The organism is Prolixibacter denitrificans (assembly GCF_003014495.1).
In the GTDB taxonomy this organism is placed as follows: domain Bacteria; phylum Bacteroidota; class Bacteroidia; order Bacteroidales; family Prolixibacteraceae; genus Prolixibacter; species Prolixibacter denitrificans.
The window spans coordinates 1-57671 of sequence record NZ_PYGC01000015.1; the positions used below are offsets into that span (position 1 = coordinate 1).

At 45.8% G+C, this 57671-nt stretch carries 45 protein-coding genes and 1 pseudogene (1 of these 46 running past the window's edge); 26 read left to right on the forward strand and 20 right to left on the reverse strand.

Going from position 1 to position 57671, the window contains the following annotated elements; genetic code table 11:
- Positions 1–133: 133 nt before the first annotated feature.
- Positions 134–421 carry a hypothetical protein gene (locus CLV93_RS18775; protein WP_106543771.1) on the reverse strand — a complete coding sequence of 96 codons (288 nt, stop codon included), beginning with the start codon at positions 419–421 and terminating at the stop codon, positions 134–136.
- Positions 422–971: 550 nt separating this feature from the next.
- Here CLV93_RS18775 and CLV93_RS18780 point away from each other — a divergent pair.
- On the forward strand, positions 972–1634 hold the full coding sequence (locus CLV93_RS18780; protein WP_106543772.1) for a CPBP family glutamic-type intramembrane protease: 663 nt from the start codon (positions 972–974) through the stop codon (positions 1632–1634).
- 663 nt (positions 1635–2297) lie between these two features.
- Entirely contained in the window at positions 2298–2960 is a 663-nt protein-coding gene (locus tag CLV93_RS18785) for a CPBP family glutamic-type intramembrane protease (RefSeq protein ID WP_106543773.1), read from the forward strand.
- Positions 2961–3762: 802 nt separating this feature from the next.
- On the opposite strand, the gene CLV93_RS18790 is transcribed toward CLV93_RS18785, so the two are convergent.
- Positions 3763–4695, reverse strand: a complete 933-nt coding sequence (locus CLV93_RS18790; RefSeq protein ID WP_106543774.1) for a magnesium transporter CorA family protein — start codon at positions 4693–4695, stop codon at positions 3763–3765.
- 462 nt (positions 4696–5157) lie between these two features.
- Between CLV93_RS18790 and CLV93_RS18795 the strand changes: the two genes are divergently transcribed.
- Together CLV93_RS18795 and CLV93_RS18800 are read left to right on the forward strand one after the other, a co-directional pair.
- Positions 5158–6876: an amino acid permease gene (locus tag CLV93_RS18795; protein ID WP_106543775.1), complete on the forward strand. Its 1719-nt coding sequence runs from the start codon at positions 5158–5160 to the stop codon at positions 6874–6876.
- Positions 6877–6944: 68 nt separating this feature from the next.
- Positions 6945–7802: a fumarylacetoacetate hydrolase family protein gene (locus tag CLV93_RS18800; protein WP_106543776.1), complete on the forward strand. Its 858-nt coding sequence runs from the start codon at positions 6945–6947 to the stop codon at positions 7800–7802.
- A 15-nt stretch (positions 7803–7817) separates the two neighbouring features.
- Here CLV93_RS18800 and CLV93_RS18805 read toward each other — a convergent pair whose 3' ends face one another.
- Together CLV93_RS18805 and CLV93_RS18810 are read right to left on the reverse strand one after the other, a co-directional pair.
- A complete protein-coding gene (locus CLV93_RS18805; protein ID WP_106543777.1) occupies positions 7818–8081 on the reverse strand; it encodes a hypothetical protein in 264 nt (87 codons plus the stop codon).
- A gap of 160 nt (positions 8082–8241) precedes the next feature.
- Positions 8242–9408 carry a DUF5700 domain-containing putative Zn-dependent protease gene (locus tag CLV93_RS18810; RefSeq protein WP_106543778.1) on the reverse strand — a complete coding sequence of 389 codons (1167 nt, stop codon included), beginning with the start codon at positions 9406–9408 and terminating at the stop codon, positions 8242–8244.
- A 364-nt stretch (positions 9409–9772) separates the two neighbouring features.
- On the opposite strand from CLV93_RS18810, the gene yccS reads away from it, so the two are divergent.
- Complete coding sequence (yccS, locus tag CLV93_RS18815) at positions 9773–11896, forward strand: YccS family putative transporter (RefSeq protein ID WP_106543779.1); 2124 nt, start codon at positions 9773–9775, stop codon at positions 11894–11896.
- Here the strand turns inward: yccS and CLV93_RS18820 are convergent.
- Entirely contained in the window at positions 11893–12729 is an 837-nt protein-coding gene (locus CLV93_RS18820) for a hypothetical protein (protein WP_106543780.1), read from the reverse strand. The genes yccS and CLV93_RS18820 overlap by 4 nt on opposite strands.
- A 264-nt stretch (positions 12730–12993) precedes the next feature.
- Here CLV93_RS18820 and CLV93_RS18825 point away from each other — a divergent pair, with 264 nt between their 5' ends.
- Positions 12994–13665: a YiiX/YebB-like N1pC/P60 family cysteine hydrolase gene (locus CLV93_RS18825; protein WP_174821591.1), complete on the forward strand. Its 672-nt coding sequence runs from the start codon at positions 12994–12996 to the stop codon at positions 13663–13665.
- A 13-nt stretch (positions 13666–13678) separates the two neighbouring features.
- On the forward strand, positions 13679–14392 hold the full coding sequence (gene deoC / locus CLV93_RS18830) for a deoxyribose-phosphate aldolase (RefSeq protein WP_106543781.1): 714 nt from the start codon (positions 13679–13681) through the stop codon (positions 14390–14392).
- Positions 14393–14457: 65 nt separating this feature from the next.
- Here the strand turns inward: deoC and CLV93_RS18835 are convergent, their stop codons facing one another.
- Positions 14458–16701 (reverse strand): nitric-oxide reductase large subunit, encoded by a 2244-nt coding sequence (locus CLV93_RS18835; RefSeq protein ID WP_106543782.1) that lies wholly within the window; start codon positions 16699–16701, stop codon positions 14458–14460.
- Positions 16702–16811: 110 nt separating this feature from the next.
- On the opposite strand from CLV93_RS18835, the gene ric reads away from it, so the two are divergent.
- The 10 genes from ric to CLV93_RS18885 all read left to right on the forward strand — a co-directional run bounded on the left by ric (position 16812) and on the right by CLV93_RS18885 (position 28034).
- On the forward strand, positions 16812–17540 hold the full coding sequence (ric, locus tag CLV93_RS18840; protein ID WP_106543783.1) for an iron-sulfur cluster repair di-iron protein: 729 nt from the start codon (positions 16812–16814) through the stop codon (positions 17538–17540).
- Positions 17541–17560: 20 nt separating this feature from the next.
- Positions 17561–18007, forward strand: a complete 447-nt coding sequence (locus tag CLV93_RS18845) for an RrF2 family transcriptional regulator (protein ID WP_106543784.1) — start codon at positions 17561–17563, stop codon at positions 18005–18007.
- A gap of 4 nt (positions 18008–18011) precedes the next feature.
- The gene (locus tag CLV93_RS18850) at positions 18012–18473 is read left to right on the forward strand and encodes a hypothetical protein (protein ID WP_246187251.1); all 462 of its coding nucleotides are present in this window, start codon (positions 18012–18014) and stop codon (positions 18471–18473) included.
- A gap of 256 nt (positions 18474–18729) precedes the next feature.
- Positions 18730–19413 carry an NUDIX hydrolase gene (locus CLV93_RS18855; RefSeq protein ID WP_106543786.1) on the forward strand — a complete coding sequence of 228 codons (684 nt, stop codon included), beginning with the start codon at positions 18730–18732 and terminating at the stop codon, positions 19411–19413.
- A 93-nt stretch (positions 19414–19506) separates the two neighbouring features.
- Positions 19507–21168, forward strand: a complete 1662-nt coding sequence (locus tag CLV93_RS18860; RefSeq protein WP_106543787.1) for a sodium:solute symporter — start codon at positions 19507–19509, stop codon at positions 21166–21168.
- Between the two features lie 31 nt (positions 21169–21199).
- Positions 21200–22708: an L-arabinose isomerase gene (gene araA, locus CLV93_RS18865; protein WP_106543788.1), complete on the forward strand. Its 1509-nt coding sequence runs from the start codon at positions 21200–21202 to the stop codon at positions 22706–22708.
- Positions 22709–22819: 111 nt separating this feature from the next.
- A complete protein-coding gene (locus tag CLV93_RS18870; RefSeq protein ID WP_106543789.1) occupies positions 22820–23503 on the forward strand; it encodes an L-ribulose-5-phosphate 4-epimerase in 684 nt (227 codons plus the stop codon).
- Positions 23504–23552: 49 nt separating this feature from the next.
- Entirely contained in the window at positions 23553–25172 is a 1620-nt protein-coding gene (locus tag CLV93_RS18875; protein WP_106543821.1) for a ribulokinase, read from the forward strand.
- 146 nt (positions 25173–25318) lie between these two features.
- Entirely contained in the window at positions 25319–26854 is a 1536-nt protein-coding gene (locus tag CLV93_RS18880) for an alpha-N-arabinofuranosidase (protein WP_106543790.1), read from the forward strand.
- A gap of 28 nt (positions 26855–26882) precedes the next feature.
- Positions 26883–28034, forward strand: a complete 1152-nt coding sequence (locus CLV93_RS18885; protein ID WP_106543791.1) for an aldose epimerase family protein — start codon at positions 26883–26885, stop codon at positions 28032–28034.
- A gap of 555 nt (positions 28035–28589) precedes the next feature.
- Here CLV93_RS18885 and CLV93_RS18895 read toward each other — a convergent pair.
- From CLV93_RS18895 to CLV93_RS18905, 3 genes are all read right to left on the reverse strand, one after another.
- Positions 28590–31028, reverse strand: a complete 2439-nt coding sequence (locus CLV93_RS18895; RefSeq protein WP_106543793.1) for an alpha-ketoacid dehydrogenase subunit alpha/beta — start codon at positions 31026–31028, stop codon at positions 28590–28592.
- 319 nt (positions 31029–31347) lie between these two features.
- The gene (locus CLV93_RS18900; RefSeq protein WP_211297916.1) at positions 31348–32100 is read right to left on the reverse strand and encodes an arylamine N-acetyltransferase family protein; all 753 of its coding nucleotides are present in this window, start codon (positions 32098–32100) and stop codon (positions 31348–31350) included.
- A gap of 16 nt (positions 32101–32116) precedes the next feature.
- Complete coding sequence (locus tag CLV93_RS18905) at positions 32117–32566, reverse strand: hypothetical protein (RefSeq protein ID WP_106543794.1); 450 nt, start codon at positions 32564–32566, stop codon at positions 32117–32119.
- A gap of 459 nt (positions 32567–33025) precedes the next feature.
- On the opposite strand from CLV93_RS18905, the gene CLV93_RS18910 reads away from it, so the two are divergent.
- From CLV93_RS18910 to CLV93_RS18945, 8 genes are all read left to right on the forward strand, one after another.
- Positions 33026–33631 carry an RNA polymerase sigma factor gene (locus tag CLV93_RS18910; RefSeq protein WP_170108999.1) on the forward strand — a complete coding sequence of 202 codons (606 nt, stop codon included), beginning with the start codon at positions 33026–33028 and terminating at the stop codon, positions 33629–33631.
- Positions 33632–33954: 323 nt separating this feature from the next.
- Positions 33955–35157: a FecR family protein gene (locus CLV93_RS18915; RefSeq protein WP_106543796.1), complete on the forward strand. Its 1203-nt coding sequence runs from the start codon at positions 33955–33957 to the stop codon at positions 35155–35157.
- 136 nt (positions 35158–35293) lie between these two features.
- Positions 35294–38578 (forward strand): SusC/RagA family TonB-linked outer membrane protein, encoded by a 3285-nt coding sequence (locus tag CLV93_RS18920; protein WP_106543797.1) that lies wholly within the window; start codon positions 35294–35296, stop codon positions 38576–38578.
- A gap of 13 nt (positions 38579–38591) precedes the next feature.
- Positions 38592–40358: a RagB/SusD family nutrient uptake outer membrane protein gene (locus CLV93_RS18925; RefSeq protein WP_106543798.1), complete on the forward strand. Its 1767-nt coding sequence runs from the start codon at positions 38592–38594 to the stop codon at positions 40356–40358.
- Between the two features lie 129 nt (positions 40359–40487).
- Positions 40488–41909, forward strand: coding sequence for an aryl-sulfate sulfotransferase (locus tag CLV93_RS18930; RefSeq protein WP_106543799.1), 1422 nt, complete (start codon positions 40488–40490; stop codon positions 41907–41909).
- A 14-nt stretch (positions 41910–41923) separates the two neighbouring features.
- Positions 41924–42622 carry a hypothetical protein gene (locus CLV93_RS18935; RefSeq protein ID WP_146142088.1) on the forward strand — a complete coding sequence of 233 codons (699 nt, stop codon included), beginning with the start codon at positions 41924–41926 and terminating at the stop codon, positions 42620–42622.
- A 50-nt stretch (positions 42623–42672) separates the two neighbouring features.
- Positions 42673–43671 (forward strand): glycosyl hydrolase family 18 protein, encoded by a 999-nt coding sequence (locus CLV93_RS18940; protein WP_211297917.1) that lies wholly within the window; start codon positions 42673–42675, stop codon positions 43669–43671.
- Between the two features lie 470 nt (positions 43672–44141).
- Entirely contained in the window at positions 44142–45752 is a 1611-nt protein-coding gene (locus CLV93_RS18945) for a beta-N-acetylhexosaminidase (protein WP_106543801.1), read from the forward strand.
- Between the two features lie 468 nt (positions 45753–46220).
- On the opposite strand, the gene CLV93_RS18950 is transcribed toward CLV93_RS18945, so the two are convergent.
- From CLV93_RS18950 to CLV93_RS20715, 4 genes and pseudogenes are all read right to left on the reverse strand, one after another.
- The gene (locus CLV93_RS18950; RefSeq protein ID WP_106543802.1) at positions 46221–46577 is read right to left on the reverse strand and encodes a hypothetical protein; all 357 of its coding nucleotides are present in this window, start codon (positions 46575–46577) and stop codon (positions 46221–46223) included.
- A gap of 396 nt (positions 46578–46973) precedes the next feature.
- On the reverse strand, positions 46974–47330 hold the full coding sequence (locus tag CLV93_RS18955; protein WP_146142089.1) for a hypothetical protein: 357 nt from the start codon (positions 47328–47330) through the stop codon (positions 46974–46976).
- 636 nt (positions 47331–47966) lie between these two features.
- Positions 47967–49157: a hypothetical protein gene (locus CLV93_RS18960; protein WP_246187250.1), complete on the reverse strand. Its 1191-nt coding sequence runs from the start codon at positions 49155–49157 to the stop codon at positions 47967–47969.
- A gap of 201 nt (positions 49158–49358) precedes the next feature.
- Positions 49359–49703: pseudogene (locus CLV93_RS20715) on the reverse strand (hypothetical protein); the annotation flags it as partial.
- A 268-nt stretch (positions 49704–49971) separates the two neighbouring features.
- Between CLV93_RS20715 and CLV93_RS20580 the strand changes: the two are divergent.
- Positions 49972–50106, forward strand: a complete 135-nt coding sequence (locus tag CLV93_RS20580) for a hypothetical protein (protein WP_281351387.1) — start codon at positions 49972–49974, stop codon at positions 50104–50106.
- On the opposite strand, the gene CLV93_RS18965 is transcribed toward CLV93_RS20580, so the two are convergent.
- The 7 genes in view from CLV93_RS18965 to CLV93_RS18995 are tightly spaced (at most 49 nt apart) and all read right to left on the reverse strand, a layout consistent with a single transcriptional unit that may run on beyond the window.
- Positions 50103–53306, reverse strand: coding sequence for a type I restriction endonuclease subunit R (locus tag CLV93_RS18965; protein ID WP_106543805.1), 3204 nt, complete (start codon positions 53304–53306; stop codon positions 50103–50105). The genes CLV93_RS20580 and CLV93_RS18965 overlap by 4 nt on opposite strands.
- A gap of 2 nt (positions 53307–53308) precedes the next feature.
- Positions 53309–54058, reverse strand: coding sequence for a transposase (locus CLV93_RS18970; protein WP_106543806.1), 750 nt, complete (start codon positions 54056–54058; stop codon positions 53309–53311).
- A 9-nt stretch (positions 54059–54067) separates the two neighbouring features.
- Positions 54068–54454, reverse strand: coding sequence for a DUF413 domain-containing protein (gene maoP, locus CLV93_RS18975; RefSeq protein ID WP_106543807.1), 387 nt, complete (start codon positions 54452–54454; stop codon positions 54068–54070).
- Positions 54455–54503: 49 nt separating this feature from the next.
- Entirely contained in the window at positions 54504–55037 is a 534-nt protein-coding gene (locus tag CLV93_RS18980; RefSeq protein ID WP_106543808.1) for a hypothetical protein, read from the reverse strand.
- Between the two features lie 27 nt (positions 55038–55064).
- Positions 55065–56243, reverse strand: a complete 1179-nt coding sequence (locus CLV93_RS18985; protein ID WP_106543809.1) for a restriction endonuclease subunit S — start codon at positions 56241–56243, stop codon at positions 55065–55067.
- Positions 56240–56701: a GIY-YIG nuclease family protein gene (locus CLV93_RS20395; RefSeq protein WP_211297918.1), complete on the reverse strand. Its 462-nt coding sequence runs from the start codon at positions 56699–56701 to the stop codon at positions 56240–56242. Before CLV93_RS20395 ends, CLV93_RS18985 begins: the two co-directional genes overlap by 4 nt.
- Positions 56694–57671: the 3' portion of a type I restriction-modification system subunit M gene (locus CLV93_RS18995; RefSeq protein ID WP_106543810.1), read on the reverse strand. It continues 693 nt past the right edge of the window; only the last 978 of its 1671 coding nucleotides appear in the window; its start codon lies off the right edge, out of view; it ends in the stop codon at positions 56694–56696. The genes CLV93_RS20395 and CLV93_RS18995 overlap by 8 nt, the downstream gene beginning before the upstream one ends.

The following is a 57671-nucleotide window of genomic DNA, read 5'->3' on the forward strand; positions in this document are numbered from 1 at the left end:
CGTCACTGAAATGTCGCCGCCTTTGGATTTTCTTTAGTTCAACTTTCATTTGCTTTTAACCTTTAATTCCGGTCAACCTATTTCAGGGAAGGACAGTGCGCGGTTAGAAGAGTTTCTGTTGTTACTGTAGTTTCTATTGTTCGGCTTCGATGTTCCGGTCAACAGACCACAGAAAAAGAACAGTTCCCCAAATACAATCCGTAACCCTTCCAGGGCTAAGTTTTGCTGTGTTTGGGATAAATCTTTCCGCCGTAAGGCTAAAACCAGTTGGCATAAGGTTAAATTCAGTTTGCTTCGGGCTAATTGTTGTTGGCTCTGGGATAATTTCTTCTGCCATAAGGCTAAAACTTGTTTGCATAAGGCTAAATTGTTCTGTTTCCGGGATAAATTTTGTTGGCGTAAGGATAAATTCTCCCTTCATCAGGCTAAACGTTTCCGGTGTAAGAAACAGTTTAGTTGCCTCAAGTTGTCATTCAGGTGCCTCAAGTCGTAGCTTAACTGGCGTAAGGATAACCACAACCGGCTCAAGGATGGAATGAGATGCCTCAAGACGCTCCGCAGATGACTCAAGAGAGGAGTTTCATGTTTCAAGTTACGAAAGAGGTTTCTATTGTTCCTGTTGTTAGAAGAGTTGATTTCAGGTTTCAGGTTAGGGAAGAGGTTTCTGTTGTTCCTATGGTTACTATCGTTTCTGTAGTTCGGCTTCGATGTTGCTTTGTGCCGCTGCTGTAGGGCCACGATATATTGTGGCCGTGCGACATCTTGGTTTCAGTTTGGGGGTGTGGTAGGAGGAATTCTGTTTTAGTAGTTTAAATTGAATTTAACCTAATGAATCGTTAGATTCGTTAGCGCATTTTGACCGATGCGTGATTACATTACTAAGATTAACCTCATCTGCTCAAAACATCGCATGAAAAGAGTTTGTCTTTTCCTGTCAACAACTGTTTAGGGTAGCTTAATGACCGACATAGATGCTAGGAGAGTTTTTTCGTTACCTGAAACATCCCCGGTTTATCAGAACAGAACCGTTTGAGCCCCGTTACTTTTTCAAGTTTTTTATCCGGGTTTTTTTCTGGGCTATTTTATTGGTCATTCCACGGGGTATCATTGGCCTCTTTTATACACTGAAAGCGGTGAGGCCGGCCGATGGTTATTGGGGGCTGTTTGCTTTTTTTGTAATTATCGCCCCGATTGTTGAAGAGACACTTTTCCGCTTGTGGCTGCGACCACAGAAAAAGAATTTTATCTTTTTTTCCGGCATATCCGCTGTAGTCTCGATTAACGAACTGGTAGAGGCACGTTATCTTAATGCCGGGATCTTAATGGTGCTTACCTGTATTTCTCTTCTGTTTATTTACCAGGTCCGGTATCGGAAACTTCTGCAACGATGGATTCTGAGACATTTCGGACTGCTATTCTATATCAGTTTCATCTCTTTTGGCCTTTTGCATATTAACAATATACGGCCGCTGCCGGCGCCGGTTTTGTTACTGGCTCCGCTCATTACGTTACCACAGATTTTTACAGGGGGCGCATTGGGGTATATTCGGATGAAGTATGGCATTGTATATTCCATGTTGCTCCACTCGATTTTTAATCTTACTGTGTTCCTGCTTTTTGGATGGCTCGTCTAGACGGTCGGTTTCGGGTTGTGCTGCGCTGCGCGGTTACTATTGTTGCTATTGTCTCTATCGTTATTGTTGTTCGGCTTTGGAGGGGGTATTTGGGCTGTGATGCGGAGGGATTCCCGTTAGGGATAAATGTTCATCACCTCCGGCGAAACCGGAGGATTTAAGCCAAATAAATAAAACAACTCCGCAAGGAGTTGAATATCGGAGAATAACACCTTCAGAGGTTACCGATAGGAGGCGTTCGATTCGTGAAATGTGATATCTAAGCAGTAATGAATTCAACCCGCTTCGGGGTTGTACGAAAGAGGGGAGTTGCCAGCCCCCAAATTGATTGGGGGTGAAGAATATTTGTCCGGCGTTACCGGAAAAACGCTTTGATGTTGCCGGCTGCACATGGAAAGGGGCTCGGTTACGCTTCGCGGTTTCTATTGTTACTGTTGTTCCTATGGTTACTATTGTTAGAAGAGTTGGTTTCAGGTGAGGAGGGTTTCTGTTGTTAACAGTTTTAATTGAATTTAACGTAATGATTGCTTAGATTCGTTAGCGCATTTTGACCGATGCGTGATTACATTACTAAAATTAACCTCATCTGCTCAAAACATCGCATGAAAAGAGTTTGTCTTTTCCTGTCAACAACTGTTTAGGGTAGCTTAATGACCGACAAAGATGCTAGGAGAGTTTTTTCGTTACCTGAAACATCCGGTGTACATCCGGAAAGAACCGGTTGAAGGGCCGCACTTCTTTCTGCTGATTTTCTTCTATTTCCTACTTGCCATCCCGGCGGTGATTCCTGCGCATATCTGTATGCAGTTGGAGGGCCTAAGCAGGTCGGAACTCGACTATCCGTTCTGGCCGCTGTTTATCACGGTCGTATTCCTGGCTCCGCTTTTCGAAGAAACCCTTTTTCGGATATTGCTGCGTCCGCTGAAACAAAACCTGTGGGTTTTCTCGATACTACTCACGGGAAATTCTGTTTATCAACTGATAAAGGGAAATATAATTTGGGGGATCATCTTTGCCGTTTTGGGAGTCGGTATCATTCCTTTCTTCTCATCGCCTGTTTACCGGAAGAAGCTGCAGCGCATTGTTGTTCGTTATTTTCGCTGGTTCTTTTATGCGAGTGTGATGGCATTCGGATTTATCCATGTCACGAACTTTCACCCGCTGAGTCTCGAGGTGCTGTTGCTGGCACCGTTTCTTACGCTACCGCAGCTTATCATGGGAACCTTGCTGGGATTCGTCCGGATGAAATACGGCATCATCTATTCCATGCTGTTTCATTCGACCATCAATCTGATCGGGTTTATGCTTTCCGGCGCGCATTTGTAGCTGGTTAGGCTTCGCAGTTACTTTTGTTACTATAGTTTCTATTGTTGCTGTTGTTAGAGTAGTTGGTTTCAGGTTTCAGGTTATGGAAGAGGTTTCTGTTGTTCCTATTGTCCCTGTCGTTACTGTTGGTCAGCTTCAATGTTCCGTTAGTGCCGGCCTGGTAGGGCCACGATATATTGTGGCCGTGCAGTATCCTGATTTCAGGTTGAGCTTCGAGGTTGCTGTGATTCCTATCGTTACTGGCGTTAGGCTTCGATAAAGGGATTCTTTGTGTTCTTCGTGAAAAATCCTTAGTGTCCTTCGTGGTAAGAAATTATACCACAATGGACACAATGTAAGCACAAAGTTCACAAAGGCATTATTGAATGACTTGTCACTCACAGTTCCGTTAGCTGTTGGCGTTGTAGGGCCACGATATATTGTGGCCGGGAGCTAACGCTGATATACGGGAATTCATCGATTCAACATTCCTGTGCGCGGCGCAGGCTCGTTGCTATTTCAATTCAGGGTGTCAGGTGCGCCTCTTTTTAATATCTGCCATTCGTTCCCGGGGCCTGTCCCGACGAACGTCGTGGGTGGCGTCGTGTTCCCGGCAATAGCCGTCCCGATGCACATCGTGGATTACCCCTGGCTATTAAGATGATACCCCTCCGGGGCGTTTTATGCATAAGGTTTAATCGAAGCTCAACCGTGTGAATCCGTGGATCTAATCCGTGTCAATCCTTTCTTATTTCTTAACAGCATCCTCAAAGCGCAATTAGCGTAATTGGCCCTAATTAGCGTAATTCTTTTGATTTAAACCTTAAAACCATTTTCGTTTCCGGAACATGACGATGCCGATGTAGGCCATCAGGCCGGAGAAGAACAGGATGGCCGGGAACGCCCAGGCCGAGTTCTCCATGAAGTTCGGTACGTTCATCCCGTACAAACTGGCAATCAACGTCGGGATCATCAGGATGATGGAGATGGAGGTCAACTGCTTCATCACCACGTTCAGGTTGTTGGAGATAACCGAAGCGAAGGCGTCCATCATGCCGCTCTGGATGTCGGAGTATATCTGCGCCATGTCGATGGCCTGTTTGTTTTCAATTACCGCGTCTTCCAACAGGTCTTCATTAATCTCGGTGAGGGTGTTGCGCCGCGAGTTTCGCAGCTTGGTCAACACAATTTCGTTAGAGCGGAGGGAGGTGATAAAGAAGACCAAACATTTCTCCATCTTCAGCAACTTGGTCAACTCCTTGTTTCGGATCGATTTCTCCAGGTCCGTTTCAATCAACGATGTCTGCTGGTTGATGTATTTCAGGTAACGCAAATAGGTGGTAGCCGACCGCAGGAACAGTTTCAGAATGAAATTCAGTTCGTCGTTCACCTGCTGGTAAGGTTCGCGGTAAAGCGATGGCTGGTGAGAAGGCAGCACCTCGTTCTGTACCGAGCAAAGGGTGATGGTGACGTCCTGTGTCATGAAAACACCCAGCGGAACTGTGTGAAACGGTACACCGTTGTTCTGATTCTCGATAGGAATACGCAAAATCACCAGCGACCAGTCGTCGTCGTTTTCCAAACGCGGACGCTCGTCCTGGTCGAGAATGTCTTTGATGATGTCATCGGGCATGTTGTACTGGTCACGTAGCGCAGTAATTTCGTCGGGAGTCGGATTGGTCACGTTAATCCAGCATCCTTTTTCTGCCTGGGGTAGTTCTACGTAACCACCAAAGCTTCTGAAGATTTTAATCATTTTTCGTGCCTCCTTATTTTTTTCATTAAGAAAGGCACACGACGTCCGCCCCTCTTAATGCGAGGTTATATCAAGTTCCTGTCTATGATACGGGCCATCGTCCATATGATACTTGTTGCTTTGTTTTGCGCTGCAAAGGTAGGAAACTATTCGGCATGAGCCTTATTCCCGGTAGGAAATATCTTGTTTGGCAGTAAAAAACGGGTTAACCGACTGTGGCGGAGTAGTGAGCAAACAATCTTTCTCTATGCCTCGCCGGGCTTCCCGTGGAATAATGAAAATATGGGTTGTATCGTCGAAAAAAGAGTGTCAGGTTGTAAAAAACCGGTGAATTTAAATTATAAATAACGAATAAAAGGGGGTGTGGACTGACAATATGTTTATTTTTGCTGGCAATATTCTTGAAAATGGATCGGAAAACCTTGCCGGTTCAGTAAAGCACGAAAGCAAAATTGATTAGTTATGGATAGGAATCCCTTGTTTCGCAAAAAACCGATAGCACTCATCATGAAGGATGCTGCCGGGGGCGAAAAAGAGACACACATGCGGCGTAATTTGTCGGTGGCCGACTTAACGGCTTTTGGTATTGCCGCCATTGTAGGAGCCGGAATTTTCAGTACGATTGGTACTGCAGCATCGCAGGGCGGACCGGCCGTTTCGTTGTTGTTTGTTTTTACGGCGCTGGCCTGTGGTTTCAGTGCCATGGCCTATGCTGAATTTGCGTCGTCCATTCCCATCAGCGGAAGTGCTTATACATATGCTTATGCCAGCTTTGGAGAGCTGGTAGCCTGGATTATCGGCTGGGATTTGATTATGGAATATGCTGTGGGAAACATTGCCGTGGCGATTTCATGGTCGGGTTACTTCACCGGACTAGTCCGGGGGTTGGGCATTCATATTCCTGAATTTCTGAGTGTCGATTACCTGAGCGCTATGCGTGGCCATGCCGAAGCGGTGAAAGCGTTGGCGGGTGGTCAAACGCTCGATCAGTTGAGCTTCCATTTGCAGGAAACCTATCTGGCCTGGATGCATGCTCCACAGATTGGAGACTTCCGGCTCATCGCCGATATACCGGCTTTGGGTATCGTGCTGTTCATTTCATACATGGTGTACCGGGGAATCCGTGAGGCGAAGATTACCAGTAACCTGCTTGTTTTGCTGAAACTGTTGATTCTGATGGTGGTCATCGGTGTCGGTTCTTTCTATGTGAAACCGGACAACTGGAGCCCGTTTGCTCCCAACGGAGTTGGAGGGGTGCTGAAAGGAATTGCGGGTGTCTTCTTCGCGTACATTGGTTTCGATGCAATTTCCACCACGGCGGAAGAGTGTAAGAACCCACGCCGCGATTTGCCCCGTTCCATGATTTATGCCTTAGTTATTACAACTGTATTATATGTAACGCTCAGCCTGGTGATTACCGGGATGGTTTCCTACAAGAACCTGGCCGTGAGCGACCCGTTGGCCTATGTGTTCCATAAAAACCATCTGGAGGCCCTGTCGGGAATTATCGCTTTGGGAGCCGTGATTGCCATGGGAAGTGTGATGCTGGTTTTCCAGGTAGGGCAGCCACGCATCTGGATGAGTATGAGCCGCGACGGTTTGCTGCCTCCACGCTTCTCGAAACTGCACAAACGTTTCCGTACCCCGGGATTTGCAACCATTGTTGCTGCGACCATTGTGGCCGTGCCGGCGTTGTTTATGAATCTCACGGAAGTGACTGATTTAACCAGTATCGGAACCCTGTTTGCTTTTGTGCTCGTATCGGGCGGTATTCTGATTATGAACCCGCGTGGAAAAGACAAGGGGCAGGGCGGTTTCCGGATTCCTTACTTCAATAGTCGCTGGTTTTTGTTGCCGGTATGGGCCCTTGTTCTGGTGGTGATGTTCGTTTCGGAACATATCGCTTTCAGCTTTGCGTCTTTAGCAGAGGTCGAATGGCCTGTCTGGATTTTTATCGTGGTCGCGGTGGTCCTCACCATAGCCGCCATTGTTCGGCAATGGTCCATCATTCCGGTTATCGGATTGCTGATTAACCTGTTCCTGATGTCGGAACTGGGTGTGACCAACTGGCTGCGCTTTGTGATTTGGTTGGTTATCGGTCTGGTATTATATTTTTCTTACGGAACAAAGAAAAGCCGCTTACGTAACATGGATATCCAGGAAACTGTGAAAGAATCCTGATTTTCAATCGATAATTGCTTCCTGTTCGGTAAATTTTCGGTTACTTATGATGACTAAAATCGGTAGCTATGAAATTGATTCGTTTTGGAGAGCGGGGCAAAGAAAAGCCGGGCGTCCTGATTGACGGTGAACGGTACGATTGTTCCGCGAGGTTCAATGATTGGGATCACACTTTTTTTCAGCACGGCGGACTCAATCTGTTGCAGAAGCTGGTTGACGAAGAAGGCGATAAGTTGCCCGAAGTAAATCCGCATGAGCGGTGGGCGAGCCCGGTGGCCCGTCCCGGAGCTATCGTTTGTGCCGGCCTGAATTATGGAGACCACGCGAAAGAGACCGATATGGAGGTCCCCTCCGAACCGATCATTTTCACGAAAGCTACCAATACCTTATCAGGGCCTTTTGACCCGGTGGTGATTCCACCCAACAGCATCAAGACGGACTACGAGATTGAACTGGCGATTGTTCTGAGAAAGAACGCGCTCTATCTGAAAGATGAAGCGGCCGCCTTTGAATGCATTGCCGGATATACCATCGCCAACGATGTGTCGGAAAGGGAATTTCAGCTCGAAAGAGGAGGACAGTGGGTGAAAGGAAAATCCTCGCCGGGATTTACGCCGTTAGGTCCTTTCCTGGTCACTCGCGACGACATTGCCGAGCCCCGTAACATGGATTTACAACTCACCGTGAATAACAGCATTCGCCAGATAGGCAATACACAAACGATGATATTTCATCCATCGAGCCTGATTTGGTACATATCGCAGTATATGCAGCTGGAGGCTGGTGATGTAATCCTGACCGGAACGCCGCCCGGCGTGGGAATGGGAATGAAACCGCCACAATACCTGAGGAACGGTGATAAAGTGGAGTTGACCATCGAAGGCCTCGGAACGCAGGAGCAGGTATTTGTCGATTACAAGCTGTAATGTCGGTTCCCGTTATTAACGGAAAATAAGGAACAGAATAAAACACAGCAGCGCCACGTTGATGGACAGAAGCCAGAAATAGAAGAATTTGCCTGTCTTTCCGGTTTCTTCGCGCGTCATTTTTTTATAATGCTTCACGTACGAGTAAATGAACAGATTGATGAAGACAAAGTGCCTTCGTTTGTGAATTCGCTCGTTCACGTAGTCGAAAATTAAAATGGCTGAAGCGATGTAGACGATAACACCTGCCAAACCGATGACTAATAGAATTATTTCCATGACGTTTATGGTTAATCAGACTAAGTTTTCAAACCGGTTTGATAAGAGAAAGTTACGCATGTTTTTAGTCTTTTGTCAAGAAAAGGGGAAGGTTGCTGGAAAGCGTGTTTCGTGATTGCTGCTAAAGAACCAGGAAGCCACGTATGCTGGCCAAATAACATTACCAATTATACTGCACTTTATCTTTTTCGTACCACATTAGTTTTGGGCTGGATGGCTGCTCGGGGGCAGGAGGCAAGCTGTTTTTGGAGGGGACGTATTTCTGTTCCATTTCGTGAAGGTACTGCATGGTAGCTGACGAAAAGGGAGGGTAGTGTTTCTTGTCCTTTAAGGCAACGCGTTGATAGAGGCGGAAAAAAGCAAAAGGATTGGCCGTTTGTTTGATTAGCGTGCGTTTGCCCATCTTTTGCATAATAGCGTTGGCCATGAAGTAGCCGGTGGGATGACCGTTCATGGGAATTAAATCCTGGATAATTTTGCGGTCGCTATTGGGAAATGCGGCCATTTGGGTAAAGTACTTGTCAAGCTCACGAATGGTTTTCGGCGCTTTATCCAGGTAGTGCTGATAGGATTTAGCCCAGTCGCAATTGGAGAACGACCCTTTCTTCAGAAAAAACTTCTTTTTATCGATCAGGTCTGCAATTCCTTCGGTTTCCATCTGGGTGAGCATCTGTACCATCGGGTAATCTGGTTGGTGCTTATCCGGATAATGGGTATTCCTGATTTTATCGCGGTAGATATGATACGCTTCGTGTGCCAGCAGATAGGGGAGATACGAATCAAAATCCATGCTGAATACCAGGTCGATGATAATGCCTGAAGGTGCGCGGGTGGTAGAATTCTCGAAAATGGCGAACGACACCGGTGGTAGCGAGTTATCGATAGAAAAGCTGTCGGGCAGGAAATTGCGCGCCATTGACAGGGCGGTTTCAATCAGTTGCTCTTTCTGCAACTTGGTTTGCAGTTCTTTCAATTTCTTTTCTTTTCCCTTGATCAGCAAGTAGTGATCCAGGTATTCGGACTGTTGGTCATTCTTTTTCAATGCTATGTTAAGAACCGAATCCATCGAAGGCATGAAGGCTAGCCGCAATTGGTGTTCAAAATTCTTTTGTGAAAATCCTCCCGCAAATAGTATCTGGTAAGCCGGGCTATTGAAGAGGGCGTTCCACTCTCCGGGAGGAGGTTCTTTATCTTTTATCAAAGAAGACTCGATTTGCCAGAATGGCTTCATTCCCGAGAAATCGATAGAATTATTTCCGATGATTTGGGCGTATAGCGATGCACTGAACAATAGAAAGGTGAAAAGAAAAAGAATTCGAATTTTCATTATTCCCTCATTATAGTCGCTGCAGGATGGCGTTGTTCAATGCTTCTCAAAAGAAGTTCTCAATAGTGCTCTACCGAATGTTTTATTTGAAGATGTAAATATGATAAATTATATTGGTTTGGGGAATGATTACGGTATGAAAAGCCTTTAATTTTAACTTAAGATGAATATAAAACAGAGACCGGATTTATTCAGAGATGTCGCTTCCCGTTTATTTTGTGCGATATCATGATGAAGTTAACCGGGCGTTATCATTTTATCAAGACGACTCCGTTCGTATCAGGTTCCGTTTTCGATTTCATATTTTTGCGGCAGAATTGCTGGAAAATAGATATATTCAATTGGTTTTACTTCGATTAGCAAAATGTGGCAAGAGCTAAAAAATAAAATTTGGTACGAATCGGTACGGCAGACTTTCTGGCGCTATCCCGATCGGCTGATGGCGATGAAAGCTACCATTGCGATGGCCTTACTGTCGGTGCCGTTTGTCTTGACCGGTTATGCCTATTTCGGAGTAACGCTGGCGTTGGGTGCATTGGCAGGAGCTTTAGCCGAAACTGATGACCATCCCAAAGGCCGCATCAAAGCGTTGGTATTGACGGTACTTAGTTTTGCCCTGTCCAGTGCTTCCGTTGAGATTTTACGCCCGACTCCCTGGCTGTTTGCGATTGGTTTGGCAGGCTCCACTGTACTGTTCATTTTGATTGGCGGTTTAGGCGAGCGTTACCGTGGCGTTAGCTTCGGTGCGGTACTGATTGCCATCTATACGATGCTGGGAGATTCGCTTCGGCCGGCCCCTTATTGGCAGCCCATTCTCTTACCGGCGGGTGCGTTGGGCTATGGTTTGCTATCGCTGGCATTGTTGTACCGTCATCCCTGGCGCTTGCTGGAAGAACAGCTGGCGAGAGGCTACCTGGCACTTTCTGCTTACCTCGAAGAGAAAGCCCGCCTGTTTCCCAGCAATGCAGAAAAGCAGACGACCATCCGTCATCGGTTGGCCATGCTGAATATAGAAATGGTGAATGCGTTGGAGCGCACCAAGGAGGTGTTGAACAGCTACGCCGATGCCCTGGACGACCAAACGGAACTGGTGCCGTACCTTCGCCGGTTCATGTTGTTGCAGAGTTTGCACGAACGGGCTGCTTCCAGCCATGAGCGCTATGAATTACTCAGCAGCAATCCGGACAACCAGGCATTGATGGAGGGCTTTGGACAGTTGTTGCTACAGCTGGCACAGGCAACGCGACGGTTAGCGGATACACTGCTGACGGGTGTCCCTTACCGGCATCCTGTTTCGCTGAACTGGATTGTCAATGCGCTGAATGAGCAATTGAAGCAACGCCCCGAGTCAGGAAAGCAGGGCCTTTCGCTGTTGCTGCATAACCTCACGCAATCGCACCGTTCACTCCTGAACCTAAGTGATATCTCCCAACGAAAATATATTCCGCGACTAGCCCGGGATACCCGCACATTGTGGGAACGCCTGAAAGCGCAATTGCACTGGCGTCATCCCCGGTTACGCCATGCTGTTCGGCTGAGTACCTGTTTTGTGATTGGCTTCGGATTGATGCAGTGGCTGCACATCGAGAAGGGGGAGTGGATTTTGCTGACCAGCTTATTTGTCTGTCAGCCCAGCTATAGCGAAACCCGTCGTAGGCTGTTTCAGCGTATTCTGGGAACGTTTATGGGCGTGGCAGCCGGTGTAGCGGTTGTGCAGATTCTTCCCACACAAATGGGGCAACTGGTTTTGATGCTACTGGCCGCTTTTTACTTCTTCTTCTGGTTACGGAAGCGCTATTACATCGCCGTTATCTTTATCACGATGTTTGTTTTGGGCGCTTTTAATCTCCTGTCGGGAAAAGGCGTTGCCATGATGGGCCCGCGGATGTTGGATACGGTGTTGGGTGCAGCCCTGGCAATTGTTTCTGTGAGAATACTTTGGCCCGACTGGCAATACAAGCGCCTGCCGGTTTTGATTTCCGAAGCATTGGCAAAAAACACTGCTTATTTCAAAGCCATTCTAAAAGAATACCGTCTGTCGGAAGAAGATGATTTGGATTACCGCATTGCCCGCAGACAAGCTCACCAGGCAGACAATGCGTTGGCCATGGCGTGGCAGGATATGCAGATGGAACCCTGGAAACAACAACGATTCCGGCAGCAGGCCTTCCGGCTCACGTACCTGAATCATGCGTTGCTGTCCTATCTTTCGGCGTTGGGTGCGCACCGCGATATTCAGCAGTTCATTCATCCGGAGATGGAGGAGTTTTCTGTCAACATTGAAGAAGCGTTGGTAGAAGCCAGTCAAATGCTGGCCGGTTCGTTAAAGGGTGAACCCACCTGTCATATGGAGCCGATACTGGTTCGTCTTCGCGAACGGCTTTCCGAGATGGAAGACGGGACCAACCGGCAACAACTGGTTCTGCTGTTCAACGTGGCAGAAGTTACCGACCAGCTGCTACAAACTTCGACTGATATTTCCCGTTAGGCAGGAGGCAGGAATATTTCCAGACTTTCTTCGTAAAAGCGGGTCAGAAGTTCCTGCTGATTTTCAGCTTTAACAACATCTGAGAGCAATAGTACCCGGTGTGTCTGATGGTCCGTCAGCCACTGTCCCGGCGCATCGGTATGCCGGTCTGGCACTACGTCTGGTTGGTCTTTTCGCAAAATCACGTAGAAGTGCGGTTCTTTGATTTCTTTCCCCGGTGCCGCCAATCCAATGGAAATGGAGCGCAGCAGTTCGCCGTGTGATTCACGCCGCATAGGAATCAGGGCTTCGGTATTAAAATGTTGCGGCCAGGTCTTGATTTCTCTGGTATGCTCGAATGGTTGAAGTAATTTTTCCAACACCAGGGCGGTATTATTGCGCAAGGCGATATTCTGCCAGAGCGCATTTCCGGAATGCTGACCAAACGTAAACTCATCATCCAGTTTAGTTGGGTGATTCCGGTCTACCGGAAACTGAATGGCCTCATCGTCCAGCTGGTGGTGGTGCAACATGGTTTTAAATCGCTTAAGCACTTCGCCTTTGCTTAATTCAATCAATGGCACCTTTTTCAGGATATGTAGGTATTCATCCAAAAAGATGAGGGTAAAGCTGGTCACGTCGAGCCCCACATGAAAATATTCGTGATGTACTTTGATTTTATCGCCGTAGAAGAAACCATCGTGATGCCACGACATGCTGCGGTGTTCATGGTGGTGATGTTTCTCTACCAGGTGTTCGCCGGCCAGGGCAATGAACTGAACAGCATGGTGCAGCTGATACATGGCTTCCAGTTCGTCTTTTCCAAAGGGTTTTAATATCGTCCAGTCGCTCATAGTTTCCTTGTTTTAATGTGGTAGCTACGACCGGAGGCGGTTTTTCCGGTTAAACCGGGAAATTGAAGGCGAATCTCCGGCCGGTAAATATCAAACGGACATGTTGAGTGTCCGGGATATATATAATAGTAACGTTTTCAGGATATTAATTGTTGATGAATCGCGCGGTTAATTGAGGGCGCTCTTCTTCAGTTTTCACGATTTATTTTTTATTTCATCATGTGGGTGATTACATTTGTCAGGTTATCAATCAGCATGAATTCTATGCGTACCACTTATCGTTTTCTGATGTATATACTGACGCTCGTATTTATCAGTGGCTGGGCAGGGTGCAAACCGAAGCCGAATGGTTTTGACATCCGCACCGGTGATATTCTGTTTCGGGGAGCTGCCGATGCTAACCTGTCGCAGGCTATTGACCAGGTAACGCAAACCGGAAAGGCGACGCATTTTAGCCACATGGGAATTGCCGAAGTGACTCCGGATGGCATTTATGTGTTGAATTCGGAGCCGAAGCATGGTGTGTTCCGTCAGCCGCTCGATTCCTTTTTGCATCCTGACGGGGAAAAATCAGAAGTGGTGGCGTACCGATTGAAAGCGCCGTTCCGGAAGTTCATCCCGGAAGCGATGAAGCGGGCAGAGCAATTACTTGGACAGCCTTATAATTATACCTACATTCTTCCGGATACGGGATATTATTGCTCGGAATTTGTGTACACGATATTCGCTCCCGATTCGGTATTCAAATTAAATCCGATGACCTTTAAAAACCCGCAAACCGGGCAGTTCGATTCGACCTGGGTAGCTCATTATCAAAAACTGGATATTGCGGTTCCGGAAGGAAAACCCGGTTGCAATCCAAATGGGATGGCTGCTTCGGATAAATTGGAGCGACTGGGCGAGGTTAAAATAAACAATGTAAAAGCAACTAACTAACCAATCAATCATCATGACGAAACTGAACGAACTGGCGAAAATGATCGATCACTCCATTCTGCATCCCACGTTAACGGATGCGGATTTGAAAAGGGAGTGTGAAGTAGCCGCGAAATACGATGTGGCCTCGGTTTGCGTGAAGTCTTATATGGTAAAACAAGCCGTCGAATTACTCAAGGATACCGGTGTACTGGTCGGCTGTGTCATCGGTTTTCCTGCCGGGAATTCCACCATCGAGGTGAAACGCTTCGAAACCGAAGTGGCCTGTTCCGATGGAGCTGTGGAAATTGACATGGTTGTCAATATTGGAAAGGCCTTGCAGGGCGACTGGGATTATATCCGGAAGGAGATAGAAACCATTACAGATGAATGTCACTACCACGGCGCGATTGTGAAGGTGATTTTCGAAACTGATTTTGTTACCAAAGAAGAAGACATCAAACGGTTGTGTGAAATTTGTACCGAAGCAGGTGCTGATTACGTGAAGACGTCGACCGGCTTTGGCTTTGTGAAAGGAGCCGATGGAAAATACAGCTATGAAGGGGCAACGTTGAAGAACCTGGAGCTGATGCGAACATATTCCGGCCCGAATGTGAAAGTCAAAGCGGCGGGCGGTGTTCGAACACTCGATCAACTGTTAGCAGTGAAGGAAGCCGGCTGTACCCGTTGCGGAGCAACTGCGACGATTTCTATGCTGGAGGAAGCCAAAGAACGGTTTGGAGCCTGAAACAAAATAAAAAAATCCCTGAAGTAATTTACCTCAGGGATTTTGGGTGTACAGCGATTAATTGATTATTTCTTTTTAATCGACCAGCCTGTTTTCAATCCAAAAACAAACCAAACCAATACCAGTGCGCCGGCGGTGAATACCGTATCGCCAATCACGCGCAACCAACGGATGGTTTGCATGGGCGGATGATTCAGGAATTGTGCTGAGCGGGCATACCACAGACCATATTTTACACTGGCCCAGGTTTGCATCAAACCTACCGGGAGAAGGCTGATAAGTACCATCAGCAACAAGCCGATGTTCAGTGTCCAGAAGGCAAATTTCAGTTGCTTTTCCTTCCATTGCGGTTGTAGGTTCATGTCCCGAAGAACAAATAACATCAAACCGATCCCCAACATCCCGTACACACCAAAAAGTGCGGCGTGAGCATGGACGGCTGTCGTATTTAGCCCTTGCATGTAGTAGAGTGCAATCGGTGGATTAATCAGAAAACCAAAGATTCCTGCTCCGACGAGGTTCCAGAACGCTACGGCCACAAAGAAGTTAATCGGCCATTTATAGGTTTGGATCCAACTACTGGCTTTGCTCAAACGGATGTTGTGGTAGGCTTCGAAGCCTATAAGGACCAGCGGCACAACCTCCAGGGCACTAAACGTTGCACCGATGGCAAGAACTGCAGTCGGCGTTCCTGCAAAATAGAGGTGGTGGAACGTTCCGAGAATACCTCCGGAAAGGAAAATAATGGTCGAGAAGAGAACCGTTGCCGTAGCCAGTTTCGGTTTAATCAACTGCATGCGGACAAAAAGGAAGGCAATAACAACCGTAGCAAATACCTCGAAGAATCCTTCCACCCAAAGGTGAACAACCCACCAGCGCCAGTATTCGGCAATGGAAAGATTGGTTTGTCGTCCCCACATCAGGCCGGCACCATAGAAAGCGGCAATAGCGATGGAGGAGATGAGGAAAAGAATGAGTAGCTGTCTATTCTCTGATTTTTTGGTTAACGCAGGCCAGAGTGCTCTTCCCAGAAGGAAAAGCCAGATGAAAAGTCCGGCGAAAAGGAATATCTGCCAGAAACGTCCCAGGTCGACATATTCGTATCCCTGGTGACCGAACCAGAAGTTTTCGACCAGACCAAGGCGTTGCATGATTCCCAGCCATTGTCCAACCAGTGAGCCGACGACAATTACCAGCAGCGCAATGAAAAGAATGTTAACACCAAGTTTTTGGTATTTCGGCTCGTGCCCCGACACGGCTGGTGCCATGAATAATCCGGTCGCCAGCCAGGAAGTTGCAATCCAGAAGATAGCTAGCTGCAGGTGCCATGTTCTGGATACGCTGTACGGTAATACTTTATCGAGGGGGAGTCCGTAAAAGCCCAATCCTTCCACTCCATAGTGAGCCGTGATGACTCCCATGGCAATTTGTACCAGAATCAAGAGCGAAACCACCCAAAAATATTTTAACGTGGCACGCATTGAAGGAGTAATTTGTTGTCCAGAGAGGGGATTGACCTTCGGAACTTCGGTGAAATCTTCTTCTTCGCGGTTTGAAGCATAATACCAGGCAAGCAGACCAATTCCTGCAAGCAGCAGTATCACACTGAATCCGGTCCAGATAATCAATGAACTGGTCGGTTTATTGTCAATTAGTTTTTCGGGCGGCCAGTTGTTGGTATACGTGATTTCCATTCCCGGGCGGTCAGTGGATGTGGCCCAGGTAGCCCAGAAAAAGAAAGCATTCATTTCGTGCATCCTTTCCGGGTCTTTGACGGTTCCGGGCGGAATGCTGTAATCTTCACGGAGCTTTTGATATTGTGGACCATCCATAAAAAGACCGGTGTATTCTTTGCTGATAGCTTTCACGGCTTCGGCCTGAACATCAGGAATGGTTAGCACTCCTGTTTTTACATCATACCGGTTTTTCCTTATCAGGTCTTTCAGTCGGGCCTTAAGTGCCGCTTTGTTTTCATCGTTCAGGGCGGCATAGCCTTTTCCGTAGTCGGCTTCGGCCCATTTATTCAGAATAAAAACAGCCTCTTTGTGTAGCCAATCGGCCGTCCAGTCGGGCGCTTTGTAGGCGCCGTGTCCCCAAACGGTACCCAGTTCTTGTCCACCAATGGATTGCCACACATTTTGCCCATTCTTAATGTCCTGGCCGGAAAAAAGTGTTTCTCCGCTTTGGGTGACAACTTTATCCGGTTCGGGAGGTGCCTTACGGTAGATCTCTTCACCGTAATAGAGTAATACACCAAATGAAATTACCATGACAAGGATAAATCCTGCCCATAATCGTTTTGTGTTCATTGCAACAAGTTTTATGAGTTGGTGTGAACAAATGTAAAAATATAAAAAGACCTTTTAATCCTTTTAAAAGAAAAATACATATTTTTGTGTCGTAAATAATTCTGAACGATATGAAGATAACGAGTGATTCAAACGTAGGAGAGATTGTACGTGAGAACTTTAAAGCAGCCCAGGTGTTTGCTTCTCACCATATTGATTTTTGTTGTAACGGCAATCGTCCATTGAACGAAGCAAGCCGCAAGGCCGGTGTGGAACCGGAAATTTTGCTGGAAGAGTTAAATGCAGCACTGGCAGAAAACGATCCGGATGCTGATTATTTAAATGCACTGGCGTTGGATAAACTGATTGACTATATTGTCGACCGGCATCATACGTATGTGAGGAAACATATTCCGGTTTTGTTGGAGAATCTGGAGAAAATAGAGCGAAAGCATAGTGAACATCATCCTGAGATAATTGAGATAAAAAAATTATTTGAAGGTTCAGCTGGCGATTTGACGATGCACCTGCAAAAGGAAGAAATGGTTCTTTTTCCTCATATTAAACGTCTGGAAGCAGTAAAAAGGGGCGAAATTCCTTATCAGGCGCCGTCATTCGGGCAGGTAGAAAATCCGGTTGCAATGATGATGCAGGAACATCAAAACGAAGGAGAACGTTTCGAAAAGATTGCTAAATTATCGGCCGGATACAGTATTCCGGATGACGCCTGCAATACCTTTCGGGTAACTTATGAGCAGTTGGCCGACTTTGAAAAGGATTTGCATCGGCACATTCATTTGGAAAATAACATACTTTTTCCAAAAGCCATTGAACTGGAACAGAAGATGTCGGTTAAATAGATGAACTTTTATATTAAAAAATGGTAGGAAAAGCAGCTGAATACGCCATCAGGGCCTTGGTTTACATCTGTATGAAAAATCTGGAAGGGAAAACGCCCGGCTTTCGCGAAGTAGCAAAAGAAATTGAAAGTCCGGAACCTTACACCGCCAAAATCTTGCAGACGTTGGCCCGATCGCGTGTACTTTCTTCGGTGAAAGGCCGGGGAGGAGGATTCTTTTTCAAAGAGCTTACCCCCGAAGCATCACCCACACTGTATGATGTCATCAGCCAAATGGGAGATGCCCATATATTTACCAGTTGCGGATTCGGATTAAAGCATTGCGACGACGCACATCCTTGTCCGATGCATGAAGAGTTTCTTCCTATCCGGGACGGATTTTATCGCCTGGTACGCAAGGAGACAATTTATTCCCTGGCTCAAAAGGTGATGAAGCGGGAGGCCGTCATTAATCGACTAATGAATTAAGTATATGATGAATAAACGCATTGCATTTGCACCCATCATCATTCTGATGTTTTGGGCTGGCTTCGTTTGTGCGATCAGTTTTATGGAAGCCTGGCTGAAATTTCAGGCGCCGGGTGTTACTCTCCCCATTGGATTGGGGATCGGGAAACTGGTTTTTACGGGATTGAACCGGGTGGAGATTGTGCTTACCCTGTTGTTACTATACTTTGTTAAGCGGAACTTTGGATTTTTAAAGGACAAGTTGACTTTTATGGTTGCAGGACTTGCTGTGATTGTTGCCATCCAGACGTTTGTTCTTTTGCCCGTTTTAACGCACCGTGCGGTTGAAATTATTAATGGCGCACAACCCACGTCAGATCCGGCACATTTTGTTTATATCGGGCTGGAGGTCATTAAGGTTATTCTCTTGTTTTCAGCCACTTTTGGTGTGATTCGGAAACTGAAAGCGGAAATTCACGACAGTTAGCTGTTTACACAATATTTATTTGGAAAGCCATCCACAGGGATGGCTTTTTTTGTTTTTTGGAGAGCAGCTGCGGCATAGTATAAGGTGTGTGTACCGGTATTGTTTTCCGGGCGCTTCTGTTGTAGCATCAGGATATAATAACTTTCAAATGAGAAACAGTAGGTCTATTCTTTAACATGTTCTTCAAAAAAATTAAAAATTTATTTGCAAATAATAAATGTAAATATGACATTTGTTGCACCAATAAAGCTCAACTATGCCATATACCGATAAGGAAAAGTTTCATTTGGCCGTCGACTGTGTCATCTTTGGTTTCGACGGAGAACACCTCAATCTACTTCTATATAAACGTGATTTTGAGCCGGAAAAGGGTGGGTGGTCACTCATGGGGGGATTCCTCCAGAAAGAAGAAACTCTGGATGATGCCGCTTATCGTGTGCTCGCCCGTATTACAGGTATGCGTGACATTTATATGGAGCAGTTGAGTGCATTTTCTGAAATCGATCGTGACCCCGCAGCCCGTGTCGTTAGTATGGCTTATTACTCTTTGATTAATATTCAGGACTACCGCGAAGACCTTTTGAAAAAACATGGTGCTCAGTGGTTCTCCATCAATGAGATTCCCAACCTGGTATTCGATCATTCGGAGATTGTTGATAAAGCATTGAGGCGTCTGAAAAGGAGGGCCAAATATCAACCAATTGGATTTGAGTTGCTTCCTGAAACATTTACGATTACTCAGTTGCGTTTGTTATATGAAGCCATTTACCAGGAAAAACTGGAACCAGCCAACTTTCGCCGGAAAATTATTTCCATGAATTTACTGGACCGATTGCCAATAAAAGATATGAGCAATTCGAAGAAAGGCGCTTACCTGTACGCATTTAACAAAGAGAGATACGAAGAGTATGAAGCAAACGGTTTTTCGTTTGAACTCTGATGAAAATTATTTTTTAATCTGGATAAAAGTCAAAACGACCTATAATATCATCTAAAAGTAAATTGAACCAATTAAACAATTAAATCGTAGATTATGGCTTTATTAGACTGGCTCGTATTGGGAGGATTCTTCCTGTTGATGATAGGGATTATCGTCTGGGTGATTAGACAAAAGGACGATACCTCATCTGATTACTTTTTGGCAGGTCGCGATGCTACCTGGATTGCGATTGGTGCATCCATTTTCGCATCCAATATCGGTTCTGAACACTTGGTAGGACTGGCCGGTGCCGGTGCTGAAAGTGGAATGGCAATGGCATCGTGGGAGATGCAGGGATGGTTAATTCTTATGCTGGGATGGTTGTTCGTTCCGCTTTATGCACGTAGCGGTGTGTATACGATGCCTGAATTCCTGGAGAGACGTTACAATTCCAAATCACGCTCGTTTTTGTCTATCATTTCATTGGTAAGTTATGTGTTGACAAAAGTGGCCGTAACGGTTTATGCCGGTGGTGTCGTTTTCAAAAGTGTTTTTAATATTCAGTACATAACCTTATTGGGCTATCACGTCGATTTCTTCTGGGTGAGTGCCATTGGACTGGTGGTGATAACCGGTTTGTACACGACGTTCGGCGGAATGAAAGCTGTGCTGTATACATCGGTATTACAGACCCCCATCTTGTTAATCGGTTCCATTGTGATTCTGGTTACAGGTTTGCACATGCTGGGAGGTTGGGATCAGCTGATGGAAATTACCCGCGCAGCCAAGACGGCGACTGGTGACAGTATGGCCAGTGTGATTCGCTCAGCCAATGACCCTGAATTCCCATGGACCGGGGTGATATTAGGATCGGCCATTATTGGTTTCTGGTATTGGAATACGGACCAGTATATCGTTCAGCGTGTCCTTTCGGGAAGAGACCAGACTCAGGCCCGCCGCGGTTCTATTTTTGGTGCCTACCTGAAGCTGACTCCTGTATTCCTTTTCCTGATTCCGGGTATGATTGCTTTTGCCTTGAATCAAAAAGGTTTGATTGACCTGAAAAGTAGTGATGCAGCATTTTCAACGCTGGTGAGAGTATTATTGCCGGCTGGTTTCCGCGGCGTGGTAGTAGGAGGTATCCTGGCAGCTTTGATGAGTTCTCTGGCCTCACTTTTCAACTCTTCAGCTATGCTCTTCACGGTAGATTTCTATAAAAAATACCGTCCGAATGCCCCGGAAAAACAATTGGTACGTGTGGGACGAATTGCCACTGCAGTAATTGTGGTCCTGGGTATCCTCTGGATACCGGTTATGAAAGGGATGGGGCAAGTGCTTTATCAGTATCTGCAGGATGTTCAGTCGTTGCTGGCTCCGGGTATTGCCGCAGTATTCCTGTTGGGGGTTGTTTCCAAGAAGACCACTCCGGCCGCTGGTTACTGGGGATTGGTTATCGGCTTTTTCCTTGGAATGATGCGTTTGGGTATGAAGATATTTGCTAGCTCATTCGACCCGAATAACTTCTTCTTCAAGTTTATTGTAGCGCCAAACTGGTTGCACTATGAGATTGCCTTGTTTATTGTCATTATTCTGTTGATGGTAATCATCAGTTACTTCACTGAAGCTAAAGAGCCATCCAAGATCAAAGGACTTTATTTCCGTTCTGCTACCGCTGAGGAGATTGCTTTGACCCGTGCCAGCTGGAATAAGTGGGACGTTATCAATTCATTGATAGTAATTGCCTTTATCATTGGTTTTTACATCTATTTCTGGTAAGAAATAATTTTTCAAAACAAGTAATATTATCATGAAAGAACACAATCAAAAAGTTGTTTGGTTCGTCACCGGAAGCCAGCATTTGTATGGTCCGGAGACGCTCAAGCAAGTTGATACAGACTCCGAAACCATCGTAAAAGGTTTGAATGCGTCAGAAAAACTGCCGGTAGAAGTGGTTTTCAAACCGGTGGTAAAAACTCCTGACGAAATACTGAATATTTGTGTTGAAGCGAATTCTGATGCATCGTGTATTGGTGTAATTACCTGGATGCACACCTTCTCACCGGCAAAAATGTGGATTGCTGGTCTGAAGACATTGAATAAGCCTTATATGCATTTGCACACACAATTCAACCGTGATATTCCGTGGGATGAAATCGACATGGATTTCATGAACCTGAACCAGAGTGCGCATGGTGGCCGTGAGTATGGTTTCATCAACGCACGCATGCGGAAGAACCGGAAAGTAGTTGTTGGTCACTGGCAGGACGAAGAAGTGCAGGCAAAAGTGGGCGCATGGTGCCGCACTGCCATTGGTTGGGCTGATTCTCAGGGACTGAAAGTAGCTCGCTTCGGTGATAACATGCGCGAGGTAGCTGTTACCGAAGGCGATAAAGTGGAAGCACAAATCAAATTCGGTTGGCAGATCTCCGCTTTCGGTGTTGGCGATTTGGTAAAATACGTCGATGCGGTAAGCGATGCTGATGTGGATGCATTGGTGGAAGAATACAACAAGCTGTATGATGTGGCCGACAATTGCAAAAAAGGCGGTGAGTATTATGAGAACGTTCGCGTACAGGCCCGTTACGAAATTGCATTGAAACGTTTCATGGAAGACGGTGATTTCAAGGCATTCACCACAAACTTTGAAAACCTGACCGGACTTTCACAGTTGCCGGGACTGGCTTCTCAGCGTCTGATGGCTGCCGGATATGGTTTCGGTGCCGAAGGTGACTGGAAACAGGCTGCCATGCTGCGCATCATTAAGACGATGTCAACGGGATTGAAGGGCGGTAGCTCGTTCATGGAAGATTATACGTACCATCTCGATCCGGCGGCTCCGGCTGTTCTCGGTTCGCACATGTTGGAAATCTGTCCGTCGATTGCTGCCAAAAAACCGAAGCTGGAAGTTCATCCGCTGGGAATTGGTGGCAAAGATGCTCCGGCCCGTCTGGTGTTCGACAGCGAAACAGGCGATGCCATGAACGTAACACTCATCGATATGGGTAACCGTTTCCGCGTGATTGTGAATACGCTGGATGTCATCGAACCTTACCAGGATCTTCCGAAACTTCCGGTAGCTCGTGCACTGTGGAAAACGCATCCAAACCTGGAAGATGGTGCAGCTGCCTGGATTTATGCCGGCGGTACTCACCACTCGGTTTTCACGTTGGCGCTCACTCCTGAATTCGTGGAAGATTTTGCTGAGCTGGCCGATGTGGAATATATCCTGATTGACAAGGATACCAAAGTATCGGAACTGAAGAAAGAACTTCGCTGGAACGAAGTGTACTACATGCTGAAAGGCGGAATCAATTGATTTCGCGCAAAGCGGATAAAAAAATAAAGTAGCGGTCCGGAGGTTCTGGCTTTCTGGTTTTTTAAGGTTTTACCTTCCGGACCGTTTTCTCAACCTTAAAAAAGTTGAATCATGTTAGAGCAGTTAAAAGAAGAGGTTTTTCAGGCGAATCTGGATCTCGTGAAACACGGTCTCGTGATTTTTACATGGGGAAACGTGAGTGGCATCGATCGGGAGAAAGGGCTGTTCGTTATCAAGCCGAGCGGTGTGGATTATTCGGTGATGAAAGCCTCTGATATGGTCGTTGTGGATATGGATGGCAATGTGGTGGAAGGAAATATGAAACCGTCGTCGGATATGCCCACGCACCTGGTGCTTTATAAGGAATTTCCGGAAATCGGTGGGGTAGTGCATACACATTCTACTTATTCCACTGCCTGGGCGCAGTCGGGAAAGGCGTTGCCGATTATCGGGACAACACACGCCGATTACTTTGCCAACGACATTCCGTGTACACGCGATATGACCGAAGAAGAAGTTTTTAGTGAGTATGAAAAAGAAACCGGCCATGTGATTGTGGAGACATTTGCTCAGCTGAAGCCGATGGAAATCCCTGGTGTGCTGGTGAAGAACCACGGACCGTTTTCGTGGGGAAAAGATGCGCACAACGCTGTTCATAATGCAGTTGTTATGGAAGAGATTTCCAAGATGGCAACGTTTGCCTTCATGAATAACCCGGATCTGACCATGAATCCGCATTTGGTGAAGAAGCACTATGAGCGGAAGCATGGTAAAAACGCTTATTACGGCCAATAAATCATTTCCGGTTCAACCGGAAGACAAACCTTTAGAAAATCGTTACATCATGACAAAATACGTTATCGGGATTGATTACGGAAGTGACTCGTGTCGTGCGTTGGTAGTGGATGCCAGCAACGGAAAAGAGTTGGCTGCTGCCGTAAGAAACTATCCCCGCTGGATGGAAGGCAAGTATTGCGATCCGGCGAAGAATCAATATCGTCAACATCCGCTCGATTACATCGAAGTGCTGGAAGCATCGGTAAAGGAAGCGCTGGCCAAATGTCCGGCAGGTGTGGCCGAAAATGTGGTGGGTATCTCGTTCGATACCACCGGAAGTACGCCCGCTTTGACCGACGAAAACGGAACTCCGCTGGCACTGTTGCCCGGATTCGAAGAGAATCCCAACGCGATGTTCATCCTCTGGAAAGATCATACGGCCGTGAAAGAGGCTGATGAGATTAACAAGCTTTCGAAAGAATGGGACATCGATTACGTGAAATACGAAGGTGGTATTTACTCATCAGAATGGGTGTGGGCCAAAGTGCTGCACGTTCTTCGGGAAGATGAAGCGGTAAAAGCCAAAGCTACTTCATGGGTGGAGTATTGTGACTGGCTTCCGGCATTGATTACCGGTACCACCGGATTGAAAGACCTGAAACGTGGTCGTTGTGCTGCTGGTCATAAAGCGATGTGGGATCCGGAATGGAACGGCCTTCCTGACGAGAAATTCCTGACAACACTCGGACCTGAACTGGCTGGTTTGCGCGATAATCTTTTCGACGAAACCTATACTTCCGATGCGGCCGCCGGAACGCTTTCTCCCGAATGGGCAGAAAAACTCGGTTTGTCAACCGATGTTGTCGTTGGCGTGAGTGCCTTTGACTGCCACATGGGAGCAGTTGGCGCTGAGATAACACCGAATACACTGGTACGTGCCATCGGTACTTCTACCTGTGATATCCTGGTGGCTCCGTACGAAGAAATGGAGAACAAGCTTATTCCAGGCATCTGTGGGCAGGTTGATGGTTCGGTTATTCCCGGCATGGTTGGTCTGGAAGCTGGACAGTCAGGATTTGGTGATATCTATGCGTGGTTTAAGAATGTATTAAGCTGGCCGCTGCAATTCCTCGATGATGAGGCTCAGCGGAAAGCTATCGAAGATAAAATCCTGCCGGCATTGTCGGAAGAGGCAGCTAAGATTCCGGTAGAAGAATCAACCATTGTGGCTACCGACTGGCTCAACGGTCGTCGTACACCGGATGCCGACCAGACCGTTACCGGAACCATTGCCGGTTTGAACCTGGGTTCATCAGCTCCGCGTATTTTCCGTGCGTTGGTGGAAGCAACTGCCTTTGGTTCACGCGCGATTACCGACAGGTTTGCTGAGCACGGCATCGAAATCAAAGAAGTAGTTGGTATTGGCGGTGTGGCAAAGAAATCACCCTTCGTGATGCAGACCATGGCCGATGTGCTGAATATGCCGATTAAAGTGTCGGTATCGGAGCAGGCGATGGCGCTGGGAGCTGCTATGTTTGCTGCGGTTGCTGCAGGAGTTTATTCTTCAGTGGAAGAAGCTCAGTCGGCCATGGGGCAAGGTTTCGAGAAGACTTATTATCCGATCGCTGAGAACGCAGCTCAGTATAACGAGATATACAAGCGATACATCGAATTAGGAAAAATCTAATCTTTCGCAATAGAAACCGTTTTTTGATTAGAAAGGTCCGGCGGCGGATTTTCCCGTGCCGGACCATACTATCAGAACTGGTTCAACCAAGCAAAATCGAACGCAATCCAATTAGTTAAAACTAAAAACGAATTAAACATCCAACCATGAAGCATTTAAAATTTGGGGTAGTTGCCCTGCTTTTGTTGTTTTCAGTAAAACTCATGGCACAGGAAAACCGGTTGACGGTGTATCCTGACGAAGCCAAGACAAAAATCAATAAAGAAATTTACGGCCAGTTTGCCGAGCATCTCGGTCATGGTATTTATGGTGGAATTTATGTTGGGGAGAAATCGGATATTCCGAATATTGATGGTTACCGTACCGATGTAGTGAATGCACTGAAGGCGATGAAGGTTTCGGTTATTCGCTGGCCCGGCGGCTGTTTTGCTGACACCTATCACTGGAAAGATGGAATCGGACCGAAAGATAAGCGCCCATCCATTGTGAATGTGAACTGGGGAGGAGTAACCGAAGATAACAGCTTTGGTACGAATGAATTTCTCGATTTCTGCGAGCTGGTAGGAGCTGAGCCATATATCAGCGTGAACGTTGGTTCCGGAACAGTTCAGGAAGCCTCTCAGTGGGTTGAGTATGTGAATTCGAACAACGATAGCCCGATGACGCGTCTCCGTAAGAAAAACGGCCGTCAGGATCCTTGGAACGTGAAATACTGGGGTGTTGGAAACGAATCGTGGGGATGTGGTGGTAACATGACACCCGATTACTACGCTGACTTGTTTAATCGCTTCTCAACTTTCATGTGGAGTGCTCCGTATAAAATTGCCAGCGGACCGAACGTTGACGATTACAACTGGACGGAAACGGTAATGAAAAAAGCGATGCGTCACCCGAACCTGATCCAGGGGCTTTCACTCCATTATTATACTATCCCTCATAACTGGCATCATAAAGGGGCAGCTACCGGTTTCAACGAGGATGAATGGTTTACCACCCTGAAGAAGACGCTGTACATGGACGAACTGATTCGTCGCCATACGGCTATCATGGATCACTACGATCCGCAACACCGCGTTGGTTTGATTGTCGACGAGTGGGGTGACTGGTTTGATGTTGAGCCCGGAACGAATCCCGGATTCCTGTATCAGCAGAACACCATGCGCGATGCGCTGGTTGCCGGTGTCAACCTGAATATTTTCAACAAACACGCCGACCGCGTGAAGATGGCCAACATCGCACAGATGATCAACGTGCTGCAGTCAGTTATCCTGACCAAAGGCAAGCAGATGGTGCTGACGCCCACTTATTACGTTTACAAAATGTACAGTGTACATCAGGATGCACGTCTGGTACCGATGAACCTGAAAAGCGCATCTTATACATACAAAGGCGACAGCATTCCGGCTATCAGCTCTTCAGCATCTGTAAAAAATGGTGTATTGAGTATAACTCTTTGTAACTTGGATCCGGAAAAGGCCGAGTCACTGGAATGTGATATTCCTGGTGTGAACTACAAGGAAGCATCCGGAAAAATTGTCGATGGTCAGTCTATGGAGTCGTACAACGATTTCGGTAAGAAACCGGAAGTAACCATGAAGGACTTCGCGGTAGCAAAACCGAAAAACGGTAAGCTGAATATTACGCTGCCGGCGCATTCTGTTGTATTGGTTCAGTTGAAATAAGTATAACGCATTTCTAAAATATAGCACCATGAAAACGAGTTTAACAATTCTTTCTCTGGTTTTGGCGGTCGTGATGATGAGTTGTCAGCCGCAATCGAAACCATCGGTATTTACGCCGGCCGTTCAGAAGATTAATCCGGAAAAATTCGATCAAACAGTCGATGGTAAGCAGGTCAAGCTGTATACCCTTGTTGGTCAGAATGGCATTGGAATGAAAGTGACCAATTACGGTGCCCGTGTTGTTGCACTTTGTGTGCCCGACAAAAACGGAAAACCGACGGATGTTGTTCTGGGTTACGATAACCTGAACGACTACATCAACCGTCCGCAAACCTATTTCGGTGCAGCGATTGGTCGTTATGCGAACCGTATTGGTGATGCAAAATTTACGCTTGACGGTGTAAATTACAATCTCGTTGCCAACGATGGTAAGAACAGTCTGCACGGTGGTCCGAAAGGTTACTTTGCTGTGATTTGGAATGCCAAGAAACTGAGCGATTCCAAAATTCAGTTTACTTATCATTCTCCTGATATGGAAGAAGGTTACCCGGGTGATTTGGATGTCACGGTAACGTACGAATTGACTCCGCAAAACGGACTGAAGATTGATTACAAGGCAACCACCGATAAGCCAACGGTGTTGAACCTGACCAATCACTCGTATTTCAACCTTTCGGGAGAGGGCTCCAAAACCATTCTCGACCATGTGATGATGTTGAACGCCGACAGCATTACGCCGGTTGATTCTACGTTGATTCCAACAGGCATAATCGAATCGGTTACCGGAACACCGTTTGATTTCACGAATCCGACGCCCATTGGCGAGCGCATCAACGCCGATAATACGCAGTTGAAGTACGCAGGAGGTTACGACCACAACTGGGTGCTGAACAACAAAAGCGACAGTGTGGCATTGGCCGCAACCGTTTATTCTCCGGTATCGGGGATCAAAATGGATGTGTTAACCGACCAGCCTGGAATTCAGTTCTATACTGGTAACTTCCTAAACGGTCAGGAGATTGGCAAATCAGGTAAGCCCTACGAGCATCGCAGTGCTTTCTGCCTCGAAGTACAGCATTATCCCGATTCTCCGAACAAGCCACAGTTCCCGACTACAACATTAAAGCCGGGACAAACCTATCAGCATGAGTGTATCTACCGTTTTTCGGTAATGAAATAAAAAATTGTGTTTTAGTGGAAGTCTGATAAGACTTCAGTATTCAGTTAGTGATTATAATTTATAATCATCAGGTTTAGATTAGACAGGTTGGAACTTTCCGGTTTCAACCTGTTTTTTTTATCTCTTTCAATACCTCCGGTGTTGGTTTTTCGTTTTCCGGTTTCCCGGAAAGCAATTCTTTTATCTCTGTCAGCATTCCTGTTTCATTTTTCGTCTGTCCGGCTGGCTTTCGCGGCCTTCCTGCCGGGCAGGAAGGCCTCCTGAGCTGCAAAGGCCCCCAAAAATCCTGCAAAGATTCCCCCAAAGGTTGCAAAGACTGCAAAAATAGCTGCAAAGAGGGGTAAAACCCCTGCAAGGGATGACAAGTTGTTTGGCAGGGAAATAAATAATTGAGCAGGGAACATATAAATTGAGAAGGGCGAATAAATTGTTTGGCAGGGCGACAAAAAAGTAGCGAAATGTCAAATTTTGATGTTTGGCTACTAAAAAGTTAACCTGACAGGCTTTTGAAACCTGTCAGGTTTGTGTTGTATCGTTATAGAAAAACTTCTCTCTTTATTCCGGATAAATGGGCGGAAACTGTTTTGGGTCGGTTTCGCTCATCATCTCGTATACAGCGTCAAACACATCTTCGGCATTCGGGTTGGAGAAGTAATCACCGTCGGTTGAATAGGCCGGTCGGTGTGACTCGGCGGTAATGGTTTTCGGTGCTGAGTCGAGTTGGAAGTATCCGTGCTGTTTCTCCATTACCTGCTGCATCATGAAAGCCGTAGTTCCTCCCGGCACGTCCTCGTCGAAGAAGACAATGCGGTTGGTCTTCGAAAGCGATTTACCGATAACGCCGGTGGTATCGAACGGCAACAGTGTTTGCACGTCGATCAGTTCCACGCTAATGCCAAAGTCATCCAATTGTTTCACGGCTTCCTGTGCAATACGTACACAAGAACCATAAGTTACCAAAGTCACGTCGGTTCCTTCATGTATAATTTCCGGAATACCGAGCGGCACTTTAAACTCACCGAGGTTCTCCGGACATTTCTCGCGAATGCGGTAACCGTTGAGTGATTCAATCACCAGTGCCGGGTCATCCGATTCCAACAGCGTGTTGTACATACCGGCTGCCTGAGTCATATCGCGTGGTACGCAAACATGGATACCGCGAATGGAGTTGATGATCATGCTGAGTGGTGAACCGGAGTGCCAGATACCAATCAGGCGGTGGCCACGGGTACGGACAATCACCGGTGCTTTTTGTGCGCCGGCAGTTCTCCAGTGCAGTGTGGCTAAATCGTCGCTAAGCGTTTGCAGCGCATACAGGATATAGTCGAAATACTGAATCTCGACAATGGGACGCATTCCGCGCAAAGCGAGACCGATTCCTTGTCCAAGGATAGTGGTTTCGCGGATACCGGTATCGGTTACCCTGAGTTCGCCATACTTGGCCTGCATGCCTTCCAGTCCTTTGTTCACATCGCCCAATGCGCCGGTATCTTCGCCAAAGGTGACCAGCAGCGGGTATTTGGCAAAGAGTTTATCGAAGTTCCGCAGCAATACTTCGCGGCCCGGAATGGTTTCCGATTTATCGGTAAATACCGGGGGAACTGCAGTCGATTTAACGGCTGCAAAATCCGTTTCACTGTATAGTTTGCTGCTGTATCGTTCGTGGTTTTGTACGCCTTGTTCTTTCAGCCAGTTGGAAAGCTGATGCTGAAGGCTTCGTTTAGCCGGGCACGTGCGGCAAACATTCCGCATGATTTTTCTGGCCGAACTAACGGTATCTTTCCGAATGGGATACTTGAGCTTTTTGAGCGAATCAGCGATAGCATCTACTTCATCACTGCGTGTATCCACACAGCTACAGGAGCGGCCTTCAACGATACGAACCAGTTCGTCGCGCTCTTTCTGCACCGGTGTTTTGATGTTTTTCCAGGCTTTGTCTTTTGCTTTTCGTGCAATATCTTCTGCCTCTTTCTCGAGCGATTTTAGTTCCTCTTCGGTGGCAATTCCTTCCACCAGCAACCACTCTTTCATTTTCACAATCGCATCGAATTCGGTTTCCCATTTCAGGCGCTCCTTCGGCTTGTAACGCTCGTGAGAACCCGATGATGAGTGTCCCATCGGCTGGGTCAGCTCATTCACATGGAAAAGAACCGGAATGTGCTTTTCACGGCAACGGGCAACGCCTTCGCCATACATTTCCAGCAGGCGGGGATAATCCCATCCTTTCGCACGGTAAATCAGGATTCCGTTTTCGTCGTTGTTTCGTTTCTCAAAACCACTTAGTACTTCTGAAATGTTGGCCTTGGCAATCTGGTATTTTCCGGGTACGGAAATGCCGTAGCCGTCGTCCCATACCGAGAGTGCCAGCGGAACCTGCAATACTGCCGATGCATTGATGGTTTCCCAAAAGTGTCCTTCGGCCGAACTGGCGTCGCCAATGGTACCAAAAACCACTTCGTTACCTAGGTCGGAAAACTGAGTGTACTCGTGTAAGTCTTTATTGTTCCGGTAAAGTTTCGATGCGTATGCCAGTCCAACCATACGAGGCATTTGACCGGCAGTGGGAGCGATGTCGGAGGAAGTGTTTTTTTGTTCGACCAGGTTGAGCCACTTGCCGTCGGGAGTTACATTGGGTGTACCGTAGTGGTTAACCATGGAGCGACCGGCATTGCCGGGATTGGCTTTAGCATCCGTGTCGCCGTACAATTGTGCAAATAGTTCTTCGGGAGTGGTCATCCCGGTAGCCAGCATAAACGTCTGGTCGCGATAATAACCTGAACGCCAGTCGCCCTCTCTGAAAAAATGGGCGGCTGCCAACTGAGCGATCTCTTTTCCATCTCCAAAGATTCCGAATTCGGCGTTACCCCTTAACACCTCCTTGCGTCCGATAACACTGATTTGCCGGCTAAGGTGGGCCAGCTTGTAGTCATTCAGGATATCTTCTTTGGACAAATTTTTAAGAACTTTCCCATAAGGGATTTCTAATGTTGACATATGAGCTTGCTTAGTATTTTCTTTCGACGTGAAAATTATAAAGATTTAATCTTAATAAAAGAGACAAATATCACGCTGCCCCATTTTTTTCAGGTTTAACCTATATTCTTCACCTAATATTCGACTCAATCGTACCATAAATACAAGAATTGATTAAGCTTTTTCCAATCTGAAAACAACGAATGTTTCATTTCGTTCATTTGTCCGAAGCAATTTCTTTCGCGCAGAAGGGGTAATTACCAGCAGGGAAATGTTTTATTGAAGGCAGCATTATGAGGTAATTCTGATTTGGGAGTATAAAAGGGAAGCCCGTTCCGATTCATCGGATCCCGAAATAGGAGTCCAGGTAGGTGGCAAATTCTTCCGCGCCATTGACAGGTTTTTCTTCAGCTGGGTGGCCGTTTTCACTGATCTTGAGGGTATCGTTTGTCAGTGTAATGCGGCCGGTGCAGGTAGGTCTTTTAATTAGGCGGCTTTTTGTGAAAGGCGACTCCGGACTGGTTTGGTGATAACGGCACATGGCTTCAAACTCCCTGAATTCACGGTGTCTGTTTTCGAATACGTAAACCGATTGCCAAACATTATCTTCCTGCTTATTTACCCGATAGCAGAATGTTTCATACCGGTCAATCCGGAAAGTGCCTCTTTCATCGTGTTGTAGCTCCGTTGTATCGAGCCGCAGGGGCGAAAAAGTGAATTCTCCAAAACCGACATCGGTCAGATATTCCTTTCCGTCGATGGTGGCTACAATCGCCAGGTGGTCGTACTCGGGAGCGTATTCATTGGCGTGGTAAACACGGGCAGAAATTCGCCGGACTTCGAAGCCCAAACACTTCAGTAATTCATAAAACAAACCGTTCAGCTCGTAGCAAAATCCTCCCCGGTGTTGATTTATGACTTTGTTGTAAATATGATCGATGTTGAGTTCAATCGGGACTTTTTGATGAATGTCCAGATTTTCGAATGGAACATGGAGTACGTGAGCCTTTTGTAATTGTGTTACTGTTTGGAGCGAAACGGATGTCGGCCCATCGTAAAAAATGCGCTGCAGGTACGCTTCGTTATTTATCATTCGTTTGTTCGCCAACCTAAATCTGTACTTCGTAAACTCCCAGTTTGTTGCGCACAATGTTCTTGACCACGAATGCCCCTTTTTCAGGAATATCCTCTACTAAATCGAACTGTTTGCAATCATCGTGAAGCGCCGAGAAAACCAGCGTTATCCGGTGAATCTTCTTCCGGTCGGGAACGGAATACCAATCGGGATATAGCGCAATGTTCCAGGCATCAATCAATTGACTCCTGTGGTTATTTTCACGATCGACAAGGTAAGTAGTTGGCCAGATACGCACCGGACCAATGACGCCGGAGAGTGTCCCGGGAAGGATGGTACATTGCAGAATAATCTGTCTCTCCTTTTCTGTCTGCTTCAGAAGTTTCAGGGAGTGAGGCCTCGATATCAACCGGAAACTATCCAGTTCTTCGTTAGCGACCCGCTTTTCCTGCTGGTGGCTGTTATGGGGGGAGAATTCCTTCATATCCTAAAGCTAAGGAATTTAGATCAGGAATGGAAGAGCTACAGGTCAGGAAATGCCATAATATCCTGAAAAAAGACCATTTTTTAACAATTGAATACTTGTTCTGTCCCGAAATTTTCGGTTTTCCTTTTAGGAAGAAAATACTTTTATATGGTACGTAAGCCCGATTGATACCAGCATGTAAGACTCCGGAGAAACTGGTAGTCACTTCTTAAATTGGCAATCTCCCCGGCTATTTTTCCCGGCCGGTACGGTAAAAGTCAATTGCGGTAAAGTGTTTGATATTGAATGATATGCTAGTAATTCTTTTGCTGTCTCTATTCAGCAGCAAGCTTTATAAATGGTGGCAATGATATTCTGTGTCAGCAATTGAACCATTGTTTATCTGTAACAATTTTGCGTTCTTTACCCTGGAAAAGGGAAAACTAATTTGGTATTTACAGCATGTCTCTGTCCGGAATGGAAAGGATTCATATTTTATGGGAGCAAATTGTCCAAGAGGATGATAAAGAAGCTTTTGCTGAACTTTATAATCTTTTTATCGACGATTTATATCGCTATGGAAGTAAGCTGAGTCCGGATGAAGGCATGGTCAAAGATTCCATCCAGGAAGTTTTTCTCGATCTGTACGATAAACGCAAGAAATCCAACATCACCAGGAACCTGCGACTCTATCTGATTGTCGCGTTGAAAAGGGTACTGATACGAAAACTGCAGAAGTATCGCCGGCTTGAAAAGCGTCAGATTAATGATGTGGACATGTTCGATGTACAATACAGTTTCGAAGAACAGTACATGGAAGAAGAAGCCAGTAATATGGTGTTGGAAAAAGTCAGGCGGATTATTACCGGCTTGCCCGCCAAACAAAAGGAGATTATTTATCTGAGGTTCAACCTGAGTCTTGAATACGCCGAGATTTCCTCCATGTTGGGAATATCTGTAGAATCTGTCCGAAAGCAGGTCTACCGCGCCATTAAGTCGGTTCGCGAAAGCATCGATTACCCCGATTTACTTCTGCTCTTCTTTCTCTCCTATAATACGAATGGTTCTCCCCATACGGCCTGAAATGACTGCTATGTTAACTCAATGTTTCGAAGGGGGTGTGTTGTGTCTTTTCGAATTTTCATGTTGTTCTGCTGTTGATTTTCTGAGGTGCTAGCCAAACAGTGTTTGTTTTTTCCTGATCTGAACGCTTTTAACCGTGGGAAATTGAAATACTCCATGACATCCCATAATTTTTCTCTCTTTTTATTATTTTTGCAACGCGCATGCAATCAGTGTATTACTGTTGGATTATGAAAAAAGTATTTAGTTTCTTAAAAAAAAGTTAAAAAATCCTGTCCATAAAATGAAGTTGGCTGTCCCTTCTATTAAAAGCATAAAAGTTAATGGACAAGATTGGTCAGTTTTTAGAAGATAAACGCTTTATCGATTGGGTATTTCATCCCGATGAAGACATCGAACGCTATTGGGAGAATTACCTTGGGGAGCATCCTGAAGAGAAAACCAATCTTCTACTGGCCCGAAAAGTGGTTGGAAAGTTCCGCACCATCGATAGTGACCTTTCCGAAAGTCAAAAGATTATGCTTTTCTCCGGCATTCTCAAGGAAATAGAACGGAGACAAAGCGGGCGCCGGACAATTAAACTGGTCACTGTTATTTCGCGTTACGCGGCAGTAGCATTGCTGTTCTTCTCCATTGGTTCATTACTCTTTTACCGCAAGGACAACCGCGATCAACGTTTTCTTACCGAGGAAATTTCCGGTCACCCCTCAGGACCGATGACAACACTGATTCGTCCCAATGGACAACACATCAAGTTGGCGGAAGACAAATCGACGTTTGCTTACCAGGCTGGCAATAAAAAGCTGGTGATTAACGATTCCATCCAGGTGGCATCATCGGAAGATACGCCTGACAGCAAAACGAATGAGATGAATCAGCTCATCGTTCCTTACGGGAAAACGTCCGAGATGCTGTTATCCGACGGAACGAAGATTTACCTGAACGCTGGCAGTCGCCTCATTTATCCTGATGTATTCGAAGGAAAGCACCGGGAAGTATTTCTCGTTGGTGAGGCATATTTCGAGGTACATAAAGATCCCAAACATCCGTTTATCGTACAAACGACCGATATCAACGTCGAAGTTTTGGGAACTCACTTTAATGTCTCAGCCTATCCTTCCGACAATGTATACGAAACAACACTGGCCGAGGGAAAAGTGCGCATTCGTCAAAACAATGCAGGGCTGTTTGATAAGTCAATTGATTTGGTTCCGAACCAGATGGCGGCTTACAATCGCGATAACAAGGAAACGAAAGTCCGGCATGTGGATGTGGAAAACTACATCCTTTGGAAAGACGGCATGCTGAAGTTTGCCAGTTCAGACTTCAACCGGGTAACCCGAAAACTCGAACGCTTTTATAATATCCGTATCACCTTCCAGGATCCAATGGTCGGCATGCTAAAGATTTCCGGAAAGTTGATGTTAACGGAAAAGAAAAACGAAGTGATGGATGTGTTGTCACAAACCGCTTCAGTGAAAATAGTTCAAATAGGAAAAGATAATTATGAGATAATGAAAAATTAGGCTGGTGAGGCGGCATCCTCATCCAGCCTAAGATTAGCAAATTTTGTGTATAACCTACTAATTGTACAAAATTATGAAAAAAACGCGATTAGAGCATATCTTATGCTCGAAAAGTAATCGTACAACTTTTCGAAAGATGAAATTAACCTTACTACTAACTTTTCTTGTAGTTGTGGCTTTCGGAAAAAGCTTTTCGCAGGAAAGCAATCTGACATTCAATTTCAGAAATGCTAATATACGGGAAGTTATCAAAGCCGTAGAACAATCAACCGACTATGTATTTATTTATAAGGATGATCTGTTCGATTACTCCAAAAAGTATTCCCTGAACATTGAAAATAAAAATATCTATGATGTTTTGGAGCAAATCTGTGCTGAGACCGGTGTCGCTTATGATATTCGCGACCATCAGGTGATTCTCAGGGAGAGAGAAGCTCCTCCACAGCAGTCTACCCAGCCACAGGAAAGGAAGGTGTCGGGTGTCGTGCTGGACAGTAACGGAGAGCCCATACCCGGTGTCAACGTACGGGTGGTTGGAACCACTACTGGTACAATAACCGATGCAAAAGGGAATTTTAGTATCAACGTACCGGTAGGTACCCGGATGCTCCAATTTTCTTTTATCGGTATGGCTACCAAGGATGTGGATATTACCGGGAAAAACATGTTAAATGTAGTATTAGAGGAATCGTCAGTTTCCCTGAACGAAATAGTTGCCGTCGGATACGGAATTCAGCGGAAAAGAGATGTTTCCGGTGCCATATCATCAATTAAAACTGAAGATGTCAAAGCGGGAGTAGTAACCAATACTGCTCAAATATTAAGAGGGAGGGCTGCTGGTGTGTACGTGCGGCAGAATTCATCAGAACCCGGTGGCGGTATCTCAATCCGCATTCGGGGAACGTCTTCCATTTCTTCTAATAATGAACCTTTATACGTTGTTGACGGATTTCCAACTGAGCTCGGGAAAGATATCAACCCGGGGGATATCGAGTCAATCGAAATTCTGAAAGATGCTGCTGCAACGGCAATCTATGGTGCAAGGGGAGCGAACGGGGTTATTCTGATTACAACCAAACAAGGGAAAAACGGCATTTTTAATGTCAATTATTCATACGACCAATCCTTTAAAACGCTCTACAATCCATTTGACTTAAAGAATGCCCAGGATATTATGCAATTTAATATCAGGCAGGCAAAAGAGAACGGAACCTACGATACCAATCCTCCATACACAGAAGAGGAGCTGAAATACAAGGGTAAAGGTACAGATTGGCTTGCACTAACAACCAGAACTGCGATTACTAAAAACCATCAGCTATCCATTACCGGGGGTGAGGATAAATTAAAGATGGCGATTATCGCCGGTTATTTGAATGATGAGGGGATATTGCAGAATACCTCATTTGACCGCTTTACGGGGCGTATAAATATGAAATATAAACTAAATGACCGAGTCAATTTCGGTGCAAATATTTATATGGCCCGCTCAGATAAAAACTACCAGAACATGGGAACACGTTCTACTGTTGACAATGTGATTTATAATATTTTACTGTTGTCTCCAATGAGTGTGCCTAAAGGAGGTGATGTTTTTGGCAACCCTGGTAGGGTTCCTCAAATTCTAAAGCAGTTGTATGAACCAGACATCGAAAATATTGGCAATGATTATTATTCCTCGATATTTGGAGAAGCAGATATTTTGAAGAACCTGACAGGAAAAGTTCAATTTACATACAGCAACAGTAATAGTAAGAACCAACAATATTATCCGAAGACAACAAATACAGGAAAGTCGGTTGATGGATTGGCATCAATAGACAACTACAAAGGTGATAAATACCAGTTAGATGCGCTGTTGACATTTCATAAGAAAATTGCCAAAATCCACGACGTAAGAGTAATGGTTGGATCAACTTACAGTGAGCAGACTGGTGAGGGAAATGGAATGACCGCTTCCGGATTTGCAACCGACGAGTTTTCATTTAATAATATTGGAGCTGGGAAAAATATTCAATCCATTTATTCGAATAAATGGAAAACGACTAAGAATTCTTTTTTCGCCCGCACGGAGTATGTCTTAGATGATAAATACATTGTCAATCTGTCAATAAGGGCCGATGGTGCATCGAATTTTGGTAAAGGTAACAAGTGGGGATATTTTCCGGCTATTTCAACAGCCTGGCAAATAGGAGATGAGAATTGGATGGAGTTTTCTAAACCACTGTTTTCAAGCATCAAGCTTCGCGCCAGTTATGGTATCACAGGTAATGATGGCATTGGAACATATCTTTCAATGGCGAAATTTGGAACCGGAAGTGTTTACCTTGGAGGCAATGGCGTTCAAAAGGGAATGTACAAAATCAACCCGGCTAATGCCGATTTGAAGTGGGAGCAAACAGCCCAGTTGGATTTGGGAACTGATTTTACGATGCTGAAAAACAGGATTCAGGTAAATTTTGATTATTACAAAAAAACGACTTCTGACTTATTGAATCCCATTCTGATTCCGATTTCCACACAAGGATTTTCATCTGTGATGGGGAATAATGGAAAGATTGAGAATAAGGGGTTTGAGCTATTCATCAAAACCACTAATATTTCATCTTCACATTTTTCGTGGAATACGACACTGAATCTTTCTAAAAACAAGAATAAGGTTCTGGAACTAAACAATGATAAGCCACATTACGAAAGTATCATGCCTCAGGGATGGTATAACCAGGAAGAGTATTCTATTTTGCAGCAAGGATATCCTTTAAGCACGATTTATGGTTACGTATTTGACGGAATCATTCAAAAAGGAGAGACATATGCTCCGCAACCCAAATCAGTACCAGGGGACCCGAAATTTAAGGATATCAATGGTGATGGATTAATTACCGCAGATGATCGCACTGTGATAGGAGACGGAAATCCTGACATTGTGATAGGTCTTGGTAACACAATCACTTATCATGATCTTGATTTTTCATTCTTTTTTGATTCCAACCTTGGTAACCAACTTTTTAATGTAACGAAACTTGTGCTTGAGGATGCGAACCGAACAAGGAATACTTTTGATCGCTGGACGCAGGAAAATCCCTCAAATGAGATTCCGAGAAATGGTTACCAGAAAAATGACGGTGTGCAATATGGTAGTTATGTAAATAGTCGGTTTGTTGAAGATGCTAGCTTTGTTCGTTTAACAAATATTGCTCTCGGTTATACGATCCCATTTGATAAAATCAGTCCGCATTATAAGTTGGCAAGGAAAGTCAGAGTGGCAATCGGAGCAGAAAATTTGTTTACAATAACCAAATATACCGGTTTTAATCCCGAGGTTAGTACCAATGGTGGTTCCGCAACGACCCAAGGTCTCGATTATAATTCATATCCATTCTATCGGACTTACTACGTAAGCGCTAAATTAACCTTTTAAAGAAGAAACTATCATGAACAATAATATATTGAAAAAAGGGAGTCTGTATCTACTCTTACTTGCTTTAATCTTTAGTTTCTCATCATGCAAGAAGCAGCTGGATGAAGTTGTTTATTCACAGCTTACTACAGACAATGCTTTCGTGACCCAGGATGATGCTTTGGCTGCAGTCAATGGGCTATACGCAAATCTACACAGCATTTCTTATCGTCAGATTTTTTATGCCAATGATTTACCGACAGACGTTTGCTATAAGCAAAATTTACCGTTGGAGATTCTCAAAGAGAATGATCTGAATATGGATAACGATCTCAGCAATATGTGGACCGCTTTTTATGTGATTGTCAGTCGTTGTAACACAGCAATTGATAATATAAATAAGATTCCGGATGAGCAGTTCAATGATGCAGACGGAAACGCAACGACCCTTAAATCACGATATATTGCTGAAGCAAAATTTATGAGAGGCTGGGCGTTTATGGAACTGTCTAATCTTTTCTACAGAATTCCGATAAACACAAACAGTGAAATAAATCCGGCCGAGGAGTTGAAACTGGCAAGTATCGACTCGATTGATAACCAGATTATAACAGACTTGACTTATGCTGCAGCAAATTTACCTGGCTCCTATAGCGCCAGAGAAGATGCAGGACGTCCGACGTCTGGTGCAGCTAATGGAATGCTGGCTAAAGCTTATATGCGAATTGCCGGACGTGAAAGACTCGCCGGACAGGATGGAAGTGAAAATTGGAAAGCTGCTCTTCAATATGTCAATGCCGTTATTTCCAGTAATGAGTATTCATTGCAGCCTTCAGTGCTTGATGTATATGGATTGGATGATAGTAACGTTGCAACAGAGGGCCTGGCCAGAGGACTTGATTTGAATACGGACAAGTTATACAATAATGAAATTATCTGGGCTATTCGCTCCAATGGCGACGGCCCGCAAGGTTCGAGTGCAGTTGGATTGGTGTTTACTCCATGGAGCTTCGACATGGGATGGAACCTGCTTAATTTACCGCTGGAATTTGCGTGGTCTTTCAATCCTTCGGATACCCGATTGACTAAATTGGTTGTAACCAATTATCCTGATATTTATGATCCTACTGGGAAATTTTACAGCTATCCACCAACCATTAATGATGTTGGGACCATGTATCATGAGGTTAAGAACGCCGATGGACAAACAACAGAGATTCATTATGAATTAACTGAATGCTATACATTGAAATATAAATATCAAAATACAGGCCAGTACAATTACAATACTGCCAATAATGTTATTGTTCTTCGTTACGCAGACATCCTGTTGCTAAAAGCAGAAATTCTGAATGAACTTGGCCAATCGGGTGAAGCTGTCAACTATATCAACATGGTCAGAGAGCGTGCGTTTGGAGATAACACACACGATTTAAATGCCTCCAATCTTGGAGATCAGGATGCTGTCAGGAGTGCCATTTGTGATGAAAGAGCCTGGGAGCTGAACAACGAAGGGATGAGAAGACCCGATTTGATTCGTATGGGACTTTGGAAAGATCGCATGGGCAAATATTTCGATGCTATTAAGACCAAATACCAGATTAAAGAACACAATGCAGAGGTTATAGCAGATCAGGACGATCCGGCTAATGCACCTCATACGTTCGACTACAGTGCGAACTGGAAAATCTATCCGTCGTCTTCAGATTTGACAGATAACGATCCGCGACGTTATTTCCCAATTCCTAAAATCGAAACTGATCAAAATCCAAATCTCCTGAACAACAGACCCGGAGAATAACAAAATGTGAATTTCGGTTACCCCGAATCAGCGGGGTAACCGGAGTTCCTTTCATACAAAGATGAATTCCTGATGGAATTAATAAAGTGGCCTCTTTAGAGGTTTGAGTAAACCGCAAAGTTATGACTCATGAGAAAAATTAAATTAATATACATACTTCTCTTGTTGATGAGCAGCTTTTCATCTTGTACGAAAGATGAATTGTTAAATAGTTCAGATGTTTTGAAAGAAGTTATTGTAAAAGATGATAGCAATAAATTAAGGAATAACGTTGAAATTCAACTGAAAGAACCTGCAGCTGTCCAAATTGAATATTGGAAAAGCGGAAGTGAAGGAGAGGCGTTGACAACTCCTTTTACAGAAGATGGATTAAACCCTGTTGTCAAACTGATTTTATTAGAGCCAGATACAGTATATGACTTTCGGCTTACAATAAAAAAGGAAGCTACCCTATTTCATTCGCAGGTTTTTTCCTTCCATACGCGGTCTTTGCCGGATAATCTTTCTCCTTTCGAGAATCAGTTACCGGGATCAACATTCAGATTTAAGGGCTACATCAGTATTGCTACTAAGCCTGAAAACTCGTATTTGTATATGATTAATGACCAGGGGAAAATTGTGTGGTACCAGTCAGCTGATAATAAAACAATCGTCAATTCCACATTTGACCCGGTACATAATACTTTCCAGTGTATTCTTGGGCAAAACCCCAATGAGCAGTTTGGAGGAGATGAAATTCTGGTAATCGATTTATACGGCAACATCATCTTTAAGAGAACCTATGATGAACTGAAAAATCCTGATGTTCACCACGATTTCAGGCGGCTTCCCAATGGGGATTTAATCACGATAAATAGGTACAAAAAAGCATTTGATTTGTCGTCGAAAGGAGGAGGTACGAACGAGATTGTGAATGGAGATGGCCTTACAGTAATGGATCTGAACGGAAACATAAAATGGGAATGGAACTGTTTCTCAGCTATTAATCCATTGGATTACTCTTTTATAATGGATGAACCTCAAGGAGGACACCTTTCTCCTCGTCAGGACTTGTTACATGCCAATTCTGTCTCTCTGGATACTGATGGGAACTACTTAATGACATTCAACCGAATCAATCAACTATGGAAGATCAATTCCACGACTGGAGAGGTTATTTATAAATTAGGCGTTGACGGTGATGTTGATATGCCTCAGGAGGGATATACGTCAGGCATACATTCCTCGCATATCGACCTTGATGGCGAAATTATGGTCATTGATAATGGAAAGGCGAATCAGCAAACACGAGCGCTCTCTTTTGTTGTCGATGAAAAGGCCAAAACCGCAGTCTTAAAAAAAGATATCAAGTTCCCAACGGAATTGTTTACGATGAATCAGGGAAGCGCATATATGATGGATTCCCAACATATTCTTTTGGGCTCTACCATGTCAAAGACTATGGCAATCACTGATATGTCCGGCAATCCTGTTTGGCAGTATCAAACCGACGAGAAGTTTTTCAGAGCCTATTACATCGACAAGATAGACTTGACGAAATCACCGAATTAAAGGAAATAATCAAAATGAAAATATTACTGTTAGTTATCACGATAGTGCTTGGTATGTCTTCTTGCTCCAAAGAGAAGACTGATTACAATGCATTAAGGCCGACTCCCATTCGGTGGGATTTTAATAACCTGGATGGACTAGCGAAGGATCGGCCCGATATGATTGATAATTATTCACTGAAAGATGGTATCCTCGAAATTTTTACCCGTCCGGATACGTATGATCGGATTAAATTCAGATCGGAGGACAAGGCCTATGTACAAGGAAAATATTCGTGGAGGGTATTTGTCCCGGAAATGGGAACAGGAGACATGGCAAGCATCGGTTGCTTCTTATATAGTGATGACCAGCATGAGCTCGATTTTGAGATTGGTTATGGAAAAGAAACAGTTCGAAAATCCTTAAATGCTACCGATAATGAATTGGTGGTTTACATGACGTCACAGGGGAATCCTCACCACCAGCTAAAGACTACAATCCAAAGAAATCAGTGGTATAATTTGGATATCGATCTCGAGCTTAAAGACGGGAAATATATAGCCACCTGGTATATCAATGGCAATTCGATTACTTCACGGGAACTGGATTTTGGACCGGAGGAAACAAAATTCTATGTTTTCGTTAGTGTTGAAAACCTTACCTTTATGGGAGATCATATTCCGGCTCAAAGAAATTATGCGCAATTCGATTATATGGAGTATCAGTATAATTGATTCAATGAGCGAATATCGGCCGCTTAAAAACCAAACATATATTATACAAAATGATGCATCAACTAATTTTCCGCGTTGAAAGTAAACTACTCTTTTACTTTCTTGTGTTTATCCAACTAGCAAACATTTCCGTCGCTTCGGGGCAAACTCCGACTAAGAAAATCTCTCCGTGGTATATCTATAAGGAGGGTAGCAGTTTCGATGATCTGGCACCTTACAAGAACATTATCAGTTCGGTTAGTGTTTTCGGAAACCCGTCAAAGGAGTTTATTGATGAGTGTCATAAGAATGGCATTTTAGTTTATCATGGTGTCTCCGGAAAAGAAGAGGACATCGATACGCCCGCGAAAATTGAAGCAGTTGCCAATGAGTATGTCAATACCTGTAAATTGAAGGGATATGACGGCATTGATTTGGATTATGAGCAATTGGATCCTCAATTCCAGGGTGCATATTCGAAATTCTTAAGGGTGGTTTCGTTCAAACTGCACCGTTCGGGCAGGAAATTGAGTCATTGCGTCGGATTCTATCCATCATTAATCAATGACACGATTCCCAACATATTTTACGATCCCAAAGTAGTCGCTGAAACATGTGATTTAGTCCGTGTGATGTGTTACGATATGTATTATGCTCCGAACGTAGCAAATGGCATCGGCCCCACTTCTACATATCCCTGGACAAGGGATGCCATGAATTATTGGATGAAATATGTGCCGCGGAATAAATTAGTTATGGGACTGCCTGCATACTCAAATGATTATGCGATGACTCTGAAAGGGAAGGGGAGACAAGTATCTTCGAATGTCCCGGATGTTGATAGTTCGTCATTGCCCTCACCAACCTGGCTGTGGTACGAAAGAATTAACATTTACCTGTATAGTGCTCCTGACGGTAATGTCCATCTATTTTACGCCAGCGATGCGAGAAGTACGAAGAATCTGTTGGAATTGAGCGACGAGTTGGGAATTCATACCATCGGATTTTGGCACTTTGGTTCGGTCACTCCTCCGATGTGGGGCGAAGTCAAGGAATGGGAAAATAAATGATTTGATTGCGGGTGATTTTAAAATATTGTAATGAAGGTAGACATTCATTGTCATTTCGAATCTGTAACCGGCAAACGGTCTGATTCACATGACGAAGAACATGGTTTGTCCTGATGAATAAACTCTGGTATGGAATCTTTCGCATAGAGCCAGTTTAACAGAGGTTTATAAGTATCCGGGGAGGCGTCTGTCGAAACCATTGTATACGGATTGGCAGTTCGCTTGTTCAATGGTGATGTTTTCTTCCTGGTTATGACTGACTGAATATTAGGTTCACAGTAGCATAAACATACGAAAGACAGAAGGTCTTTCCCGGTACTTTTTTAACCAATTGTTCGAGCTTTACCCCGATGTATTTACAATTTGGGCGCTAAAGAGGGAGTCCCGATAGCTATTGTTACGGTGGGCTTTCTATCCGAATTCATCATTTGCATTCTCTTCCCCATCAATCCATAAAAAACAAAACGGTTATGAAAACAATGAAACTCATACTGGCCTTTTTCCTCCTTGCGGGAGTAGCTGTTTCCGCGCAGGCGGAGATCAACATCATTCCGCGTCCGGTGAGCGTAATGCCCGGCAACGGTACCTATACACTGACGGAGAAAACGGCCATTGTTTCGGGCGAAGCAACCCAATCCGAAGCCGCTTATCTGGCGGATATCCTGTCGAAAGCTTTCGGCGAAAAGCCGCACATCAAAGCGAAAGGCAAAGGCATCGAGCTGAAGCTGAATGCAGCCCTGCAAGACTCGCTGGGCGACGAAGGTTACCTGCTAACGGTTGAGCCCAAACGGATTGTCATCGAAGGGGCGACCCGTGCCGGTGTATTTTACGGCATTCAGTCGCTGCGACAGCTGTTGCCACCCGCGTTTGAGTTCCATCCCGACAAAGGAAAAACCGCTGCCTTATCGGTGGTGGCCATTGCCGATAAACCCCGGTTCCCATGGCGTGGATTTATGCTCGACGTGGCCCGTCATTTCAAGGGAGTAGACGTGGTGAAAGGTCTGCTCGACCAGATGGCGCTGATGAAGATGAACGTCTTCCACTGGCACCTGACGGATGACCAGGGATGGCGCATCGAAATCAAGAAGTACCCGAAACTGACATCGGTGGGCGGCTACCGGAAAGACACACAAGCGGCCCGTCACAGCGACAAACGCGAAGGCAAGCCACACAGCGGATTCTATACGCAGGAGCAAATCAAGGATATCTTTGCTTACGCCACCGCGCGGCACATTCGCATCGTTCCGGAGATTGAAATGCCCGGTCATGCTTCGGCAGCCATTGCAGCTTATCCGTGGCTCGGGGTGTTGGGAACCACGAAAGAGGTGCCGGTGACCTTTGGCAAGCTGCCCGACTCATTCAATATTGCCGATCCACGTGTTATTCAATTTCTGGAAGATGTGCTCACCGAAGTTTTCAACCTGTTTCCCGGCAAAGTGGTCCATATCGGGGGAGATGAGGTGATGTACGACGCGTGGAAGGAATCGGAAGCCATGCAGGCGTTGATGAAGAAGGAAGGACTGACGTCTCCCGCCGATTTACAAATCTGGTTCACCAACCGCATCTCGCAGTTCGTCGACAGTACGGGCCATCGCATGATGGGATGGAACGAAATCCTCGGCGATAACGTGCATGAGTGGCAGGATTCGGCCGATACGCAGGTAAAACAGACGCTCGCCAAATCGGCTATCATCGAATTCTGGAAAGGGAGCCTCGATTTGATCAACAAGGCGGTTTCGAATGGCTACGATGTGGTGAATGCTTACCACCGGATGACCTATCTCGATTATAACTATAAAATGATTCCGCTTTCGAAAGCCTATTCATTCAATCCCATTCCCGAAGGACTCGACCCGAAGTACGATTCGAAGATATTAGGTTTCGGGTGCCAGATGTGGAGTGAATGGATTCCCACCACGCAGTCGATGGATCTGAAGATATTCCCCCGGTTAGCCGCTTACGCTGAAGTAGGCTGGACGCCGCTGCCCGATAAAAACTATCAACGCTTCCTCGACGCCCTGCACAACATGGAACAACGCTGGCAGCTGGAAGGCATCGATTACTACAAAGGTGAGGAATAGGGAATATTCAACGATATAAAATGCAAAGCACATAGAGCCGGGGAATTTCCCCGGCTTTGCTGTTATGGTACGTTGGTTAATGACCGTTTTCCCCGTAGGGTCACGACAAGTCGTGACCGTGTCGCTAGCCAATCACGATAAATTGCAGGTGTTTGTCATGTGGCCACGATGTATCCCGTTTCTACCGTGTTTGCGATATGGGGTATGTGCGTTTGCATTGTAGGGTCAGGATATATCCTGACCGATTCGCTACCCGGTTGCCTGCAGTTTTTGATGTTTGGTGCACGGCCGGGATGTATCCCGACCCTGCAATGTTTGTGATATTGGATGGTGCGTGTTTTCGATGTAGGGTCAGGACATGTCCTGACCGTTACAACGCGCTATCCCCGGACATTTCCGGTGTTTGTCATTCGGCCACGATATATAGTGGCCCTACAAAGCTGCTGCCGTCGCTACCTTATAATGTATTTAGATCTGCTTACTGATTTCGGTGGTTTGGCCGGAATGAATTTGGAATAATACTTTTCCTGAGCGATAGGTGTCACCGACCTTGTACCTGTACTCCAGGTAATAATTACCGGGATTCAGATTTTTAACTGTAAGAACACCCTGATCCATACTGGCATCGAGTCCGGCTAATTCGGTCGATGTATTGTCTGCCAGATAGATAGTGTAATCGAAGCCGGGTAGCACTCCCGTTCCTACGGTGAAGGTTGCTTTCAAGGTACCGGTTCTCAGGCTTACTTCGTCTTTTTGGCAACTGCTGAAGGTAGCGAGGATAGCTACGAAAAGCAGCATCATTTTAAAGGTCCTTTTGTTGGTCATTTTCTAAGCGTTTTTTTATTGATGAAATGTGGCGATAGTTTTGCCGTTGATGGTCCTGCCTGGTCACATGAAACGGGAAAGGATATCGCTGTTCGTTTAGTTTGGTCGGCGGCCGGGAGAACGGTAATCAGTTGCCGACTACGCGCTTATGTCAAATATAATAAATATTTATCCGGTTAACGAAGAGATACAAAAATTTTATGACGTATCCCGCAGAGTCACGGCATGTCCTGACCGTTGCATAATCCTGTGCCTGTAATTTTAGGCGTTTGGTGCACGGCCACGATATTTCGTGGCCCTACAGCATTTGTGATATAGGGTATGTGCGTTTGCATTGTAGGGGCAGGATATATCTCATTCCGGCAACCAAATACCATCCATCCGTCAGTACCCGGCTTACAACTGGAAAGTTAGTTCCGTTGTTTTGCCCGAATGAATTTGAAACAGTACCTGCTTCGAGTAGTACCTGTCGGCAATGGTGTAGTTATAATTTAAGTAGTAGTTCCCCGGATTCAGGTCTTTGACGGTAAGCACTCCCTCGAACAGGTTTTTATCGAGACCGGATATCGCCTTCGACGCATTGCTCTCGAGGGTAATGGTATAATCAATTACCGGAAGATAGTTGTTGTTGGGCGTGAAGTTCACTTTTAATGCGCCGGTTCTCAGGCTTACCTCGTCTTTTTTGCAACTGCTGAAGGTAGCCAGGATAGCTACGAAAATCAACATCATCTTTAAGGTCGTCTTGTTGGTCATTTTATTTTTGTTTTTATGGTTGATGTGATGCAACAATGCGTTCATCCGCACACGCTCCTGTTATGCAGGAATCGGCGGACAATGATATCGCTAAAAACCAAAGTTAGTTCGCTGCTTGGTAATCACAATCGGTTACCGGTGATGCGGTTAACCCAAATGTAGTAAATATTTATCCGGTTAACGAAGAGATACAAAAGTTTTATGACGTATCCACGGGGTCACGACATGTCGTGACCGTTGCAACGCGCTATCCCCAAACATTTCCGGTGTTTGTCATGTGGCCACGATGTATCGTGGCCCTACCGTTCTTGTGATATTGGTTGGTGTGTGTTCGATGTAGGGTCAGGACATGTCCTGACCGTTACAACGCGCTATCCCATGATATTCCCTGTATTTATCAAGCGGCCACGATATATCGTGGCCCTACTGCGCTGTTAGGTTGCCTTTGCAGCGTTCAGTTCGTCATTTGCAGCGGCCCCAAGTCCCCTTCAGGGGATTAGGGGTGAATAATACGGCCCATCCAGACCGCTGCACTACCGGTTCCCCGTACTACATCGAAATAGAAATAAAAAAAGAGGCCATGTTCTGACCTCTTCATATCATTATTGCAGTTATTTGATGCTAAATGGTGTCTTCCTAGCTCGCCGGCGGATACTGATCAATCAGTTTGTTCTGTTTCGCAGCGGCCTTCAGGAAATCCTTTACCGTCATGGGTTTGTACCCGCGCGAACGGTTCAGGTGGCCCACCTTGAAGAGTAGGCTCTGCGATTTGAACAGCGCTTTGTACAGTTTGAAGATCGAAACCTCGGGGTCCCAGGCGCTGATGGCTTCCGAACCGGCACCGTTGATTTCGATGATGGAGAATCCTTCGCCTTTTTGCAGCAGCTCGGTCGATTCGAAGCGCACATCGAAGCGGCCAAAGTAGAACTCCGGCATACTTTGCGCGATGGCATCGATGCGGGCACTCAGCTCCGGCGTAATCAGATGACTGGCATCGCGGTAGAGACCGCCTACGCGGATGCTCCCGATAAACGACAGGCGAATCAGTTCACCGTCGGCCGGCACCATGTCGAGGTACTGCTTCTCGAGGCTCATGTGCTCGGTTTTCCCGCCCAGGTAATAATCGGCATGAGTTTTCATGCGCGGGTTGTTGCGGATAAGGTCGCGCAGCGTCGATGTTCCGTCGCCATACACATACGGGAAATAGCGCAACGTCACCGAAATCACCTTACCGTGTTCCTCGCCGGGATAGCGGACGTAAAAGATACCCGCTTCGCCGTCGTGTTGCACCGGACGCTGCAGCAGCAGTTTTTCCCCTTTCGGGTATTCATCCAGATAATGGAGCAGGTGCGCATCCTCTTCCACGAGGCGCACGCCGTAACCCTGCCAGCCCACGTCGGGTTTCACCACCACCGGGAACTCCAGGCCTTTTTCCTTCATCAGCGAAAGCGCGTCCTGCAAATCGGCATCCACGCCCTTGCCGTTTCGTTCGAAAGTCACAAACTCGGCGACCCATTGCTGGTGGTCGTCGCCAACCTGTTCCATGATATCGCTCTTCGATTCGCCCCAGAAACCGCCGGTTTCAATCATGGGGTTCGATACCGTGGGCAGGGTCAGTGAACGATAACGTGCCGAGAGGAATAACCAGCGTAATCCGACCGGTAAATAAAATAATCCGTTGGGGAGGCGTTCAGCCAGCGAGACGAACCTTTTCAGTCCATCGGGTGACGGCATCCCGGTATGCCTGTTTTTCCGTCCGGGCTTATATGTTTTCAGCATTTTCAAAAATGAAGGAGCTTCGTCGTCGTCGAGGGCCCGTTCGGTCACCTTGGCGAACTTCGGTTTCAGCAGGCTGGTGGAGGCGAATACAATAACGATGATGGCGACGAGTATCCACGCCCAGTAGTTCAGGTGGACCAGTACCAAATCGCCGAACACAATCACCAGAGTGAGGGCGATGGAGGTGTACACGCCACCGGTGATGGCCGACAGCAGGGTAAACCGTCCCAGCGGGATTTTGAACCAGCCACAAGCCACGAAAGTGGGGAAGAGGAGGCCCGGTGTGAGGCGGCACATGATGAGCACCTTCGTCAGGTTCGATTCAATCCAGTTGTGGAGGCGTTCGACCTTGGGGCCAATGATTTTGCGCCGCAGCCAGGCGTTCTTTTGGGCAAACCGTCCGAGGAGATAAATGAATACATCGCCGGCGACAATTCCCGTGAAAACGGCAGTATAGACCAACACGAGCGGTACGTGATGCTCGACACGCGAGAACCCCGCCGCCAGTATGGCAGCATCCTCGTGGATGAAGGTCAGGAAGAATATCGCGAGAAAATGCTTCAACCATGTGAGGTTAAAAAGCGTCATCGTCATATCTGTATCGTTAAGGTAAACCCTTTTAGTTGGTTGGTCGCCGCCAAAAGCGCGACTTCCACCGGAACTAAAATACTCAATTTGTTTTATTATTTAACAGGTAAAAGTTGAAAAATGCGGTTCGCCCGCTGGCCCCTTCATTACCCGCCTGTTACCCCATTAGACAGCCGGAGCCGATGTTTTGTTACAGTTTGGCAATACATTCTTCCACAGTTTTTTCGGCCGGATGCTTATGGAAACCTGTTTTAAGGAAAATTCCGGCCAGTAGATGAACATAACCGTCACATTTGGGTCAGTTGACGGCCGTTGTATGACCGTTGTAGAGACGCCCGATTCGGGCGTCTTTACGGGCGCGTTGATGGTGGTGAATAATTGTCTGAACCGGGATTACGCAGATTACTAATTGGTCAATTCATCCGCAATCATGGTAGCTTGTTTTAAGACCGTTTCTGTGGCGAGTTTTTGCATATCAGGTGGATAGCCGAAACGTCTTAGCAACCGCTTAACTGCCACTTTTAACTTAGCCCTCACGCTCTCTTTGATTTGCCAGTCAATCGATGCGTTCTTTTTGATCGTTTCGGTCAATACAATGGCTAATTCCCGAAGTTTGTCCTGCTGCATCAGTTCCCGGGCACTATCATTATTAGCGACAGCGGTATAAAAAGCATATTCGTAGTCCGACATACCCATCTTCTGGGGGCCCTCTTTTACATCGACCACATGTTTGCTCAGTTTAATCAACTCGTCGATTACCTCAGCAGCTGTCAGTATCTTATTGTGATAGCGTTTGATGGAATTTTCGAGCATCTCCATCAGCGACTTTCCTTCGATCAGGTTATACCGGGCCAACGATTTTATCTCGTCGTTCAGTAACTTCTTGAGAACCTCCATCGCAACGTTCTTGTGCTCCATTCCCTTCAATTCCAACAGGAACTCTTCCGAGAGGATGGAGATATCCGGCTTTTTAATCCCCGCCGCATCGAATACATCTATTACCTGCTCCGATACCAGTGCCTGATCAATCACCTGTCGGATGGTCGTTTCAATCTCTTCGTCGGTACGTCCCGAGCCGGTGCCGTCAAATTTCACCAACCGGGCCTTTACCGCCTGGAAAAATGCCACCTCATCTTTTACGTCCAGCGCTTCTTCATGCGGAATCGCGATAGCAAAGGCCTGCGAAAGCTGCGTGACTTCCTTAATGTACCGTTTCTTTCCGTCTTCCAGTCCCAGGATGTGTTCTTCAGCTTCCAGAATAAGCGAAAGCTTTTTGGAGGTATGGGCAGCAAAGTAATCTTCGTAGGCAAAACCATGGAAGAGTCCCGAAACAACACTCAACTTCTCCTGCATCAGTTCGACGGCTTTTTGTTGTGTTTCAGCCGGGTCGCCTTTTCCTCCGGCATCGGAGTAGAAGGAGAGGGCCTTCTTTAGATCGGAAGCAATCCCCAGGTAATCGACCACCAATCCCCCCGGCTTATCCATGTATACGCGGTTCACACGGGCAATGGCCTGCATCAGGTTGTGCCCTTTCATGGGTTTATCGATGTACAGCGTGTGCATACTGGGTACATCGAAGCCGGTGAGCCACATATCCCGAACGATAACCAGTTTCAGTTCGTCTTTCGGGTCCCGCATCCGATCGGCCAGCTTTTTACGTTGCTGTTTGGTCGTGTGATGTTTGGATATGAGAGCTCCTTCCGAACTGGAAGAAGTCATTACTACCTTGATAACTCCTTTGTCCAATTCGTCGGAATGCCATTCAGGACGTAACCGGATAATTTCCCGGTATAGTTCTGCTGCAATTCGCCGGCTCATCGATACGATCATTCCTTTGCCATCAAATACTTCCTGACGTTGTTCAAAGTGAGTGATCATATCACGGGCAATATTTCTGACCCGGTTTTCACTGCCAATCAATGCTTCCAGTTGAGTCCATTTGGCTTTCGCCTTCTGTGTTTCGGTCAGTTCATCTTCGCCCAGCTCGTCGTCAAGCTCTTCAACCAGTTTTTTCCCTGCCTCTGTCAGGGCTACTTTGGCTAGTCGGCTTTCGTAATAGATTTTTACCGTGGCGCCATCATTTACGGCCTGGGCAATGTCGTATACATCGATGTAGTTACCGAAAACTGCCGGTGTATTGATATCGGTACTTTCAATTGGCGTACCGGTAAAGCCCAGATAGGTAGCATTAGGCAGGGCGTCGCGCATGTACTTGGCAAAACCATAGCGTACGGCTCCGGTATCTTTATCGGTTTTGGCTTTAAAACCGTATTGGGTGCGGTGTGCTTCATCGGCTATCACCACAATGTTTTCGCGCTCCGACAAGGTCTCGTACACGTTGCCCTCTTCCGGTTGAAATTTCTGAATGGTCGAGAAGACAACCCCGCCGGAAGCAACTTTCAATTTTTCTTTTAAATCATCACGGCTCTCTGCCTGGCGGGGTTCCTGCCGGAGCAATTGGGTCGATGCGGCGAAGGTATCAAATAACTGATCGTCCAAATCGTTGCGATCGGTAATAATGACCACCGTGGGGTTATCCATGGCCAGTACAAGCTTTCCGGTGTAGAAAACCATCGACAACGACTTACCACTTCCCTGTGTATGCCACACAACGCCACCTTTCCGGTCACCACGGGGTTGTTGAAAGGCACTGGGCACTCCGTAACTCTCCGGATGCTCTTCCACTACATTCCCTTCGAACGAAGGTTGATAATAGGTTTCATAACCTGCCGCCCGCAGGGTCGATTCAACCGCACGGTTCACCGCATAATATTGATGATAGGCTGCCAGTTTTTTAACGGTTGTGACAGTCACAATACCATCCGTATCTTCTTTCTTATTCTTTTCGAAAACGATAAAATGCCTAATCAAATCTAGCAGCGTCTCTTTGTTCAGCATTCCCCGAACCAAGGTCTCCAACTGGCTGATAAGTCGCGAAGCCTCGGTTTTCCCGTCGTCCGACTTCCACGCCATGTAGCGGGTAAATCCGGCCGAAAGAGAACCGGCCCGGGCTTCCAGGCCATCGGATATCACATTAAACGCATTGTAGGTAAAAAGGGTAGAGATGCTGTCTTTGTAGGTTTCCACTTGCCGGAAGGCCGACTGTATGGTGGCCTGGTCACCCGCAGCATTTTTAAGTTCCATCACCACCAGGGGCAGACCGTTCACAAACAGAATCACATCAGGGCGTTTGTTGATTCCGTTCTCTATCACCGTAAACTGGTTCACTACCGTGAATTCGTTATTCTCCGGATGGGCAAAGTCCACCAACCAAACTAAATCGCCCCGCTCATTACCTTCTTTCTGGTAGCTGACATTGATCCCTTCCGTTAGCAGCCGGTGAAAGGTTTCGTTATTGGCCAGCAATTCGGGTGAATGAATACGTTGTACCTCCTTCAGGGCTTCCTCCTGCGATGAAACGGGTAGCGAAGGATTAATTCGTCCGATGGCTGCTCGTAGCTGATTGGTCAGTAGAACCTCTTCGTAGCTATCGCGAAGCGGATGGTCGCCGTCGGGCGCAATATCGGGGCCGTACAGATATTGATAGTTCAGCCGCGTCAGCAGTTCAATAACGAATTCTTCGATGGTATTTTCGGTTAATCGGGTCATTTTTATTGGTGGTTGTAATTTGGATTCAATGAATCAGTCTTCCATTTCAATGGATTATTCACAATATAGGCAGAAATATTGTGATAGGATTTTTCATTTCGGATAATGTGTTCCCAATAATTGCGCTGCCATAATTTACCGTCGAATGGTTGCCAATGATCGTTTTTTACGCCGCGGATATATTCGTTTGTCGTCAACGATTTAAATGCCCCAATGATATCCCCCAATCGTTTTTGATTCGTCGCGGCAATTCCTTGCGCCTCCGTTGGGTCAATCTCCTCTGGTTTCGTTGGGGCAATCCCTTGTGGTCCCGTTGGGTCAATCTCCTCTGGTTTCGTTGGGGCAATCCCCTCTTGTTTCGTTGGGTCAACCCCTTGTGGTCCCGTTGGGGCAATCCCTTGTGGTTGCCCCCTATCCCTGCCGTCCAATTTAGGGTCACCCACAAGGGATGACCCTACCTGGGATGACCCTGCCGCCGGTGTTTCAATGATTTCGACGATGGCGTGAAAATGGTTGGGCATGACCATCATTTCGTGGCATTTTATGTCCGGAAATTTGTTTTCCAATTCATAAAACCATTTTTGTATCATCTGTCCGGCGGGATTCGTCTGCATGGTTCCGTTGACAATATCGCCAAACAAACAGAACCGGTTTTTCACGCATAGGGTGACAAAATACAATCCGGCCTGCGCATAATCGTATCCTTTTAACCGGATAGACCGTCGGTGATGGATTTGCGGATTGTATTTCATTGCTCGGTTTTATTGACGATGTACACGGCTATTCACCCCGTACATCATTTTACGCAATTCTTTGGCGTCGGCGCGGCTGTAGAAACCGTCGTCCTGATATTCGTAGCTTACCTTCAGGCGGTCGCCCATTTTTTGTTCAATGCGTTTCCGTCCCAGATATTTGAACCAGGCTTGTTCTTCCACCGAAACAGGGTCTCGTTTGCCGTTGGCTACCTCGACAAACAATTCCTGTCGTTTGGTAAGCGGGGCCAGTTCGCCATCGGTTAATGCCTGGAACCAGTGTCCCCATCTTTCTAATATTTTTAATTCTTCTTCTGTGAAAATGGCATGGTTACAATCCACCACAAAAGGGCCTTTTTGGCTGATGTAATCGTTATGGATTCTTCGGTCAGTCATGTTGGTTAATTTTTATTGCTCATGCAACCTATTTCCGGCTAACAAGCAGTTAGTTCTCCGGAACAACTTTAGTGACTTCTGCTATATGGCTTCGCTTTTCTTTTTTTCCATAATAATTGAACCATGAATGCATTAAAAGAATCTTCTGTGAAGCAGGGATTCTGGTAATAAAAGAATATTTATTTTTCAGACCAGGTTCAATAAAAAAATATTCAGCTTTTTTAGGTAGAAATGAACCTTCACTCAGTGTCGTTGGAAAATTCACCTGCCCACCGTAGTTATAATTTAACTCAACGACATCATGGTTTGATAATGACTCCACTTTGAACTTGAAATCATTCATTTTATGTTGGACTTTTCCTTTATTTTCCACGTAAGCGTTTAATTCAACAATCCACCATTCACCTAATTTTTCATGAAAGACGATATCTACAGAAAAATCTATTAGAGCTTGGTGCTCTCGTTGTCTATAGAATCGACGATATGTCCAAATACCTCCAACAATGATACCTGTACCAGTGGTAAGATTCTTAAATATGCTTGCCCATGTTTCAGATCTTGTTATCCAGTCTAATAAAATCATCGGTCTTAATTTTGTTTAATTCTATAGTTAAAGATTTACTCTTACCTCGCCACTCATCAATTTCGGCAACAACGTATCCCTCATTTTTTCAAGGACGCGGATTTGTTTTTGGTTATATTTTATCTTCTCAATGGATGGATTTACAACATCATTAAATTTAGTTACTACATCAATAGGAGGGATAGCAATTGGAAATTTTGCTAATGTATTCCAATTTGTTCTTGGCATCCGTGTACCTCCAGAAGCGGAATTTGCAAAATCAACGACTTTGGTTTGGAAAAAAGCAAATAAGCTAAATGCAAACCATGCATTTGACTTTGCCCTTATAACTAAAATATCGGTGGAGCATACTCCAGGAAACGGTGCAAAACAGACTTTATGGAAGTAAGGTCTTAGTTTTCCAAAGAGTATATCATTCTCAATGAATTGAAATTTGTTACTTTGAACAGAAGCAGAGCTGGCATATTTATTTAAGGCGATACTTTTTTTATCAATGTGCTCTAAGGCGACATATCGAAGAGAAGAGGGCATCTCTTCTTTTTTTATGTTGGCTTTTATATTGTCGGTCAGATCACCTAAGCTTCCTTCTCTCCAATTCTCCTCCGCTTCTTCTACAAACCACTGCCGAAACAAAGTCTCTGCCATTGCTTCCAGTGTTTGGTTCTGGCGGTGCAGCAGGTCGATTTTATCGTCGAGGCTGGAAAGCACTTCGGCGATGGCTTTTTGCTCGGGAAGGGGAGGGAGCGTTATCGGATAATTTTTTAAGGCTGTAAAATTAAAAACAGGCTGGACCGAATTTGAACTAATGGTCTGTATGTGATTACTGACATCAAATGAAGAAAAAAAGTAATAAACAAAATCTTGATGTGCTATCTCAGGATCGGGTTCAAGCATCATTGTATTCGTAGAAAGAACGAATTTGTCAATATTATTAAATGACGTTAAAATTCCTACTTTACCAATTGTTCCGACCTTAGGAAAAACTAACGAACCTATTTTGGCTTGATGCCTAGAAAGTGAATTATATTTTTCAATAGTTACATAACGCCTATCATTCCAAATACATTTCCGTCCTTGGATATTTTTCCCTTGAATAACAAGTACACCATTATCAACATAATCCTTCGTTTTGAGGTTTGAGCCGAAAGGTGCGTCAGCCATATTCAAAGCAATTTCATGAATTTTATATTTTTTCCACTCACTCATTGGTGTTTTGTCTTTTTATTGTTGCCTTCGAGAGCCTCAGGCAACGAGCTGTTCTCTCCTTGGTGGCTGAGCTTGTCGAAGCAGTGGCTGAGGTTCTCTTCTTGGTGGCTGAGGTTCTCTTCTTGGTGGCTGAGGTTCTCGAAGCCACCCTTCATCTTCTCGAAGCCACCCTTATCCCGATATGCCTTTGCCAACTTCGGAAGCATATCCAGGTTCCCGTTTATCAGCGCCTCCTTCTTTTTCCGGCTCCAGCCTTGTACCTGTTTTTCGCGGTAAAAGGCATCGTCTATTCTTGCGTATTCTTCATAATATACCAGGCGAACGGGCAAATGCCTCCGGGTATGGTTGGCCCCTTCGCCTGATTGGTGCTGTGCAAGCCGTTGCTCCAAATCTTTTGTGCTTCCGGTATAATAGCTGCCATCCGAACATTCGAGTATGTACATATACCCTTTATTCATTTTCGAATTTGATTTTAGCCAGGTTCGCAGCAATTCGTTCATTCAGTTCAGCCTCTTCTTGCAACTGGGCTTCAAACTCTGCTTTCAGGGCGGTGAAGCGTTCTTTAAAGTCAAAGTCATCATCCGCATCAGCCAGGCCTACGTAGCGGCCGGGTGTTAGAATATAGTCCAGTTCGCGTACCCGGTCAATGGGAGCCGAGTTACAAAAACCCTTCACATCTTCATAGGCGGCTGAGCTTGTCGAGTTGATGGTTGAGCTTGTCGAAGCCCGCCACTTGTGGTACGTGTCGGCAATTTTATTAATATCGTCTTCCGAAAGTTCCCGGGTGCGGCGGTTAATCAGGTGCCCCATATCGCGGGCATCGATAAACAGGATCTCTTTTCCTTTTCGGGGAAAGCGCCCGGAGGCTGAGGTTCTCGAATCGGAGGCTGAGGTTTTCGAATCGGAGGCTGAGGTTCTCGAATCGGTGGCTGAGGTTCTCGAAGCCACCTTTCCTTCTGTCGAAGGCCTACTCATGAACCACAGTGAGGCCGGTATCTGGGTGTTCAGAAACAGTTTCGCCGGAAGGTTCACAATGCAATCGATCAGGCCTGCCTCTACCAGTTGCTTCCGTATTTCCCCTTCACCCGATGTTTTCGAGGTAAGCGAACCCTTGGCCAATACAAATCCGGCTTGTCCGCTGGGTGCCAGGTGAAACAGGAAGTGCTGTATCCAGGCATAGTTGGCATTTCCGGTTGGCGGTGCTCCATATTGCCAGCGGGCGTCGGTGCGCATCAGTTCGCCGCTCCAGTCGCTCACATTAAAAGGAGGATTGGCTATTATGTAATCGAATCGTTTGTCCTTGTGTGCATCGTTCAAAAAGGAACCCTCGTTGTTCCAGATAACCTGCGAACTGTCTATTCCACGGATGGCCAGGTTCATCATGGCCAGTCGCCAGGTGGTCTGGTTGCTTTCCTGTCCGTATATCGA

Coding starts and splice junctions, on each gene's coding strand:
- CLV93_RS18775 (WP_106543771.1), bottom strand. CDS start 421: ATGAAGGGAGAATTTATCCTTACGCCAACAAAATTTATCCCGGAAACA.
- CLV93_RS18780 (WP_106543772.1), top strand. CDS start 972: ATGCTAGGAGAGTTTTTTCGTTACCTGAAACATCCCCGGTTTATCAGA.
- CLV93_RS18785 (WP_106543773.1), top strand. CDS start 2,298: ATGCTAGGAGAGTTTTTTCGTTACCTGAAACATCCGGTGTACATCCGG.
- CLV93_RS18790 (WP_106543774.1), bottom strand. CDS start 4,695: ATGATTAAAATCTTCAGAAGCTTTGGTGGTTACGTAGAACTACCCCAG.
- CLV93_RS18795 (WP_106543775.1), top strand. CDS start 5,158: ATGGATAGGAATCCCTTGTTTCGCAAAAAACCGATAGCACTCATCATG.
- CLV93_RS18800 (WP_106543776.1), top strand. CDS start 6,945: ATGAAATTGATTCGTTTTGGAGAGCGGGGCAAAGAAAAGCCGGGCGTC.
- CLV93_RS18805 (WP_106543777.1), bottom strand. CDS start 8,081: ATGGAAATAATTCTATTAGTCATCGGTTTGGCAGGTGTTATCGTCTAC.
- CLV93_RS18810 (WP_106543778.1), bottom strand. CDS start 9,408: ATGAAAATTCGAATTCTTTTTCTTTTCACCTTTCTATTGTTCAGTGCA.
- yccS (WP_106543779.1), top strand. CDS start 9,773: ATGTGGCAAGAGCTAAAAAATAAAATTTGGTACGAATCGGTACGGCAG.
- CLV93_RS18820 (WP_106543780.1), bottom strand. CDS start 12,729: ATGAGCGACTGGACGATATTAAAACCCTTTGGAAAAGACGAACTGGAA.
- CLV93_RS18825 (WP_174821591.1), top strand. CDS start 12,994: ATGCGTACCACTTATCGTTTTCTGATGTATATACTGACGCTCGTATTT.
- deoC (WP_106543781.1), top strand. CDS start 13,679: ATGACGAAACTGAACGAACTGGCGAAAATGATCGATCACTCCATTCTG.
- CLV93_RS18835 (WP_106543782.1), bottom strand. CDS start 16,701: ATGAACACAAAACGATTATGGGCAGGATTTATCCTTGTCATGGTAATT.
- ric (WP_106543783.1), top strand. CDS start 16,812: ATGAAGATAACGAGTGATTCAAACGTAGGAGAGATTGTACGTGAGAAC.
- CLV93_RS18845 (WP_106543784.1), top strand. CDS start 17,561: ATGGTAGGAAAAGCAGCTGAATACGCCATCAGGGCCTTGGTTTACATC.
- CLV93_RS18850 (WP_246187251.1), top strand. CDS start 18,012: ATGATGAATAAACGCATTGCATTTGCACCCATCATCATTCTGATGTTT.
- CLV93_RS18855 (WP_106543786.1), top strand. CDS start 18,730: ATGCCATATACCGATAAGGAAAAGTTTCATTTGGCCGTCGACTGTGTC.
- CLV93_RS18860 (WP_106543787.1), top strand. CDS start 19,507: ATGGCTTTATTAGACTGGCTCGTATTGGGAGGATTCTTCCTGTTGATG.
- araA (WP_106543788.1), top strand. CDS start 21,200: ATGAAAGAACACAATCAAAAAGTTGTTTGGTTCGTCACCGGAAGCCAG.
- CLV93_RS18870 (WP_106543789.1), top strand. CDS start 22,820: ATGTTAGAGCAGTTAAAAGAAGAGGTTTTTCAGGCGAATCTGGATCTC.
- CLV93_RS18875 (WP_106543821.1), top strand. CDS start 23,553: ATGACAAAATACGTTATCGGGATTGATTACGGAAGTGACTCGTGTCGT.
- CLV93_RS18880 (WP_106543790.1), top strand. CDS start 25,319: ATGAAGCATTTAAAATTTGGGGTAGTTGCCCTGCTTTTGTTGTTTTCA.
- CLV93_RS18885 (WP_106543791.1), top strand. CDS start 26,883: ATGAAAACGAGTTTAACAATTCTTTCTCTGGTTTTGGCGGTCGTGATG.
- CLV93_RS18895 (WP_106543793.1), bottom strand. CDS start 31,028: ATGTCAACATTAGAAATCCCTTATGGGAAAGTTCTTAAAAATTTGTCC.
- CLV93_RS18900 (WP_211297916.1), bottom strand. CDS start 32,100: ATGATAAATAACGAAGCGTACCTGCAGCGCATTTTTTACGATGGGCCG.
- CLV93_RS18905 (WP_106543794.1), bottom strand. CDS start 32,566: ATGAAGGAATTCTCCCCCCATAACAGCCACCAGCAGGAAAAGCGGGTC.
- CLV93_RS18910 (WP_170108999.1), top strand. CDS start 33,026: ATGGAAAGGATTCATATTTTATGGGAGCAAATTGTCCAAGAGGATGAT.
- CLV93_RS18915 (WP_106543796.1), top strand. CDS start 33,955: ATGGACAAGATTGGTCAGTTTTTAGAAGATAAACGCTTTATCGATTGG.
- CLV93_RS18920 (WP_106543797.1), top strand. CDS start 35,294: ATGAAATTAACCTTACTACTAACTTTTCTTGTAGTTGTGGCTTTCGGA.
- CLV93_RS18925 (WP_106543798.1), top strand. CDS start 38,592: ATGAACAATAATATATTGAAAAAAGGGAGTCTGTATCTACTCTTACTT.
- CLV93_RS18930 (WP_106543799.1), top strand. CDS start 40,488: ATGAGAAAAATTAAATTAATATACATACTTCTCTTGTTGATGAGCAGC.
- CLV93_RS18935 (WP_146142088.1), top strand. CDS start 41,924: ATGAAAATATTACTGTTAGTTATCACGATAGTGCTTGGTATGTCTTCT.
- CLV93_RS18940 (WP_211297917.1), top strand. CDS start 42,673: ATGATGCATCAACTAATTTTCCGCGTTGAAAGTAAACTACTCTTTTAC.
- CLV93_RS18945 (WP_106543801.1), top strand. CDS start 44,142: ATGAAAACAATGAAACTCATACTGGCCTTTTTCCTCCTTGCGGGAGTA.
- CLV93_RS18950 (WP_106543802.1), bottom strand. CDS start 46,577: ATGACCAACAAAAGGACCTTTAAAATGATGCTGCTTTTCGTAGCTATC.
- CLV93_RS18955 (WP_146142089.1), bottom strand. CDS start 47,330: ATGACCAACAAGACGACCTTAAAGATGATGTTGATTTTCGTAGCTATC.
- CLV93_RS20580 (WP_281351387.1), top strand. CDS start 49,972: ATGAACATAACCGTCACATTTGGGTCAGTTGACGGCCGTTGTATGACC.
- CLV93_RS18965 (WP_106543805.1), bottom strand. CDS start 53,306: ATGACCCGATTAACCGAAAATACCATCGAAGAATTCGTTATTGAACTG.
- CLV93_RS18970 (WP_106543806.1), bottom strand. CDS start 54,058: ATGAAATACAATCCGCAAATCCATCACCGACGGTCTATCCGGTTAAAA.
- maoP (WP_106543807.1), bottom strand. CDS start 54,454: ATGACTGACCGAAGAATCCATAACGATTACATCAGCCAAAAAGGCCCT.
- CLV93_RS18980 (WP_106543808.1), bottom strand. CDS start 55,037: ATGATTTTATTAGACTGGATAACAAGATCTGAAACATGGGCAAGCATA.
- CLV93_RS18985 (WP_106543809.1), bottom strand. CDS start 56,243: ATGAGTGAGTGGAAAAAATATAAAATTCATGAAATTGCTTTGAATATG.
- CLV93_RS20395 (WP_211297918.1), bottom strand. CDS start 56,701: ATGAATAAAGGGTATATGTACATACTCGAATGTTCGGATGGCAGCTAT.